We start from the raw sequence: 46,164 nt of genomic DNA on the forward strand, positions 1-46,164 counted from the left end.
CCGCACCCGCAAGGGCAACGAAGAGATAGAGCAACGGCCCCTTGTTTACCGTCAACGCCCAGATCGAAGCCGCGCCAATGGCAAAGAGGACGGCCACAACCACCTTGACGTTACCCTTGTCGGCGAAACGCCCGCCGATGAGAATGCCGATTGCGGCTCCGACATTGAGCATGATGGAAAAGCTGAGCGCCGAACTGATGTCGTAGCCCATCTTGTTCATGATGGTGGGCAGCCAGTTGACCATGCCGAAGGTCAGCAGAAGCGAGCAAAAGTGAATGCCCCATGCATTCAGCGTCGAAAGTAGCCGGCCTTCCGAGAAGAGGGCGCCCACGCCGCCCTTTTGGATCTTGGCATGCGGCGTAATGCGTTGCAGGCCGTAAGTGTCGCAAATCCCGTCTGCCTCTGCCTGCCGGCCCTTGCTTGCCAGCCATTCCGGCGATTCCGGCAGGAACCGCATGAAGATCGGCAGAAGAACAAGCGGCAGGCCGCCGATCAGCATCAATGGCCGCCAGCCATAGCTCTCCAGAAGCAAAATACCCATAAGGCCGGAAATAATGCCGCCGATAAGATAACCGAGGAACGACAGGGAGTTTGCCTGTGCCCTGCGCTTGGGCGGCGAGAATTCCAGCACGAGCGCGGTAACCGTCGGCAGGAGCGCGCCAAGGCCGAGACCGGCGAAGAAGCGCGTGATTTCGAAAGCAAGAAAGTTCGGCGTCATGGCCGAGGCGATCATCATCGCTGAAAATCCGGCAAGGCTGATGAGAACGACCTTCCGGCGGCCGATACGGTCCGCCATGGTGCCGGCAAACAGCGCGCCGAGCAGCATGCCCACCAGCGTCAAGGCGGCAGCCCGCCCGACCATGGCCGGATTGAGCGTCCATGCGCCTTCTTTCAGCAACGCCGGTGCAACCGCGCCGTAAACGACAAGATCGTAACCGTCGAACATGATCATCAGGCCGCATGTCGCGATGACGCCAGCCGGGTTCTTCGTCCGCACCGAGGCGGCGCTCATATAGTTCGTGGACATATTCCTCCCTTTCACGCATGAACGCGCCACCCGGAATGGATCGACGTCTTCCCGTTCCTGCGATTGCTCCCTGGGTGCCCGGCTTGCTCCACCCTGATGTGCGTCTCGCTCCTGTCAAGACACATATCGCCGGCATCACCCGCCTTCGATTAAATGTTGCGTTTGCAAAAATTGCAATTGAAATATTAACAATCGTCAACAGCCATTGCAGGCGTGGATTTCAGTCGCCTTCCAGCCCCGAAATCCTCGACAAAGTCGGCGTCCAGTTCAAAATACGAATGCGGTTATAGGCGCCGTGAATGACAAAAGGGTCGGCGTCGCTAAAAGCCATGACGTCCTCGATACAGCGGGCTTCAGCAATGATGAGGGCAGCGGCAGACCCTCCGCTTTCCGCCTGCATCGGGCCGGATGCGAGAATTCTGAATCCTTCCGGAACGCCATCTTCGTTGCGTAAATGAGCCTTGTGGGCACTCATTTGCGCCAACCTTTGCTCAGCGGCAGCGGGATCACTTTCCGCAAAACGCACATAGAGCCGGGGACGATCGCTACCGCGGGTCATCGGGCGAGCACGAAATCGTGGTCCACCGACCAGAACCAGCCGTTGGCGAACCCAAGCTCCTGCGCCCTCTGCGCATCCTCCACGCGCTGAAAATCGGCCAGCAGGCTTTCCTTCACACCGAAAACCGCATCCGAACGAATGTAAGGATCATCAGGGTCGAAAATATGCGTGACGAGCGTGGTGAAGCCTTCTGCCGAAACGATGTAGTGCAGATGCGCTGGTCGGTAGGGATGACGCCCCATGGCCCGCAGAAGCTGCCCCACGGGGCCATCATCCGGTATCGGGTAATATTTCGGCTTCGCGGCCCGGAACCAGTAGCGTCCGTCCTCACCGGTGACGAATACGCCACGCAGGTTGAAATCGGGCTGAATGCCCTTCTGCTGCACGTCGTAGAAACCTTCGTCATTGGCCTGCCAGACGTCAATGCGGGCGCCTGCGACCGGCATTCCGTCGGTGTCGAGAATGCGGCCGGTTACCAGCATGTCCTCGCCCTTGCCGTCGAGGCAGATATTGGCGCCCATCGGCATCTCAGGCGCATCGGCCACATGAAAAGGCCCGAGAACGGTGGATTCCGACGCGCCGCTCGGCTTGCGGTGGTTGATCGCGTCGACCAGCATGGAAACGCCGAGAATATCGGAAAAAAGGATCCACTCCTGCCGCCATTCATTGCAGATCTGGCCGACCTCGGTCAGAAAATGGATCGCCTTCATCCATTCCTCTTCAGTCGGCTCAATCTCTTTCACCGCCTCGTGAAGCTTGCGGGTGACGACCGACATGATCTCCTTGAGACGCGGATCGTCACAATCGCGCATACGGGCGATCACGGTTTCGGCCGAACGTTCCTCGACGAAATAGCCGTCGTCACCGGTCGTTTTCATGTCCATAATGTCCTCCTCCCATCATTGCTACTCCCTGCTTGCCGGATCACTCTGGCCTTGCGCCCTCGAAGGCGCGTTGCAACAGGGCGCGGATCGCGGTTTTTTCAACTGGCCGCGGGCACCAGTAAGGATTGGCGGTCGCAAGCTCGGCCATAGCGTCGAGATGTTCCTCGCCAACACCGAGTGCTGCAAGGCTTGCCGGCGCGCCGAGCCGGGCGGCAAAATCGTAAAGACCCGTCCCTGCCCTGCCACCGACAAGTGCGGCCAGCGGCGCAAGCTGATCCGGCACCGCCTGTTCCACATAAGCGATGGTATGCGGCAGAAGCACCGCATGGGTTTCCGCATGCGGCAAATCCAGACTGCCGCCCAGCGTATGACAAAGCTTGTGATGCAGCGACATGCCAACAGCGCCAAGCACCGTGCCACACAGCCACGCGCCGTAAAGTGCCGTTTCGCGCGCCTTGGTATCTTGCGGCGCCATCCTCACACCGGGAAGCGCCTCGATCATCGCACGCAACCCTTCCACCGCCATCATACTGGCGATGGGATTGCGATCCCGAGCATAAAGCGCCTCTGCCGCATGGGCCATGGCGTTTAGCCCGCTGGTCATGCTGATGCCAACAGGTAATCCAAGTGTCAGCTCGGCATCGTAAATCACCACTTCCGGCAGGATTTCCGGACCGCGCAGGGTGGTCTTCACGCCATTTTCCGTTTGGCCAAGAATGGGCGTCACCTCAGAGCCGGCATAGGTCGTTGGAATGACGATCTGGGGCGCATCGGTGCGCAAGGCAATGGCCTTGCCAAGACCGGTGGTAGAGCCGCCGCCGAGCGATACGACGCAATCGGCACCGGCAGCGCGATAGGCCTCGACCGCCCTTTTCGTCACCTCGACCGGCGTGTGCATGGCCGCATCGGAAAAAACACCGGCAGCCAATGGGCCAAGCCGGGCTGCCAAAGCCTCCGCATCGCCCTTCTGGTGGGGTGTGGAAAGCACCAACGCCCGTGACAGCCCGAGGCGACGGATTTCCTCCGCCACCCCCACGGAGCTACCCGTGCCAAAGACGATGCGGGCCGGGGCCATCGTATAGACGAACGGCTGCATGGATCAGGCTCCGTCGAGCTTGAACAGGCGGCGCGCATTGGTGCGGCCGATCTTTACCCGGTCGGCCTCGGCAATGCTCGTCGCATTGAACCAGTCGGAGGCGTGATCGATGTTCTCGAAGGGCCAGTCGGTGGAGAACAGGATGCGGTCGGCACCGATTTCCAGAATGGCATCGATCAGGGTCTGGGTGCGGAAATTGCCAGAGGTGGTGATGTGGAAATTCTCGTTGAAATAATCCATGAAACGGCGCTTGGCCGGATAGCGCGGCGGCAGTTTCACCCAGGCATTGCGGTGGTCGATGCGCCACATCATGTAGGGCAGGCCCTCGCCCATATGGCCAAGAATGATGTTGAGGCGCGGATGCTCGTCGAACAGGCCTGATGCCATGAGGCGCAGCGCGTGAACCGCCGTTTCCTGCGCAAACGCCCAGGTGGGGCCAAGCAGCCAGGGGTGGCCGTCATAGATGCGGGAATCCTGCGGTAGCGGATTGCGCGGATGCAGATAGAAAGGCACATCAAGCTTTTCCACCTCGCCCCAGAATGGACGATATTGCGGCAGGTCGTAATAAAGCGGTGTCTGGCCATCGCCCTCCTGGCTGAAGCCGTTGACGAGCGCGCCGACGAAACCGAGGTCGTTGACGCAACGCTGAAGCTCCTCGGTCGCCGCATCCGGGTCCTGCAACGGCAGGGCTGCGAAGGCGAGGAAGCGGTCCGGCCGCTTGGCGCATTCTTCAGCCAGGACGTCATTGGCGCGGCGCGCAATCTCGATCGCCTTCTTCTTGTCGGGAATAGCCTGCACCGCCGGCGCATTCAACGACAGGATCATGGTTTCGATGCCATGCGCATCCATCAGCTTCAGGCGCGTATCCTGAATGTCGAGCAGGCGATGCTGCAGTTCCTTCCAGTAATCACCGGGCACGAACCCGGCCGAATCCTGAAGTGTTTCCGGGATTGCGAAATGCTCTTCGAGAGCGACCTTGCCTTGCATGTTATTTCCTCCGAAAATCGCTGTTCAGTTGCCGCCACGTGTGCGGTCAATATTGGCCCTTGGGTTCCAGGCCGAGCATGCTCTGGCCGATCATGGTGCCCACGGCATCCCAGTTCATGCTGATATGGCGGCCCACCGCGTTCGCATCCCGCCAGGCCCGCTGGACCGGATTGGAAAGATCAAGCCCGACACCGCCGGTGGAATCGTTGAGTGCCTGCACTGCGCGCAGCGCCAGAGAGACCGAAAAGGACTGGCCGCGACGGCTCAATAGCCGGTCGTCCACCGAAAATTCCGCCCGCCCTTCAAGCCTTGCCTGTGAGAGTGCCTGAGCCCTCGCAACGTCGCGCAACAGGATTTCACAAGCGGCATCCACGCTCGCAGCGGCTTCCGCGACACGCAGCTGGATGGTTGGAAATTCCGCCATGCGGTTATTGCCGCCCGCCACCGCACCGCGGGTCACCCGGCCACCCACATGATCGACATAGGCTGCCAGGGCACCCTTGGCTGCGCCGACGCCAGTCGAGGCGAGACAGGAAGGAATGCCGGTCAGAAGCGGCATGTTGAAGAGACCTTCCTGCGCATAAAACCGCCCGCCCGGCGTGTGGCCGCTGGTCGCGTCCGGAAAGGTCAGAACCCGATGTTTGGGAACAAAGACATCATCGAGAACCAGCGTCTTGGAACCCGTGCCGGCAAGCCCGACCACATGCCACGTGTCTTCAATGGCATATTGGCTCGCAGGCACGAGAAGGAAGGCCGGAACCGGCCTGCCTTCGCCCTGCGGCGGCAGGATGGCGGCGCAGAGAGACCATTGGGCATTCTCGCAGCCCGAGGCAAAGGCCCATTTGCCGCTCAGGCGGTAACCGCCGTCAGCGGCCTCCGCCATCTTTACCGGCGCATAGGAACCACACAGAAGCGCGTCAGGGTTTTCGCCCCAGACATCCGCCTGCGCCTCCTCTGGAAACATCGCCAGCAGCCATTGATGGGCGGAAAGCAGGCCGGCAACCCAGCCTGTCGACGCGCAGGCCGCCGAAAGCTCGATATTGGCTTCGACAAGCTCGGCAAATTCACCGCCCTGCCCGCCGAAAGCCCGCGGTTTGACGACATCGAAATAGCCGATGCCGCGCAGCGCCGCGATATGACTGGCGGGAACGCGGCGCGCCTCCTCTGTTTGTCGGGCGCTGGAGCGGAAAAGATCCGCTACACCGGCAACGCGACCGACGAGGCGGACATGCGGGTTCGTTTGCGCCGGCTGCGGCGCATGGCTCATATCGTTCATGATTGTCTCCTCCGAGAATAGTCTAGCCGGGAAATATCAGGCGGACAGGCCTGCCGGGCTTGCGGCGCAATATTGGGCATTTTCGTAAAGCAGCGGTCGTGTCGTCTCGCTTACATCGGCCGACACCACCTGTCCGATAAACACCGTATGCGTTCCATATGGCATTGCCGCGACACGGCGGCAGGCGATGGCGGCATGGGCCGTGGGCAGATAAAGAACACCGTTGTCATGACGCTGCCACTCGCCGTTGCGGAAACGCTCCTCCGGCGAAACCTTGCCGCTGAAAGCATCAGACAAGGCAATCTGGTCCTGCGTCAGTACATTCACGATGAAATCGGGCCGGCAGAGCAGCAATTCGTGCAGAAACGTGCGGTTGTTCAGGCAAACCAGAAGAGAGGGCGGCTCCATCGAAACCGAGGTGACGGCGGTAACCGTCATGCCGTGATCGCGCTGATCACCCGTGGCACAGGCAGTGATGACCGTCACGGTCGCCGGAAAACGGCGCATCGTCGTGCGGAAATTCTGGCCGACGCCTTCAGGCGCAAGATTGTTCAGGCCAAACAGTGCTGATGTCATAAGATCCTCCCAAATCCTGCTTTCTTAAATATTTTCATTTGCAACATTTGTCAATGCAAATGTTTTATGGCGGGGGAAGCTGCGATATGGCCTCGCCGTCCCCGGTCTTCTGGAGCGAAACTATTGAAACTGATAGATTATGCCGGTACAGCCGATGGGTGCGCCACGTCATCCGCGCACGTGTTTCTCAAAACGGGGTTTTGCTTGTGTCTTATCAGTTCACTGACTCGGTACCCTACCTGCTCAACTGGGTAGGTGTTCGGCTTGGAGAGCGCTTCTCCCTGAGGCTGGCATCCTATGACATCACCCTGCCGATGTATCGTGTGCTGGCAACGCTGAGACAACAGGAAAGCAAAACGCTGACCGAGCTTTCAGACCTCGTGTCGGTGGAGATTTCCACGCTCTCCCGGCTTGTTGGCTTGCTCGTCAGACGCAACCTCGTCAGCCGCGAGCGACCGGTCGACAATGCGCGGATCGTGCGCATCACGCTGACGCCAAAGGGTGAAGAACTTGCCGAGGAACTGATGCCCATCGCCGCCATGTTCGAAAAGACCGCGATCGAAGGCCTTGACCCGGCCGAAGTGAAACTTTTCAAAAGCATCCTGCGCCACATCGGCCGCAATATTGCCGGTCTCTGATCCCCCAAGGATCCGCTGACCCGTCACGACCTTCGCGTGCAATGTCCTTGTAATGGCTGGTTCCTATCCCTGTGGCAACTCACCACAGCGGAGGAAAATTGCCCATGTCCGAGAGATTGTCACCCGCCTACCTGACAACGCTCGCCCTTGTCACAGCATCGATCCTGGTTTCGGCCTGCGCCTCGACAGTCATGAAAAGCTACATCGGCGCACCCATCACCAGCGTGATGCTGGACTATGGGCCGCCGGACAATATCTATAGCCTTGGCGGTGGACAGCAGGCCTACCAGTGGCGGAAGAACAAGACACAGGCTGTCGCCGGATCATCGAGTGGCGAAGTCCGGACAACACGGCGCGGAGAGCGTTACGAAGTGTCCGAGACGCCGGGTTATGTCGAGCGCATAGACTGCTTCTATACTTTCTACACACGCAATTCCGGCGGCGAATGGTATGTAACGAGCTTCCGGCAACCGGCGCTCGAATGCGAGTGATCGTTTCCGGATTTCAAACTCCGCCCTCCCAGATTTTTGACCGCCGCTTTGATGCTCGAAGCGGCGGTTTTCGTTGGAACGTTCTCCCTGGGATTTCTCATCGGATGGGCCGGTCAGAAGCGGTAGTTCAGGCCAGCCTTGATGACGTGATCATTTAGATCGGTCTTCGACCTGCCGCTCGCCAAACTTGGCCGACAGGCCGCCGCCGAAGCCGGGGAAACGTACCTGATCGCTTAAAATCCCGTCAGCTAGACAGTGTCAGCCGCAGCATCTTTAGAAGCCACCGAGCGAATTTCCAGCCGGACGCAAAAACCGGGATTGAGGTCGAGGAAGACAACGCGTCCGCAATGAATCTCTGCCGCCTTCTGGACCAGATTCAAACCGAGGCCTGCTCCTGGCGAGTTCGTATTGACGCGGTGAAACGGCTCGAATACCTGCTCGCGCTCCGAGACGGGGATGCCAGGGCCTTCATCGCAAACGTCAATGAAGCCCGCAACACCGACCCGGATCGTGATAGCACCCTTGCCGCCGCCATGATCGATTGCGTTGCGAACGAGATTGACGACCGCCATCTCGATGATCGAAGTCTGGACCGTGAACATGGCCTCTCCTTCACTTGGCTCGAAATCGAACTCGTAACCGGCATCCATCGCAATCGGCGCGAGATCGGTCGCGATGCGCTCGACAAGGATGTTCAGGTCCTGCCGCTCGGCGGGTAATTCCACCACGCCGACTGCCTGCATCTCCAGCAACTGGTGCGCAACGCGTGTGAGGCGATCGATATCGGCCAGGAGTTGTCGGCTCAGCGCGTCATCGGGCAAAAGATCGGCCCTGATCCGCGCGATTGCAATCGGCGTTCTCAACTCATGCGCGGCATCGGCAAGAAAGCGGTTACGGCGATTATATCCCTCATCCAGCTTGGAAAGCGCGACGTTGAAGGCATTTACCAGGGGAATGATTTCGCTGGGCACCTTGGAACGATTGATACGGGCAGACCGGTTCTCGAAATTGATGGATTGCGCCTGGCTGACCGTTTCCATCAGGCCGCCAAGTGAACGGCCGACCGCCCTCGGGGTCACGATCAATGTCGCGATACCAGTCAGGATCAGCATGGGCACGACGGCGATAAGAATGACGAAGCCCACACCCGGCAAGACTGTAAGCCAGCGGATCTCGCCGTTGGCATCTTTTTCCAGATCTAACTGCATACTGATCCATAGGCTGAGGCCGTCATTCGGGACACCTCTCTCCGTACCGGCAATGAATTGCAGCCGCCCGGCAGGCGTATTACGGTTTTCCATGGTGGCCCGGACTGTTTCCCCCGCTTCCAGACGCGCCCTTTCGATGCTTGACGGAAAAACTGCCGCCAAAGCCGGTACTGGGATTTCTCCATATCGCAGGACGATTTCATCGGCGTCCCGCACCAAGAACCAAAGATTCGGATAGCGCTGTTTCAGCTCGAGCAATCCGGGCGTGGGCAAAACTTGCGCCCGGCCCTGCCCATCCTTTGTCACGCTTTCCGCAACGATGCGGACAGCCTCTTCATTGGCGCCCTCCAGCCGTGGATCGATGATCCAGATCCAGCCGACGAGGAGGATGACAAACAGAACGAGCAAAAACGCCTGCAAGGCGAAAAGACGCTTCATCAGCGCCCACCGCAGGGATCGGTTGCGCTCCTGCTTCATGTATTCGCCCGGATGAGATAGCCGATGTTTCGCACGGCTCTTATCTCGACCGTGGCTTCGGCCTGCGCGAGCTTCTTCCTGATGCGGGAGATATGGGCGTCGAGAGCGTTGGATTCGATCTCATCATCCAGGTTGTAAACCGCTTCGACCAGATTGGAACGCGTCACGATGCGGTTCGGGCGTCGCATCAGAGCCTCGAGCGCCAGATATTCCCGCCGCCGAAACTCGATGATGGCACCGGCAACCGTGACTTCATTGCTCTTCGGATCAATGCTCAGATTTCCGAAGCTCACATATTGGCTGGAGAGCGAAGGGCCGCGCCTGTGCAGCGCCCGAAGGCGGGCAAGCAATTCCTCGATCGCAAAGGGCTTGGCGAGGTAATCATCCGCTCCGGCGTCAAGACCGTCAACGCGGTGATCGACACTTCCGAGCGCCGTCAGAACGAGGATCGGCACCGAATGCCTGGCTTTGCGAAGCGAAGACACAAGGTTCAACCCTTCACCATCCGGAAGGCGACGATCCAGAACCAGCACATCGTAAGACCCGTCACGCGCCAGCGCGTCGGCATCGGCAATCGTCCTTACATGATCCGCAAGCACATCACGCCGTCGCAGGGCTTCGAGCAGGGCCCGCGCCATTTCCGGTTCATCCTCGAGAAGCAGGATTCGCAATGACTTTTCCCCAAAGGTGAGCTTTTGCCGTCCTCACCACTGGTTGGTGAATGTTACAGCTACATTGCAGGCAAGGAGCCGGACTATCCTTCTCTCACCGTTCTGCCAGACGCAAATCGACCGTCACACCTTGGATGCCTTATCCAGGCCTGTACCCATGTCTTGCATAAAACCGGTCAAGCTCGCGCTGCTGCGGCACCTCACCGGTGTAGATCGCAATATAGTCCGGGATCCTTTTCATGCGCACAGCCATATCTTCCTCCGACTGCATGGAGATATAGCCGATCTGCACGAGATAGGTGGTGCGGGCACGCACATCCGCCATATTTTCGGAATGGCCAAAACGCATGAACATGCGCGAAAGCGCATCCATTCTCGTCTGATCGGCCTTACGCACCTCGGCAAGAATATCATCGGACTGAAGAGCCCAACTGCGAACCGCAAATTCGAACCTGTTGTCGAAGAGGCCAGCATCCAGCCAGCAATCGAAGACATTCAGCATCGCTTCGGCCAGGGTCTCCGCATAGGCCTCCGACTGCCTGACGATGCTGCCGGTATTCTTTTCGCGCCAGCGGGAGACGAGTGCGGCCAGCAACTCCTCCCGATCCCGGAAGAACCAGTAGAAACTCGTGCGCGACAGACCGAGTTTTTTCGCCAACGGCAGGATTTTCACGGAATCCACGCCGGATTCGAGAAGTGCCTGGTAGGCGGCCTCAAGCCAGCCCTCCTGCGATCCGCGCCAACCGGTCTCGTTCAATGTCGCTTCCATGATGATTTCCTAGCAAATCGGTCTGGTCGCGACAAGGCGAATGTCCACTCATGTCGAATGCATAAACACAAGTGTTTTATTAATTGACACTTATGTACATTCCCGCTTAGCCTTCTCCCATAAACGTTCTCGGAGCACGGTCGCCATGTCGAATGACCCCCTTCTTCAGCCCTACCAGCTAAAGCATCTCACCCTGCGAAACCGCATCATCGTTACCTCGCATGAACCCGCCTATCCGGAGGACGGCATGCCGAAAGGGCGCTACCGCGCCTATACGCTCGAGCGGGCAAAGGGCGGCGTCGCCATGACGATGACGGCAGGCTCCGCAGCCGTCTCGAAAGACAGCCCGCCCGTCTTCAACAACCTCTTGGCCTACAAGGATGAAATCGTTCCGTGGATCAGGGAAATGACCGACGCCGTGCATGAAGAGGGTGCAGCGATCATGATCCAGCTGACGCATCTCGGCCGCCGCACGCGCTGGGACAAGGGCGACTGGCTGCCGGTGCTGGCACCATCCCACCAGCGGGAGGCCGCGCATCGCGCTTTCCCGAAGAAGATCGAGGATTGGGATATCGAGCGCATCATCAAGGACTTCGCCGACGCTGCGGAACGCATGAAGGCGGGCGGCATGGACGGGGTGGAGCTTGAAGCCTATGGCCATCTCATCGACCAGTTCGTCTCGCCGCTGACCAACGAGCTGGATGGCCCCTATGGCGGCTCGCTGGACAACCGCATGCGTTTCTGTTTCGACGTCTTCAGGGCGATGCGCGAACGTGTCGGCGACGATTTCATCCTCGGGGTTCGCTATACCGCCGACGAATGTCTTGAAGGCGGCACCGGAAAGGCGGAAGGCCTCGAAATCTCGCGCCGGTTGCGGGATAGCGGCCTGATCGACTATCTCAACGTTATCAGGGGCCATATCGACACCGATCCCGGCCTGACCGACGTCATTCCCATTCAAGGCATGGCGAACGCGCCGCATCTGGACTTCGCAGGCGAAATCCGCGCGGCAACCAGTTTCCCCACCTTCCACGCCGCCAAGATCCAGGATGTCGCCACCGCCAGATACGCCATCGCTTCCGGCAAGGTCGATATGGTCGGCATGACCCGCGCTCACATGACGGACCCGCATATTGTGCGCAAGATCATGGAAAAGCGGGAGGACGATATCAGGCCTTGCGTTGGTGCCAACTACTGTCTCGACCGCATCTATCAGGGCGGCCTCGCATTCTGCATTCACAATCCGGCGACAGGCCGCGAAGAAACGATGCCGCACGAGATTACCAAGGCGACGGAAAGCCTGAAGGTCGTGATCGTCGGCGCCGGTCCGGCCGGGCTTGAGGCCGCGCGTGTCTGTGCCGAACGCGGCCATGAGGTCGTCGTCTTCGAGGCCGCAAACGATCCGGGCGGCCAGATCCGCCTGACCGCGCAAAGCGAACGCCGCCGCGAAATGATCAGCATTATCGACTGGCGCATGAGCCAGTGCGAAAGGCTCGGCGTTACCTTTCAATTCAACAGCTGGGCGGAAGCGGACACGGTTCTCTCGGAAAGCCCAGATGTCGTCATCATCGCCACCGGCGGATTGCCGCATACCGATGTGCTTTCAAACGGCAATGATCTGGTCGTTTCCTCGTGGGATATCATTTCCGGCGACGTCAAGCCGGGAACGAATGTGCTGGTTTTCGACGATGCCGGCGACCATGCGGGCTTGCAGGCAGCAGAATTTCTCGCAAAGGCGGGCGCTAAAGTGGAGATCATGACCCCGGATCGCGCCTTCGCGCCCGAAGTCATGGCGATGAACCTGGTTCCTTACATGCGCTCACTGCAAAAACTCGACGTCACCTTCACCGTCACCTATCGGCTGCAAGCGGCGGAACGAAACGGCAATCAGCTCGTCGCCCACGTCGGCAGCGATTATGGCGGCGTGACGAAATCAAGGACCGTGGACCAGATCGTCGTCAATCACGGCACGGTGCCGCTGGACGATCTCTATTTCGTCCTCAAGCCCGGCTCTAGGAACCTCGGCGAAATATCCTACGACGCCTTGCTGGTGGGCTCCGCCCAAACCGTCGAACGCAACCCTGGCGGTGCCTACCGGCTCTTCCGCATCGGCGACGCGGTCGCCGCACGCAATACACATGCGGCGATCTACGATGCGCTGCGTCTCGCAAAGGACATTTGAGAGGGCCGCCGCGATACGCTTTGAAACTCAGGCCTGGATCAAGGCAATGCCACGGTTCTTGAACCCGAGTGTGACATCGCTTTCGGGCGGCAGACTGGTCTCGACCGCATGGTCGATGATGAAGAGCGTGCCGATATCGGTCTCGACTTCATATTCGACGTGACCGCCGAGATAGGCACTGTGCAGCACCCGCCCGGCAAGTCCCTGCCCGCCCGATTGGGCGATGGAAACCGAACCCGGACGAACCGCAAGCTTTGCCGGGCCAGGTTTGGCGTTGCGTGCCGCAACACGGTGATCGATCCCCCCAACGCGGATCAACGCATCGGCGCCCTCAAGGCTGACCACCTCGCAGCCGACGACATTCGCTTCGCCCATAAAGTCGGCGATGAAGGAAGAAGCCGGCGCCTCGTAGAGTTCCCGCGGCGCGCCTGACTGGGCGATCTCGCCCTCCTTCATCACGATGATCCGGTCGGAAACGGCCAGCGCCTCGTCCTGATCATGCGTCACATAAACGGCGGTAAAACCAAGCCGCTGCTGCAATTCCCGGATTTCGGTACGAACCCGGCGGCGAAGACGCGCATCGAGGTTGGAAAGGGGTTCATCGAGCAGCAGCACCTGCGGCTCCAGCACCAGAGCGCGGGCAACCGCCACGCGCTGCTGCTGACCACCGGAAAGCTCGGCAGGCAGACGATGTCCCATGCCGGCCAGCCCCACGAGCTTCAGACCTTCCTCGGCCTTCTCCCGTGCTTCCGCCTTGCGCAGTCCGGAGGATTGCAGGCCATAAGCGACATTGTCGAGCGCCGTCATATGCGGGAAAAGCGCGTAGGACTGGAAAACCATCGAGACATCGCGCTCATTGGCCGGCAGCATGGTCACATCCTTGTCGCCGATTAGAATGCGACCGGCCGTCGGATGTTCGAGCCCCGCCAGCATGCGCAGCGTCGTCGTCTTGCCGCAACCGGAGGGACCGAGAAGTGTCACCAGCGTGCCGGGTTCGATGGTGAGCGAAAGGTCGGGGATGGCGGTGAAGGCGCCAAATGTCTTGCGGACATTCTGAAAGGTGACGGAGCCGGGCTTTACGGAAATCATGCGGTTTTCTCCTGAGCGAGAGGAACGGAGGACGCGGACGGCAGTCCCGCGACGCGGTTTTCGCGGCGCAGGCGACGCTCGCCTACAATGAGCTGGAAGCCGGTGATAACAGTGATCATCACCACGATCAGCATGGAGGAATAGGCAATGGCCACACCGTATTCACCGTTTTCGACGAGACCGACGATGTAGGAGGTCGCCATGTTGTACTGGGCGCTGACGAGGAAGATGACGGCGCTGATCGAGGTAATCGCTCGGACGAAGGAGTAGACCAGAGCCGCCGTGATCGCCGGGCGCAGCAGTGGCAGGATCACTTTCCTGATCGTGCGGAAACTGTCGGCGCGCAGCGTCAGCGAGGCCTCATCGAGGCTTTTGTCGAGTTGGCTCATTGCCGCAATGCCGCCGCGCACGCCGACCGGCATGTTGCGGAAGACGAAGCAGGCGATCAGGATCAGCGCCGATCCCGTCATTTCCACCGGCGGAAGGTTGAAGGCCATGATGTAGCTGACGCCGATAACCGTTCCGGGAATGGCAAAGCTCATCATCAGGGCAAATTCGAAGATGTTCCGACCGGCAAACTTCTGCCGCACGATGATATAGGCCGTCAGCAGACCGACGGCAGCGGTCAGCGGCGCCGACACCAGCGCGATCTCCATGGTCGTCCAGAACGAGTTCCAGGCAACACCGGTCCAGGCGATCGAGCCGTTGGAGAAGCTGACGGAGAACGCGCGGATGTAGTGGTCGAGCGTCAGCGAATTGTCCAGACCCCAGGTCTTCACGAAACCGCCGACGAGGATCATGCCGTACACGACGATGGTGAAGACCATCCACGGCACGACGACGGCATGGACACCAATGGACAGGCCGCGTGGCAGCGCGATATGCGCGCCGCTGTCGCCCTTGCCGGTAACCGTGGCGAAGTTCTTGCCGGCCAGCCAGAAACGCTGGGCGAGGAAGGCCGAAAGCGTGAAGCACAGGAGGATAATGGCGAGAACAGCGGCGCGTGAAGGGTCGTTCTGCGAACCGACAACGGCAAAGAAGATTTCCGTCGACAGCACCCCATGCGTGCCACCAAGCACCAGCGGATTGCCGAAATCCGCCATGCTTTCGATGAAGCCGATGAGAAACGCATTGGCGAGACCCGGCTTCATCAGCGGCAGCGACACCCGCCAGAAGGTGCGCCAGCGGTCGGCGCGAAGCGTTTGCGACGCCTCCTCCATCGACGGGCTGACACCTTCGACGACACCGATCAGCACCAGGAAGGATATCGGCGTGAAGGAGAGAACCTGCGCGATCCATATGCCGGTCATGCCGTAGAGCCAGCGGCCGGGTTCGATGCCGAAGAGATAGGAAAGCCATTCAGTGACGACACCGGCGCGGCCGAAGAGCAGCGTCAGGGCAAGACCGATGACGAAAGGCGGCGTTATGATCGGCAGAACCGTCAGAAGGCGCAGGCCCTTCTTGAACGGAAAACGGGTGCGGGTGGCGACCAGCGCGAAACCCAACCCAAGCACCGTGGAGCCGAAGGCGGTCATCAAGGCGAGGAAGAGCGTTCGCCAGGCAACGCCGCAGCGCTCTTCACCCGTGACACAGCCAAGGCTCCAGATGCCAGGATCCTGAATATTGCGGATGAAGCCATCGGCATTAAAGGAGCCATCGAAATCCTGAACGGATGCGATCAGCATGCTGCCGATCGGATAGAACACGAAAACGGTAACGAGAAAGGCCAGAATGGAAATCGAGCCGACGACAAAGGCATCGCCCTTCATAACGCCGCGTTCGGCAAGCCCGAAGGCAAAGAAAAGCACAAAGACCAGCGACATGACGACGGCACCGGCGCCCATGGCGGGCTGGCCATCGGAAAGCACGCCGAACAGGTTTTCACTGACGCTCCATGTCCAGCCGGTAAAGCCGATCGCCAATCCCTGCAAAATCAGAACCACGAGACCGGCAGCACCAATCCACGCAAGCAGCTTGCCCCGCAGCATCGGATCGCCAATCGCGCGGACAAGGCATCCGGCAAGGAAAAACAGGCCGGCACCGGCAAGCCAGGGTTTTCCGTAAACCAATATTTGCAGCACACCGGGCGCATTGCTGGGGGAAGAGAGAAACTCAGACAGCCAGCGGAAGCTGAAGAAGCCGCCTTCAATGCGATACCAGGGAAGAAAAACCAGGGCAAAAGCCCCGAGCGCCAGGACAATGTTCAGCCTGCGATTGCCACGTGTCATGGCCGACCTCGCTTATTTCATGCCGATGAAAGAACGGCGGACATCCCGGCTTTCAAAAGCCGGGATGCCGATCGCCGGAGTTCAGATCAGTTTGCGACTGCACCGACCTCGCGGTCCCAGCGTTCCAGCAGCGCCTTGCGCTTGGCCGGGTCGCCATAGGTCTTGAAGTCGTAGTCGATGAGCTTGATGTCCTCGAACTTCGGTGCTTCCTTCGGCACTTCCGCGGTCTTGTTGGATGGAAGCTGGAAGGACTTGGCGTCCTTCATGCGTGACTGGACCTCTGGCTTCAGCGCCCAGTCATACCAGGTCTTGGCATTTTCGAGGTTGCGGGCACCCTTGATGATCGACATGGAGCCAATTTCGTAGCCGGTACCTTCGCAGGGCGCGATGGACTTGACGGGGAAACCTTCCGCTGTCTGCGCCACGGCATCATGCATGAAGACGATGCCGAGTGCCGTCTCGCCACGCGCTGCCGCCTTCACCGGCGCGGAGCCGGACTTGGTATATTGCGAGATGTTGGCGTTGAGCTTCTTCAGATAATCGATCGCCTGGTCTTCGCCCATGATCTGCACGAGCGAGGCAAGCGCCGTATAGGCTGTGCCCGAAGAGTTGGGATTGGCGATCTGGATTTCGCCCTTCAGTTCCGGTGCCAGCAGATCGGCCCAGCACTTCGGCTCCTTGTAACCCTTGGATTTGAAGATTTCGGTGTTGTAACCCCAGCCCAGCGCGCCGGCATAAACGCCGACGGTTCTGTAACCGGTGCTTTCCGCCTGTTTGACGGCCCAGTCCTGCAGCTGATCCAGCATCGGCGACTTGTATTCGAGCGTCAGGTTTTCGGAGGCCGCCTGCATGTGCGGATCGCCGGTGCCGGCCCACCAGATATCGGTTTTCGGGTTGCGGGCTTCCGCACGCACCTTGGCATAAGTTTCGCCGGAAGACAGGCGAACCATATTGACCTTGATGTCATGCGACTTTTCGAAATCGCCCTTCATCTGTTCGCAGATGACGACATCGGCAGAGCATATCAGGTTAAGCTCGCCTGCCGCCTGCACCGATGTGGTGCCGAGTGCCGTACCGGCAAAAAGCAATGTGGAAAGTATCGTCAGTCGCATGGTTATCCTCCTGTAGCTTGCGTCTGAATGGTTCGGCAGTCCACAAACATGGCGCTGCCGGTCGCGGCATCTTGTGCTGCCACGCTGTCTGTCTTTTCGGTTTTGGATTGCTGACCCCTACTGGGTCGGGTGAATTTCGTTGTCGAAGCGGCTTAACAATCGACTTCGCTCTTCGGGTTGGCCAAAGGTGGCGAAGTCGTAATCCACCATCTTGATCATCGATATATCGGGCGCCGTCAGCGGCAATGTCGCCCGGGCGTTGGATGGCACCTGGTTCTGCCCCGCCTTTGCCCCGGTCGCCTGTCCTTCCGGGGTCAGCGCGAATTCAACGAAGGCCTGCGCCAGCGCATCGTTGTGGTTGCCCTTGACGATGCTGACCGCACCGATCTCATAGCCGGTTCCCTCGCAAGGGGCGACGATCACCAGCGGAAAGCCTTCGATCTTCTGTGTCACGGCGTCATGCATGAAGGAAATCCCGATCAGAACCTCCCCCCGCGCCGCCGCCTTTACGGGCGCCGAGCCGACCTTGGTGTAACTCACCACATTCTGGTTAAGCTTGCCCATGAAACTGAAAGCCTCCTCCTCGCCAAAGAGCTGGACAAGCGTAGCAAGCATGGTGAAGGCCGTGCCCGAATAGTTCGGGTTGCCGGTCTGGATATGGCCGCGATAAATCTCCTTCGCCAGATCCTTCCAGCATGTCGGGGCCGGCAGATTGTTCTTGGCAAGCAGTTCCGAATTATAGGCAAAACCGAGCGCACCGGCATAGATTCCGGCCGATTTCGATCCCGACATCGCATTGAAATTCTGCGCCCATGGCAGCAGATCCTGCTGATGGGCGGGCTGATACTCTTCCAGAAGGCCTTCCGAACCCGCCTGCAAATGAGTGTCGCCGGTACCGCCCCACCAGACGTCGACAGTCGGGTGGGCGCGTTCGGCACGAATCTGATCGAGGATTTCGCCGGTGCTCTTGCGAACCATCGAAATCTCGACCCCCATCCGTGCTTCGAAAGCCCGCTGCATGGTCACGCACCAAGCCTCGTCGACGCCGCACAGGACGTTCAACTTCGTCGCGGCCATGCCATGCCCTGCGCCGCACAGCCATAAGGCCATGCTCGCCGCAAGTGCGGTCAATGCTCTCAAATGAGCCTCCCTGCTTGGAACCTCCCCGTTCCAATCTCCGCCATTAGCATGTCACATCCTGACCGCACCGCAATCGAAGAATGGTTACCAATCTTTCCGAACAAGATTACAGATATTACAAATATGACAGGGCGGATAACCAGCTAGGCTTTGAAGATCGCGTCTGCCGCGCCTATGATGATGGCGGGAGGAATACGCAGTGCTTAATCAGAAGGTTCGCATTCTGATCGTCGAGGACGATCCGGATATGGCAGAGCTTATCTCGGACCTCGTCGAGGCCGAGGGCTGGCTGCCCACCTGCGCGCGCTCCGCCGAGGAAGCGGACGAGATATTGGCGAAGGACGTGATGCAGCTGGTGCTCGTGGACCACAACTTGCCCGGCACCTCCGGCCGCACCTTTGCCCAGAGACTACGCAGTAAGGTCGATATCGGCATCGTCATGGTAACGGCTGCCGGCAGCGCCGCCGACCGGGTTCTCGGCCTGGAAACAGCGGCCGACGATTATGTCGTCAAACCCTTCGAACCGATCGAACTCACGGCACGGATCAAGGCCGTTCTGCGCCGGACGATTCCCTCCTTAAAGCAGGAAAAGGACAGCGAGCGCGACCACGGCCGGGCGGCATTGCTACTCAGCGACTGGGCGATTGATCTCAATGCCCGACAGGCAGTCTGCCTGACCGATCGCAGCAGAACGCTGACAAGTGCCGAATTCGCACTTCTGGAAATTCTGGCCGAAACGCCCAACCAGCCCGTCAGCCGCTCCCAGATCCTCGACAGGCTGGGCTCGGAAAGCGACCGCTATATCGATAGAAACGTCGATGTGCTGGTGCTGCGGCTGAGGCGCAAGATCGAGCGAAACCCCGATCTGCCGCGTCACATCAAGACGCGGCGCGGCAGGGGTTATGTGCTCCACACCGACGAGGGCGAGCTTTCTCCGTGATCAGCCGCTCCTTCCTTTCCTCGATCGCCTTTCGCCTGCCCTTTGCGATCGTCTTCATCTGCATCCTCGTCTTCAGCCTATCCGCCATCGCCATCTACGGCCTGCAACGCGGCCGCGATGAAATGGCCGCCTACGGCCTGCAGGCCTTTTCCAGCCTTGCCAAGGCATCGCTGGTTTCGCGGCAGGTCTCCGACCTCGTCTCGAGCGCACCTTTCCTGATGAATGCCGCCTCGCCCTATCGCGTCTCCAGCGAAAGCCGGTCCGTGGTCCAGCAGGTCGATATCCTGCTGGAGATGACAGGGCCAGGCAACGGTGATCGGGTCGCCCGCGGCTTTGCCAACGAGCGCATCGTCGAACTCCTTGAATTGATCAGAACACAGACGCTGGATCTGGCAAAGGATGCCGATGCGGCGCAGGGCCACAAGGCGGAAGCAGCAGCCGCGCTTGGCGAAATTGCCACGGGTCGCGGCATCACCGATCCCGAACTGCGCCGGCGGATGAACGGCATCGTGCAGGCCGCATCCGCATCCGACAGCCTCTTCCAGCTTGGTGAACTGCGCCGCCGCTATGTTGCCGAAAACACCGCGCGCCAGGAAGGTTATCCCGGAGAGCGGCTCCCCGTGGCCGAGCTGCAACCCTATGAGCGGGTCTTTGAAGCGCAGAGCCGTTACCTCTTGGAAATGTTTGCGATCCGCGCCTCGGTGTCGCGGCTTCACATTGTGTCGCGCGATCTGTCCCATGTCACCGAAACCCAGAGCGATGCGGTTGCCCGCAGCCTCAACGAGGACCTGATCTCGACCTCGGACGCTCTGAGCCGGCTATTGGTCATCGTCGCAGTCGCTTCGCTTCTGGTTCTGGTCATGGCAACATTCTCGATTCGATCAGTGATGCGTGTCTCACGCGGGATCGCGACGCTTTCCAACGGCATGAACGCGCTCGCCAAGGGTGAAAAGGATGTCGGCCCGCCATCCTACACCGGATCGGAGCCGGAACTGATCCGCCTGCTCGATGCTTTCCGGGCTTTCCATGACAGCGTCGATCGTGTCTCCCGCCTGCGGCGCACGGCGGAAGCGGCGGCCCGAACCATCCGCTCGACCTTCCGCAACATGAATGAGGGAATAGCGCTGTTCGATCCGACCGGTCGGCCAATCACCATGAACCGCCGGATCATAGAACTTGTCGGTCGTTCCGGCTCGTCGCGTAAGCTGCCGCTTCGCCGTTTTGTCGAACCGATACCGGAGATCGATCCCGCACTGTTCCCTTTCGAGAGCGGCCGAGGCGAGTTGATGGACCGGGCAGTCGTGCGCCATCGCACTGGAGATCAACGAGTGATCGAAGTATCGATGTCACGCCAGCCGGATGGCGGTATCGTGCTGCTCGCCCGGGATGTAACTTCTCTCGATCGTCAGGAGGCGGAGGCCGCAAAAGCCCAGAGGCTTGATGGCATCATGCGCATGACCCATCAGGTCAGTCATGAAGTGGGCAACATGATCGGAATCATCACCGGCAGCCTCGGTCTGCTGGAGCGCGAAACTGGTTTCAACGATCGCCAGAAACGCCACATTGCCCGTATCCGCAAGGCGGCGGATCGCGGCCGTTCTCTGGCCAGCAGCATGCTGACCATCGGCAGCCAGCAGCCCATTCATCCGAGCTGCATCAACGTCGCAAACCTGCTGCGCGGCATGGCCGATATCCTTGAGATTGCAGTCGGCCCGAAATGCCGGATTGCGCTGGAGATTGACGAGGATCTTCCCTCGATTGCGCTAGACCCTGCCCTCCTCGAGCAGTCCATCCTCAACCTTTGCCTGAATGCGGCAGCGGCCATGCCCGATGGTGGCCTGATCTCGATCAGCGCCGCTTCCGAGAAGGATGCACTTGTGATCGCAGTCACCGACGAGGGGGTCGGCATGACGCCCGAGGCGGTGGACAAGGCCTTCGAGCCCTATTTCACCACCCGGCAGGAACACGGCGGGGCAGGCCTCGGCCTTGCAATGGTCTACGGCTTCGTCCGGCAGAGCGGCGGCGAGGCGCATATCAGCTCGATGCCGGGCGATGGCGCAAGGGTACAACTGACTTTTCCGGTAGGCGCCGACCACGTCCAGATTCGATAAGCCCCGAGAAGGCCTTCCAAGGGGAGAGGAATTCGTCAACCAATTGAGTTGTTAACTCCCGATCAACTCAGAATATTCACTGTCCGTTTCTTCCTGCTCTCTAGGATCACGCCATCCGAGTATGGGAAACAGTACCGTCGTGAAAAATCAACCAAAAGCTGAAGCCAGTGATCCGCAAGCGTACCTGACCGCGCGCCTTGCAACCGCACAGTCTCGTATCGAGAAGACCTTTCTCGAAGGCGGCTCCGTGCTCGTTTCAGTCATGGACATCCTGAACCAGCTCATCACCATATTGGACCGCATGACGGGTTCGATGGACGGCGATACCGCGGATGCGGCAATGGCCAACATGCAAAAGACCATTGAGGACATGGTCCGCCTGCCGGAAACCGAACAGTTGCGACAGGCCGCCTTCGTTGAAATGAGTTCCCTTTGCAAGTCTGCAAACGGCCATGTCGATGATATCCGCGAGACGATCCGTTACCTGAAAACCTTTGCGGTCACGGTAAAGATCACCGGCGCAGGCATCGCCGAATTTTCCTCCTTTGCCGAGGAAATCCGCGAACGCATCCATTTCGGCGGTACTGAAGTCGGCAAATTCGCGCAATATCTCGATCTCATGGACAAGCAGCTTGCCAGAGCGCGCGACGTCTCCTCCGTCATCGGCGCCGATTTCGAAGCAACGATCCCAGGCATCGTCGGAGGTTTGAAGACAAATTCCGGTCGCATCGGCGAACAACATCGCGCCATGACGGCCATGGCGGCCAAGGTGAAATCCGTCGCGCAGGGCGTGCAGGGCAAGATAGCGGCAACGCTGTCCTCCCTCCAGATCGGCGACATCACCCGCCAACGTGTCGAACATGTGCAGACGACACTCGCCCTGTTCAGCGATTATCTGAATTCCGAAGAGGCGCTGGCGTTAAATTCCGCCGAAATGGACGCTCTTTACGACACCGTTTTCGAGATGGTCAGCGCCCAGATCGACGAGATGGCAACCACCTTCCAGCAGGATTGCCGCAAGATCTTTGCAGGCATCTCAAGTTTCGCCGACGATGCCGCAACCATTCTTTCACTGCGCGACACCCTGGTGGAAGATGCTGCCAATGATGGCGGCAGCGCGTTGCAGCTGCTTGAGAAGGACATAGCAAAGGCGTGCGATCTGGCCGGGCGCGTTCAGGAAGGCATGGCGGATGCCAATGCGGTCGTCGCTTCCGTTACCGGTACCGCCCAGGACCTGTTGCACGGCATTGAAGTGCTGCGCTCGATCAAGACTGAAATCCATTATATGGCGCTGAACTCAAACCTGCGCTGCTCGAAACTGGGCGACGAAGGCCGGTCGGTCAATGTCGTCAGCGGCGAGCTGCGGGTCTTTGCCGACAAGCTGGAAAGCCCGGCGGATTCGATCGTTACCGATCTCCACCGGATCGAAAGCGTCATTACAAATCTGAAGACGGCTGAGAACCGGAGCGCCGGTGACCTGCGGGAACCATTGAACGAAGCACTGGAAGCCATAAGCCACGCCAAGGGTCAGATGGAAACCGGTCTTCAGAATCTCGCCACGGAAGGTCAGGCCGTTTTCAGCCGCATCAGTGCAGCCGTGATCAAGCTCGATTTCGAAAGCGAACTCGGCGATGTCCTGAAAGAATGCCATCACGTGGCAAGCGGGCTGGCCGCCGGCGGCGCCGGAGACATTTCCGGCTTTGCGGAGAAAATCCAGCCGTTTTCGACACGCATCTACAAGATCTACACGATGGCGCAGGAGCGCGACGTGCATCTTCGCTACTTGCCGGTCGATCTTGCGCCCGGGCAGAAAGCACCCGCCGCCGTCGAAGATGACGACGATCTGTTTGCCGACGCGCTTTTCTAGAGCGTACCCGATCTAAACGGGATCGATGGGGCGCTTTTACTGCGCCGGGTTCCCGGCGTCAGGCCGCCTGCATCAGTTTGCCAGGGCTTTTCTTGCTGGAGGCCTCAAGGAGACGGAGAACCTCGGCGGCAAAAGCTTCGGCATTCTGCAGAGCCTTGTCAAGATTGCTGACATGGCCAGCTTTCATCATATGCAGGCATCCATCGAATTCGAACATATCGCGAAACGCAGAACGTTCGAAAATCGGCGTATCGAGAACACGTACATTCCTTTGCGCCAGCAGTTCCCGTGCGGCCAGAAGCGCGCGGGTCGTGACCAGCGGATTAACGCGGGTCAGCACGACGGAATGGTCGATCCGGATATTCGCCTTTTCATCGAGATAACGCAGCAGCTCGAGCACCTGCGCCCCGCCCTGCGCATCCATGGTGCTGCCCTGAACGGGTACCAGCACATGGTTGGAGAGACCGATCGCAGTCGCGAGCAGGGGCGATTGCGCACCGGGCAGGTCGATGATCACATGATCGAATGCACGGCGGCTGTCGATGACATGCTGCTGTAACGTCGCCGCCGTCACATAGGTGATGACTGAAAAATCGACACGCGCATCGGCCTTTTCACGCCAGCGGGAAATCCAGCGCTGTGGATCTGTATCGATGACGCAAACCCGCGATCCGCGACGCGCCAGTTCGGACGCCAGGAGAAGAACCGCCGTGGTTTTCCCGGCACCGCCCTTGGTGTTCGCGAAGGTGATAACTGGCATGGCATGATCCGGAAAACTGGGCGGAGACTGTCATGCCTCGCGGAACGCACCTGTCGCATGGTGTTGCCGCCATCATTGGCGAGTTTGGTTAATGCCGGGTAAAAAAGGGTCGCGCCATCAGCGGCGGCGGTCTTCGGCCTGAATTTCCAGCGCGATCCTGTCGAGTGGCAGAACCTTGTCGACACCGCCATGGGCGATCGCTTCCTTCGGCATGCCGAAGACAACAGAGGATGCTTCGTCCTGTGCCACCGTGAAGGCGCCGGCCTGATGCATTTCCAGCATGCCGCGTGCGCCATCATCACCCATGCCTGTCATGATGATGCCCATGGCGTTGGCACCGGCGGCACGCGCGGAAGAACGAAACAGAACGTCCACCGAAGGCCGGTGTCGCGAAACCAGTGGCCCGGTGCGGACCGAAACGCGATAACGTGCACCCTGCCGCTCCAGCAGCATATGTCTGTCGCCCGGCGCAATCAGCACATGGCCGCGCAGCACCGGATCGCCGTCCTCGGCCTCCTTGATCTCGACATCGCAGAGACTGTTCAGGCGTTTTGCAAATGCGGCGGTAAATTTTTCCGGCATATGCTGAACGATCACGATGCCGGGTGAATTGGCCGGCAGCTTCATCAGCATTGCGCGCAACGCTTCTGTGCCGCCGGTGGATGCACCGACACAGACCACCATTTCAGTGGTGCGTGCCATGGCCTTGCCCGAAGGCGGCGGCAGCACGGCATCGGCGGTCAGCTTGGCCTGCGGACCGCTTGCGGCAGCCGAACGCAGCACCGCCCGCGCATTGCCGACGCGGGCGTGCGCCGCACTTTTGACGACCTCGCAGATGCGCGTGGCCTGTTCCGCCAGATGATCCGCAGCGCCTATCCTCGGCTTGAGGATGATGTCGACCGCCCCCGCCTCCAGCGCCTGAAGCAGGGTTTCCGATCCGGCCTCGGTCAGCGACGAGCACATGACCACAGGGATCGGTTTCTGCGACATGATCTTGCGCAGGAAGGTGATGCCGTCCATGCGCGGCATTTCCACATCAAGCGTGATGACATCGGGAATTTCTTCCTGAATGCGCTTGGCCGCAACAAACGGATCGGCAGCGGCCCCGATCACCTCAATGCCGGGATCGCTTTCGAGAACCTCCGTCAGGGTCTGCCGGACGCTGGCGGAATCGTCGACGATGAGAACGCGGATTTTTTTCGACATGGCTCTCTGCCGCTATTGCTTCTTGAAAACGGTATTGGCGACCTGCCGCAGGGGCAGGTCGATACCGGTTATCGTTTCGGAATGACCGATGAAAAGGTAACCGCCCGGTACCAGGCGCTTGCACAATTGGGTCAGGACGTGCACCTGCGTTTTTTTATCAAAGTAGATGAGAACGTTACGGCAGAAGAGAAGATGCACCGCATCGCCGATCTGGTAGGTCGGGTCCATGAGGTTGAGGCGGGCAAAACCGATCTTGGAACGCAGCCGCGGCACGATACGAACCTCCCGTCGTCCGGCATCGACCGACCGCATGACATATTTGCGCATCATGTCGGCCGGAACCGGTTCGAGCAGTTCACGGGCATAGATACCGCTATGGGCTTTCCTGAGCACATCAGTGGAAAGGTCGGTCGCAAGGATGCTGAAATTGTTGATGACCTGTTTCTCGGCCGCTTCGGCCAGCACCATCGCCATGGTATAGGGTTCCGCACCCGTCGAACAGGCGGAACTCCAGGCGCGGATACGCCCATGGCCTTCACCCGCAAGTGCAGGCAAAGCGAATTTCTCCATGTAGTCGAAATGGTTCGGCTCACGGAAAAAATCCGTCTTGTTGGTCGTCACCACGTCAATCAGGTAGATCGCTTCCTCTTCAAGCCCGTCTTCGCGGAAGAGGAAATTGCAATATTGAGCGAAGGTGGCATGCCCCGTGGCGCGAAGACGCTTGCGCAGACGCCCTTCCAGCATGGTGCGCTTGCTGTCCGGCATCTTTATGCCGCTGTAATTGTAGATGTATTCGGCGAGCAGCCGGAAATCCCGCTGACTCAGGCCATCATGCGCGGAGCTGGCAGCAATGGAGGCATCCACGGAAAAGGCTCTCCTCATGCCGCCTGAACCGGTGTGCCGCCCTGGCGGGCAATAGCGTTTTCTTCGTTCGAGAAAAGCTTTGCAAGATCGATGATGACGACGAAATCACCTTCGCGGCGAACCACACCTGCAATGTAGTCGGAGTTCCAGTGAACGCCGATATCGGGTGCGGTTTCCATCTGGTCGCGACGGAACGGCGTCACCTCGAACACCTTGTCCGCCACAAGACCTATCGCCAGCGTGCGGGATGGAAACGGAATATCCAGCACCAGCACACGGGTATGGGGTGTCCGCACGCTGCGGCTCATTCCGAGCCGCAGCCGCAGATCGATGATGGGCACACCCTGCCCGCGCACATCTCTCAGACCCAGCAGATATTCAGGACTATGCGGAATCTTGAACGTGTCCTCATAGTCGAGGATTTCACGGACGACCGCGACGGATACCGCAAAGACCTCCTCACCGAGGCTGAATGTCACGAACTGGCCTTCTGAAGATGTGCTGGTCATGGTCAGGCGCTTTCGCGGAAATCCGCGTCGTCAGCATCGGGACCGCCCATGGACATATCCAGTGCGAAACCTTTGACGCGGGCTTGCTGGGCACTGACGGTATTGCCCGTCTGCGGTTTGCGAACGGGGGCCGGCTTCATCGCCGGACGCGTCGCAGCAGGCTTTGCGGCAGGCCGATGTGCAGCCTGTGCGGGGCGCGACGAGACGCTTGAGGCATCCACCTTGAAGAAGGCGATACTGCTCTGCAACTCTTCGGCCTGTGCGGCCAGCTCTTCCGAAGTCGCCGACATTTCTTCCGAAGCGCCGGAGTTCTGCTGCGTCACCTTGTCAAGCTGTTGGATTGCCTCGTTGATCTGGGAGGCGCCGATATCCTGCTCACGGCAGGCGGCGGAGATTTCGGCGACCAGCTCGGCGGTCTTGCGAATGTCCGGCACCAGACGGTTCAGCATGTCGCCCGCTTCGGTTGCCACCTGCACGGTCTCGCCGGAAAGCGAGCTGATCTCGCTGGCAGCAGCCTGGCTGCGTTCGGCGAGCTTGCGCACTTCCGATGCCACGACAGCAAAACCCTTGCCGTGTTCTCCAGCGCGCGCCGCCTCAACGGCGGCGTTCAGCGCCAGAAGATCGGTCTGGCGGGCAATTTCCTGCACGATGGAAATCTTCTCGGCGATGGTGCGCATGGCGACCACGGCGCGGTTGACGGCTTCACCGCTGGCTTCGGCGTCCTTGGACGACTGACGCGCGATCTTTTCCGTCTGCGCGGCATTGTCGGCATTCTGCTTGATGTTGGCAGCCATCTCTTCCATCGAGGCCGAGGCCTCTTCGGCAGAGGATGCCTGCTCGGTCGCGCCCTGGCTCAGCTGTTCGGAGCTGGCCGACAGTTCCTGGCTGCCGGAGGACACATTGTCGGAAGCGGAAAGCGCATCGGCGACAATGCCACGCAGGCGCTCAACCATCCGTTCCAGCGCAAGGCCGAGAGTATCCCTGTCGGACAGGGGTTTCGGCATGACGGTGAGATCGCCATCCGCAATCCGGTCGGCAATGCCTGCGGTATTGCGCAGATTGCCCGTCATCGTGTTGATGCGCGCAACGAGATCCTTGATCTCGTCATTGGTCTTGATCTCGACATTCTGATCAAGATCGCCGATCGCAACCGCCTCCGCCACGGTCATGATCTTGCGCAATCCGCTGCTGATGCCGAGCGCGATCCAGAATGCTGTCGCGATGGCGATGAGTACGGCAACGACCGAGGCACTGACCAGCAGGGTGCGGGTCTGCTCATAGTCATCAGCCGCCAATTGCTTCGATTGTTCAAGACGGTCGCGGTTCATCTTGACGCCCTCGCCCAGTTTCCCGGTCAGGGCATTGGCAGCGTCACGGCCCTTGCCGGACGAGTACGACGCGGCGAGCGACGTATTGCCCTGCGCAACCAGTTCCCGGACGTGATCATCACTGGCCTCGAAAGCCTTGGTGATGGCCTGCAGATCCGTCCAGAACGCACGCGTCTCGGCGCTGGCGGTGGCTGCCATATCATTCAGCATGGCCGTCAACTGGTCGCGACTTTCGTTACCTGCCGCCTTGAAAAGCTGGGTTTCCTCCGGCGAAGCAGCAAGGATGATATTCTTCTGCGACCGGACAGTTGCCAGCGCCAGTGCGTTCATCTGGTGAACCTTGTCGAGGCGCACGACAGTGCCGTCGACCACATCGTCCATGGCATTCTTGGCGATACCGAGGCTGTAGATGCCGTAGCCGGCCGTTCCGGCAAGCATCAGGATCAGAAAGCCGAAGGCAACCGCCAGCTTCATCTTGATTGTAAATCGCATCTCAATGCTCCTTGGAAAGTTCGATGACGTTGCCACGCGCGCTGGACGAAACCGGTCCGGACTCGCGATGCCCCGTGAAAATTGCTGTCAGATTTGGAAGAATGACGAACTCGCTGCCGCGTTTGATGAGGCAATGGATGTAATCCGCTCGCCACCGCATGCCGACGCTCGGCGGCGGTTCGCTGGCTGCCCGGCTGAACGTGGTCACCTCGTTGACCTTATCGGTCCTGATGCCGATCAATGCCGGCTCGCCATCGAACGGCAGTTCTATGACGACGATACGGCTATCAATGGTTCGCTCGGTGGCTTCCATGCCGAAGGCAAGACGGATATCAGCCAGAGGGATGACCTTGCCCCGGAAGTTGATAACACTCGCCACAAAGGCTTTAGCACCGGGAACGGCGGTTTCGGGCAGAAGATCCAGAATTTCCCGGACCTTCACCGCCTCGATGGCGAAGGTCTCGCCCGCAATGTTGAAGGTCAGAACTTCCACGGCGTCGGACACGCCCCAAAATTCGTCCGTCTGCTTCAAGAGAGACTGGTTCATCCCGCGGCCCGCAATCGCGCCTCCTGCTGTTGCCCCGCCATCACCAGATGTGCGACATCGAGGATAAGGGCGACATTGCCGTCACCGAGGATGGTCGCGCCGGAGAATGTCGCGACGTCATGGTGCAGTTTCGACATGGCCTTGATGACCGTCTGGTGGTCACCGATGATCTGGTCAACCACAAGCCCGACCCGCTCGGAGCCGGTGGAAATGACGACGATCTTCTGGAACTGATCCGGCTTGGTTCCGGTGTTGAACAATTCGCGCAGGCGAATGAAGGGAACGAGGCTCTCGCGCAATGAAATGAAGGACCGGCCCCGCGAACGAATATCGTCGTCAGGCGACAGTTCCAGGCATTCCTCCACCGCCGGCAGCGGAATGACGTAGCAACCATTGCCGACCCGCACCAGCAGGCCGTCGATGATGGCCAGAGTCAACGGGATCGCCAGCGAAACTTCCGAACCCGCGCCCGGCGTGCTGGTAACGCTGATCGTGCCGCGAAGGGCCTCGACACTTTTTTTCACCACATCCATGCCGACACCACGGCCGGAAAGACTGGTAACTTCAGAGGCTGTCGAAAAGCCCGGCTGGAAGATCATCTGCAGCAGTTCCTGATCGCTGACCTGCGCGTTCGGAGCCAGAAGGCCGGAAGCCTCCGCTTTTGCCCGGACGCGCTGGCGATCGATGCCACGGCCATCGTCACGGATGGTGATCGTCACATCACCGCCCGACTGGCGGGCAATGAGGGTGATCCGCCCCGTCGCCGGTTTGCCGGCCGCCACACGCTCATCGCCTTTTTCGAGACCATGGTCGCAGGAGTTGCGGACAAGGTGCACGAGTGGATCAGCCAGGCGTTCGATCACCGCCTTGTCGACCTCTGTGCCTTCGCCCTCGGTCTCCAGCTCGATCTGTTTGCCCGTTTCCCGCGCCAGGTCATGGATCAGACGGCGGAACCGACCAAAAAGCTGGGCGATCGGCACCATTCGCAGGACCATCATCGTATCGCGAAGTTCTCCGGAAAGACGTTCGACATCCTCCGAAACAGAGCGCAAAAGAATATCGACGCTGCTACCCGCCAGCTGCGAAAGGCGGGACTGGGCAATGACGAGTTCACCGACCCGATCCATCAACTCGTCAAGTCTTTCAGCAGGCACCCATACGTTTTCGGCCGCCTTGCCGCCCTTCGGATCGGCGGCGACCTTTCTGGCTTCCGGCAGGATCTCGGAAACGGGGAGCTCTTCTTCGACAACCGCTTCGATTGCGCGGATATCGATCTCCATGTCATCCATCACGAAGATGAAAACGTCGTCGATTGCCGATTGCGGCTGCTCGGTCGTCAGCCGGACTGTCCAGCCTAGATGGAGATCGCTCGGATTGAGGGCGTCGAGAGACGGCACCGTCGAGGTGTCGGCAACGATTTCACAATCGCCGAGTTCGGCCAGCTCATCCAGCAGACCAAGGGGATTGGTTCCGTTTGCCATGGCATTGACGGGCAACCGGAACCGGATTTCCCAGGTGGCGGCTTTTGCCTTTGCCTGCTTCCTGGCGAGATTCTGCGCCGGAACATGTGTCAGGACACCGCCATCGCCACGAGTGCCGACTGCCGCACGAAGCTTGGCGAGCAGCTGCTCTCCAACATCACCCTGCACACCGTGCGGATTGTCGACCAGCGCCTGCATATGATCCTGCGCTTCAAGAACGGCTGCGACCAGTTCGCTGGTTGCCGGAACCTCGCCCTTGCGCACCCGGTCAAAGGCGGTTTCGCAATGGTGGGTGAAGGCGGCAAGCGCCTCGAACCCGAACATTGCCCCGGACCCCTTCAATGTATGCAGTCCGCGGAAAACGGCGTCGATCTGATCCTGATCGGTCAAATCGTGAAGCAGATCGAGAAGGCCACCCTCGATTTGCTCGAAAAGCTCCGCAGCCTCCGTTCTGAAAACCTGAATAGGGTCCAGCGTCGTCATTTTCCGAGGACCTTTCTGACGATCTTGACCAGATGTTCGGCATCGAAGGGCTTGGTCAGCCAGCCGGTGGCACCGGCGGCCTTGGCGCGCGCCTTCATGTCCGCATCGGATTCCGTCGTCAAAAAGATGATCGGAATGCCGGTATGAGCCGGAGATTGCCGAAGCGCCTCAATCATCTCGAGACCATTCATGTTCGGCATGTTGAGATCAGTGACGATGAGGTCAAAATTCGCGGCCTTCGCCTTGGCAAGACCGTCCTGCCCATCAACGGCCTCGGTAATCTGGTAGCCCGCGCCTGTGAGGGCGATCTTCGTCGTCATGCGAATGCTGGCGGAATCGTCGACCGTTAAAATATGTGCGCTCATGATATGTCCTTTCCATGCAACCAGAACTGGCGGGAGGCTTCATCCATCCGCGACAGGAAACCGCCCCGCCGCAATGTCTGCAAAACCTGACCGTCAGCCGGCTCTTTCAATGTTATCGTCTTGTTGTTCTGCGCCGCGAAATTGCGCGAGGCTTCCATCAGCTGCACGAAGCTCAAATCCGCATCCGCATCCTTGGGCACCTCGACCACCAGCCTGTCGGTGTCTTTGAGACGGTCGAGAAGAAGACCGTGTGCCGGCGCAATCGACCGTATGGAAAGCGCTTGCGGCATCTTCAGTGTGTCGTTCTTGGTTTCATCAAACATGGGGAGTCTCCCGAACGGCTGCGGCTTGCATGCCGCCATCCGCCCTGATCGGTTGTTCTTCCGGTGTTTCGAGGCTCGGCACTTCGATCTCCAGAACGTCGTGACCCGCCATGAGCCTCTCGATCAGCGTCCATTGGCGCTGGAACGCCGCGACGCAGGCGGGATCGAAATGGCTGCCGCTCTGCGCGACAACATGCGCATAGGCCTCTTCGGTCGACCACGCCTTCTTGTAAGGACGCTCGGAGCAGAGAGCCTCAAAGACGTCCGCAATGGCGACGATACGGGCTTCCAGCGGAATGCCATCGCCCGACAAGCCGTGCGGATATCCCGTTCCATCCCATTTTTCGTGATGGCCGCCTGCAATCGCCTCGGCTATGCGCAGCAGATCGGATGAACCGTTTTCGAGAATCTGCACGCCGATACCGACATGTTTTCGCATTTCGGTGATCTCATCAGGCGTCAGGCGACCCGGCTTCAGCAGCACGCTGTCGGAAATTCCGATCTTGCCGACATCGTGCAAGGGTGCCGCGAGATAGATCATGCGGCAATGCTCGTCATCGAGGCCGAGATCCTTTGCCATCAGCATGCTGATTTGCGCGACGCGGGAAATATGGTCGCCGGTGTGGCCGTCGCGGAATTCGATGGCCCGCGCCAGGCGCCAGATGATTTCTTCTTCGCGGGCCGCGAGTTGCCGGGTGGCCTTGCGCACCTCATCCACAAGGCTGCGCGCCTGTCCGGCAAGATCACGCTGCGCCTTGCGCAAGGCGAGAAGGTTGCGCACCCGCGCCTTCAGCTCCACCGGGTCAAAGGGCTTGTGGATGAATTCCGTGACACCGCTCTCTATCGCTTCGATAAGGACAGGCCGGCCTCTTTCCGATGTGATCATGATAACAGGCACATGCGCGAAATGCTCATACGTATTCAGTGCCTTGAGGAGCTGTATGCCGTTATATTTCGGCATCGTATAATCCACCACAAGCAGATCGACCGCATTGTTGCGGCAGAATTCCAACGCCTCCGTGGGATCGGTGAAGCCCACGATGGTGCCGACATCCGGAAGCCCGCGGACCGTCGCTTTCAGGGCAACAAGAATCGACTTGCTGTCATCGACCAATACGATTTGCACTTGTCCTCGCTATCATTGGATTGCGGGCGAATAGACGCGCGAACTCCTCGGCTTTCACCGAGCGAATTCAACGGATCTGGAAACATTTTTTTGGGAAAAGACGACCGCGTCATGTGGTCATAAAAATGAAGCGCCTGCGCGAAATTCGCCTGCGAAGACAACTTCTTATATGAATAAATTGACCAGATGTTGGTTAACAGCGACTTAAGTGTGACTTATGAATACTTATAGTGAAGCGCCATCATCAGGCCTTCCAACGGGAATGTGATCCTGTTGCGGGGCGCCGCAGCCTCTCGGGCTGATGCGCAGACGCGCCACTAATCCTTGTTAGTATTTCTAACCTACGGAGAAGATTTCGGCCGATTGTTGCAGCGTTGATCCTCGAATAGCCTGAGACCAGAATTGGTATCAGGCAAAAGAGGGAACGATGTCGAAACGGCAGGACAAGATCAAGCTCGGAACCTTTGTTTACACGTTCGGCTTCCATGCAGCCGCATGGCGGCACCCGGCAAGCAAGGTAACGGCAGCAACCGACTTCAGCCACATGTTGAATGTGGCCAGAATTTCTGAAGCTGCCAAATTCGATTTCATGTTCCTCGCCGATTCCGCTGCGGCTGCCGTTGGTGACCCCGACGCCCTGGCGCGCAGCCCGACCAAGCAGAACCGGTTCGAACCGCTTTCTCTCATCTCGGCACTTTCGGTGATGACGGAAAGACTGGGTTTGGTCTCGACGGTATCGACGAGCTATTATGAACCCTTCAATGTCGCCCGGATTTTCGCGTCTATCGATCAGCTGAGCCGGGGACGCGCCTGCTGGAATGTCGTCACCTCCGATCATGACGAGACCGGCTACAACTTCAATCGTCAGGGTCTCGATCCTCACGCCGTCCGTTACGAGCGCGCGCAGGAATTCATCGACGTAGTGTTCGGCCTATGGGACAGCTTTGAACGCGATGCCTTGCTGCTTGATCGCGAAAGCGGCGTTTATTATGACAAGGACAAGCACCATACCCTCAATCATGTCGGCAAGCATTTTCAGGTGCGCGGCCCCCTCAACATTGCGCCTTCCGAGCAGGGGCGGCCCGTTATCGCTCAGGCCGGCGGCTCCGAGGCCGGAATGAACCTTGCTGCACGGACGTCTGAAATCGTCTTCAGCCTGGCATCCAATATCGAGAGCAACAGGGCTTTCTACCAGAACGTCAAAGGACGTATGCCGGCATTCGGTCGCGATCCCAACGATCTCAAGGTCATGCCGGGAATTGTCGTCAATGTCGGGGAGACCGAGACCGAGGCGAAGGCAAAAGTCGATTTTCTCATCGACAGCCTGCATCCGGACGTGGGTCGGTTGATGCTTTCGGAGTTCCTCGAAGCCGACCTTCGTGGCGTTCCCCTCGATCAACCATTTCCGATGGACCGGCTGCCCGCCGAGCCGAAAGGCTCGCGCAAGATGTTTGACCAGCTCGTCGAGTTCGTCAAACAAGGACAGACAGTGGGACAATTGATCCGCCACTACGCAGAACGCCACACCGGAAACGGAATAACCGGGACACCAAAACAGATCGCAGACTACATGGAAGAGTGGTTCGAAACCCGTGCCGCCGACGGTTTTATCCTTATGTTCCCGACACTTCCCGCAAGCCTGGAAGATTTCGTCCGCCTTGTCTTGCCGGAGTTGCGGCGACGCGGACTGTTTCGTGAGGAATATGAAGGATCGACGCTGCGCGAGAACCTGGGGCTTTCGATGCCTGCCAACCGTTACACGGCCGCCAAAGGCGATAAAGAGCGCATCTGAAGGAGCCGATCATGGTGGACCAGATGAAAATGCAGGTGCCGTCTCCGGGCGCTGACCTCTTCAAATCCTCCATGCGGAATCTGGCGGGTGCCGTTTGCGTCATCACGACAGGCACGGGTGAAACACGAACCGGCTTCACCGCAACATCCGTCACAGCACTTTCTGCGGATGGCCCGACTGTGATGGTCGCACTCAATCGTGGATCCTCGTCCTGGGAAATCGTCGAGAAAGCCAGACGGTTTTGCGTCAACGTCGTCGCTGAAGGTCAGGAAAACGTCGCCCACTCATTCTCGGGTTTTAATGGAATTAAGGGTGCCAGCCGCTACGATGGCGCCGTCTGGCACACGATGGCGTCAGGCGGCCTTGCGCTGGATGGCGCTCTGGCAAGTCTGGACTGCGAACTCGAAGACGCGATCATCCATCGATCCCATGTGATCCTGATCGGCCTCGTCCGGTCGATAAGGACGCATGACGATGCCCGGCCACTTCTGTACTGGCGCGGAGAATATCAACACATCAGAAGGTGATATCCCGAGCGGTAGGCCCTCAGTCACGCACTGCGGTTCGGGGACGATGCGACAGACTGCTTTTTCGCGATCCCCATCACCCACATGTGAAATTCTCTTCCGTAGGGCTTATCGAAAACGGAACGATCCCATGCCAGATAGTAGCTCTCGGGAAGCGGAAGGCGGATGTCGAAAGGAACAACAAGTGTACCGGCCTGCAACTCGTCCTCGATCATCGAGACCTGAGCCAGCACGAAGCCGTGTCCGTTGACCGCAGCGTCGATTGCGTTGCTCGACAGCGCGAAAAACAGGCTCGAGAGTTTTTCATTCACGGTCGCGCCAACCAGCTGCGCCCACTCGCTCCATTGTGGCGGACGGCTGTAATGGGCTTCCCACTCGATATTGAGCAAAGGGAATTTGAGAAGGTCGGCGGGCGCCGATAATGTCCGTCCCCCGAGCAGACGCGGCGAACATGCGGGAACCACCCAATCCGTATAAAGCGGCACGAAATGCGCATGCACCTCCGCCCGCTTTCCATAGGTTATGCGGAAATCGCTCTGGCCGCCCGACAGGCTGGGTTCGTCATCCTTGCCGATGATACGGACATTGGCTTCCGGATAGAGAGCCTGCCACTCGAAGATCTTGCGGCCGATCCACTTGTTCACCACCGAGCTGAGCGCAGTCAGCACGATGCCGGTCTGGCTCCGTGCCCGTTCGAGAACATCGACGGAATGATTGAGCTGGCTGAAGCCTTTGGCGACTTCCTTGTGAAGAAGAACACCCCATGACGTCAGTTCCACACGGCGTCCGATACGTTCGAGGAGCGTAACGCCGAGATAGTTCTCAAGCTTGCGCACCTGTTGGCTGATGGCACTGGGTGTTACGCCCAGTTCTTTGGCGGCAGTGCTCATCGTGCCGCACCTTCCTACGGCTTCGAAAGCTTGCAGGGCATGGAGTGGGGGCATAGCCAATAGGGTATCTCCAGTTCTGCTTTTTGTTAAGTTTTTCTAAACAAAAACGCAACGAAAATCCGCTTGTCCCGCATCGCAACAAGGAAAATACTGATCCGATTAAAGCGAGAACGGGGGAAAAAAATGTTTCTCAAGAATGCTTGGTACGTCGCCACCTGGGATCACGAAATCGGACGAGACCTGACACCCGTAACGATGCTCGGCGAAAATATCGTCCTTTATCGTCTTCAGAATGGCAAGCTTGCAGCGCTCGAAGATGCCTGTCCCCATCGCAAGCTCCCCTTGTCCATGGGGCGTATCAAGGGCGACGACGTCGAATGCGGCTATCACGGACTGACCTTCGACTGTTCCGGCGCCTGCACCCGCGTGCCGGGTGCAGAGCGTATTCCACATGTGGCCTGCGTCCGCTCCTACCCGGTAGAGGAACGTTGCGGGCTCGTCTGGGTCTGGATGGGTGAGGCCGCGAAAGCCGATCCCGCAGAGATTTTCCATGTCGAACATTTCGGTGATCCGTCCTGGGGCGTCAATCGCGGCGAGTCGATGACGATCAACTGCAATTACCTCTACATGACGGACAATCTGCTGGACCCATCCCACGTCGCATGGGTACATCAGAGCTCGTTCGCCAGTTCCGCCTGCGAAGAAACGCCATTGGAAACAACGGTGAAAAGCGATGGCGTCGTCGTCTGGCGCTGGATGCTGGATTCAGATCCAGCCCCCTTCTACGCACCGTTCCTGCAATTTGAGGGGAAATGTGATCGAAAACAGCATTACGAGGTTCGCTACCCCAGCAATGCCATCATCAAGGCCATCTTTGCACCATCAGGCTCCGGTGGCGAAGGCCGCGAATTGCCGGCCAACACGTTCTTGATGGACAGCTACAATTTCATGACGCCAGTCGATGAGAACCGCACGAAGTATTACTGGTTTCAGATGCGAAATTTCGCGCCCGACGACCCGGACGTTTCAGCGCGCTTCGCAACATCCGTACGCGGCGCATTCGAGGAAGACCGTGTCGTGCTGGAGGCGGTCCACCACGGGATCGCGAACAAGAAGACTCCGAACCTCGATCTGAAGATCGATGTCGGACCGCTGCGGTTCAGACGCAAGCTTTCACAGATGATCGATAGCGAGACCATGAATGTCGTCGCTGCCGCGGAGTAAGCGCCTGCGCCGGAATGACTAACGATATGGTCTTCGCCTACTCAAATGGGTCAGGCGGAGATGGCAAAAAATAATAACCGGGAACATAGCTGGTGATCGGCAAAAGCCGACGCCCGCCACAAATCGGGAGTATCCTTGATGCGCCACATCAGGCAGCCTGAGCTCTATTCAGTGGACTATAATGTACTGCGGCAACGTTTTCTTTCCGCCGCGCGCCGGTCGAATGCTGCGTTGTTCGAATATAAGCATCCATTGCATGGCCCAGGTGGAGAGCACCTTTTCACGGATGTTGCATATCTGGGCGAACGCAACGCGTCAAAAAAACTCGTCATCTTGTCCGGCACGCACGGAGTTGAGGGGCAATTCGGATCGGCTTGCCAGGCTGAATGGCTTGCCGCAAATAACCCTTTACCGCTTCCTCCCGATACGGCTGTGGTGATGATCCATCTGATCAACCCGTGGGGAACAGCATGGAGCCGACGGGTCAACGAGGACAATGTCGATCTCAACCGAAACTTCGTTGACTGGAAGAGAGCCGTTCCACGAAACGAACGATACGCCCCACTCCATAATGCATTTGTCTGCGCCGAGTGGGATGGACCCGATCGTGACCGGGCCGATCAACTGCTGAGAGATGCCAAGGCCGCATTAAACGGTCACGCCGGTATCGCCGCGATTATCGAAGCAGGCCAATACGACTTTCCAGACGGACTGTTTTATGGCGGCAACGGCCCGACATGGTCGAACCGCACCCTCAACGATATCTTGAGCACTTTCGTCAGTGGCGCGTCGGATGTCGTCGTCTTCGATCTTCACACCGGTGCAGGCCCTTACGGATATCCCGCGCTGCTATCCGTGGCGGAAGAGGACCATGCCGGTCTGGAATGGGGCAGAAAAACCTATGGGCACGCACTCGCGGTCGTGATGACCGGCAAGGGCGCAACGACCGATACCGGCATTGCGGCAACGGCCACGGGCTACGTTTCAGCAGCGGTCTGCAAATCCTTGCTGGACAGCCGCGTATTGCCGCTGGTAATCGAATGCGGAACCCTTGAAGGCCCGGTGGTGATGGACGCCGTGCAGGCCGATAACTGGCTGCATCTTTTCGGGAATATCGAATCTCCGCTTGGGCAGAAAATCAAGAAGACGCTGAGAACTGCGTTCATTCCTGACGATCCCGAATGGCAGCAGAACTGTCTTGGGACAGCTTGCGATATTTCGACCGCGCGCTGACCGCACTTGCCTCGGTTACTCCCAAGGATTCAAAGGGCGCAACCGCTCCGGCTTTGGTGAGCGACTGGCCACCGGCCGTGCCTGTCAACACCAAACGCCATGAACGGCCAGCCGTTGAAGTTCATGATCTCCACAAAAGCTTCGGCACGCACGAAGTCTTGTCGGGCGTGGGGCTGAGTGCCGATCCCGGTGAAGTCGTTTCCATGATCGGCTCGTCAGGTTCCGGCAAGAGCACGTTTTTGCGCTGCATAAACCTGCTTGAACAGCCCAGCAGTGGAACGATCGTCGTTGATGGCGAGGAAATACAAATGAAGGGTGGAGCGAATGGCCGTTCGCAGCCAGCAGACATGCGCCAGGTCGAAAGAATTCGCGCCCGCGTGGGAATGGTATTCCAGAACTTCAACCTCTGGCCCCACATGTCCGTGCTTGAGAACATCATCGAGGCTCCCGTCCATGTTCTTGGCGAGCGTCGCCAGGATGCAATCGACCATGCCCATCAGTTGTTGAAGAAAGTGGGACTGTCGGAAAAGCATGCCCAATATCCCGGGCAGCTCTCCGGCGGCCAGCAGCAACGTGCGGCCATCGCAAGAACACTGGCCATGCGGCCAAAAGTCATCCTCTGTGACGAACCGACATCCGCTCTCGACCCCGAACTTGTGGGAGAGGTCCTGCGCGTGATCCGTCAGCTGGCAGAAGAGGGCAATACCATGATCCTCGTGACGCATGAAATGCAGTTTGCGCGCGAGGTATCTCACAAGATTCTCTTCTTACACAAAGGAAAGGTGGAGGAAGAGAGTACCCCGGCGGAATTGTTCACCAATCCGCGATCGGAACGCCTGCGTCAGTTTCTGTCGCGAACTTTATGACGTGATCCGCTGATCAGCTGTGCCGGGGCTGTGTCCGGCAAATCAAACCTAACAAATAACCAAATAGGGGAATTCGCATATGAATCTGAAAGTCCTGTCACTCGCCCTGCTTCTTGCAGGCGTCAGCACGGCGCACGCTGCCGAAGGCGAATTGTCGATCGGCACCGAAGGTGCCTATCCACCATGGAGCATGGCCGATGCTGCCGGCAATGTAACCGGCTTCGACGCCGATGTCGGCAACCTGCTCTGCACGAAGCTCGCCATGAAGTGCCGGTTCGTCGTGCAGGCCTTTGATGGCCTGATCCCTGCCCTCAAGGCGAAGCGCTTCGACGTCATCATCTCCGGGATGTCGATTACCCAGGATCGAAAAAAGGAAATCAATTTTTCGGTCGGATATGCTGAGCTGGCAAACATGTTCCTCGTTCCCAAGACGTCCGATCTCGCCGGCATCAAGGATATCGACACTTTGTTGAAAGGCTTGGACGGCAAGACGATCGGCGTTCAAACCGGCACGACGCACGCCCATTTCATCGAAAAGCGGGTGCCGAATGCCAATCTCAAAACCTACGACACGCTCGACAATATGCAGATCGATCTCGCAAGCGGCCGCGTTGAGGCCGCATTTGCAGACGCCTCTGCGCTTCAGGATTTTCTCGCCAAGCCCGAAGGCAAGGACTTTCAGTTTGTCGACGTGAAAGTTCAGAGCAAATTCGATTCCACCCTCGGCGAAGGGATCGGCGTCGGAATTGCCAAGGAGAACACCGAGCTGAAGACGAAGATCGACAAGGCACTGTGCGAGCTCGTCGCGGATGGTTCGATCGGCAAAGCGAGCCAGAAGTGGTTCAAGATGGATATCTCCAGACCCTGCAACTAAGACGCCTGCCCCGCTCTTCCCAGAAGTGCGGGGCAACCACTCAATCGCAACCTGACAGGGTGCGCACGGTCGAAGACGCTGACGATGCCTGCTGCCAAAAAGGCAAGGGAGTGCGCAGCAAAACCAAGGCAAATCCAATGGAGTCTAGTCTGATCCTAGTTTGGCAGGGTGGTTGGATAAGAGCCATTCTGCAGGGGGCCGCAATAACGATTGCCGTCGGTACGGTCAGCATGCTTGTCGGTGCGTTGATCGGAACCTTGTGCGGCGTCATCAAGTGGGCGCGGATATTCCCGCTGACACTTGTGGTAGACGCCTATACCTCTCTCGTGCGGGGGGTGCCTGAACTGCTTATCATCTATCTGCTGTTCTTTTCTTCCGTGCAATTCGTGACACAGGTTGCCACAGCTTTCGGATATGCTGCCCTTGCGGACAGCGGATATGCCTTCATCATTGCCATCATTGCCATCGGTACGATTTCAGGCGCCTACTCGACCGAGGTTATCAGGGGAGCATTGGCTTCCATCCCGACGGGACACATAGAAGCTGCGCGCGCACTGGGGATTCCCGGGCGCCGCATCTTCAGGCGCATCATCATCCCGCAAATGCTTCGCATTGCCATCCCCGGTATGAACAATGTCTGGCAGACAACCATCAAGGACACGGCACTGGTATCGGTTGTCGGACTGCAGGAACTGATGCGCGCCGCCTCGGTTGGCGCCGGTAGCACCCGCAATCCCCTGATTTTCTTTCTTATCGCAGCCGTCGTGTATTTCGCGATCACCATCATAAGCCAGGCTGGATTCGACAGGGTCGAACGCCTGGTGAGACTAAGGGCGAGGAAGTAACGCGATGGATATCGAATTCCTGAAAACATCGATGCCTTTCCTCTTGAAAGGGCTTTCCACAACGGCGACCATAACCGCGATATCTGTCGCGATCGGTTTCAACCTCGGCCTTGGTCTTTCGCTCATGCGGCTGTCCGAAAACCGTTTCCTTGCCGGGTTTGCAAAATATTACAGCATGGTCTTTCGCGGTACGCCGCTGCTTGTACAACTGTTCCTGTTTTACTACGGGCTTGGCCAAATTGGCTTTATCAAAGGCAATGCCATAACGTGGTGGGTGATTAGTGATGGTGCGCGCTGCGCGGTCATGGCGATGGCGCTCAACACGGCCGCCTATACATCGGAGATTCTGCGAGGCGGATTATTATCGGTTCCCGCGGGTCTCAAGGAAGCGGCCAAAGCCACGGGAATGTCACCATTTATGCGTTTCCGCCGGATCGAATTCCCGCTCGCCATTCGCCAGGCTCTGCCGGCTTACGGCAATGAGCTGATCCTCGTCGTCAAGGGTACGAGCCTTGCCTCGACAATCACGGTTCTCGAGATCACGGGATATGCAAAGCGCCTGATGAGCCAGACATTCGCGATTTTCGAGGTTTTCGCCCTGGCCGGTGCCATCTACCTCGCCATCAACCTCACCCTCGTCATGCTCATCCGCATGCTTGAGGCACATCTGATGCGTCACGAAGCGCGCTGAAGGCCAGTAGTCTCGAACCTTACGACTGCCTGTCACGCGCATTTATGGACTATATCGCCGCCTGGACAGCCAAAAAAATGGCGTTCTGGCGAACTGAACCGTAGCCTCCTATGTCGTGTCAGCGCCGCGCGCCCAAAGAGCGCGGCGTTGTCATGTCAGCCGGTGACTTTGCCGGGGTTAAGAGTGCATCCGCCATCGATTGCGGCCTTGATCCGCGTCATCAAGGCAAATTTTACCGGGTTCGCTGTCTTCCGCAACGCATGAATGCGTTTGGAGCCGATCCCATGTTCCGCCGAGAACGAACCACCCGATTGCGTCAGGTCGCGGTAGAGAACGGATTCGATGGCAGCAATCTTGGCGGGCGTCAGAGCTGTCCCGGCTGCATTGAGAACAATGTGAAGATTGCCATCGGCAATGTGGCCGAAGAGGTAGGGATCGAGGAGAGGATCGATTGACCGAAGCTCCGGTACACAGCGAGCCACATATTCTCCGATCTGCGACAAGGGGACGGAGACGTCAAAGGACGGCGCAGCCGGATATCTGCGATAGATAAGGTCCGTGTCCTCCCTCAGACGCCACAACTCTGCTTCCTGCGCCTTCGATGTTGCGACGACAGCGGACACGTTCGGATAGGTTTCATACAGCTCCTCGTAAATCCGGCCGAGCTCCATCTGAAGCTGTTCCTCGTCACCGCCGCCCAGAGACATGATGAGGTTGACAGGATAGTCAGGGGCATAATCTGGCGCCGACCAAAGGTGCTCGCCCGCCGTCAGGGAGAAAAACGAATTCCAGATCGCTTCCGCCGCACGCATGTGGCCATACCTCACGGTCAACCCCAGCCCGGTTGCATCAAGAGCCGCTTCAACGGAGGGAAGCCCAAAAAGTGCGGTTGCGGTTGCTGCGGGAACCGGTTCAAGCTTGATGGCAACCCTGGTCACAATACCAAGCGTACCCTCGGCCCCGATGAAGAGATGCTTCAGATCGTATCCTGCGGCGTTCTTCACCACGCGTGTCAGGTCGGAATATATCGAGCCATCAGGCAATACGACTTCCAGTCCGAGCACGCGATGTCGCATCACCCCATATCGAAAGGCAGAAATCCCGCCGGCATTGGTCGAGACCATTCCGCCAATCGTGGCAGAACCACGCGATGGCAAGTCGATGCCTGGCTCGAGACGATGCTCCGATGCGGCCGCCTGCAACGCTTGAAGCGTAACGCCCGCCTCCACAACGGCAACCCGCTCATCTGGATAGATTTCCACGATCCGGTTCAACCGGGCGGTCGACACCACGATTTGACCGGGGACGGATACACCCCCGCCAACAAGCCCGGTTCGGCCACCCTGCGGTACAACCGATATACCATGGGCAACCGCAGTTTTTATGATCGACGCAACCTCGTGCGGAGATGAAGGGAAAGCAACCGCATCCGCACCGAAATTCGCAGGCGTTACGCCATAATCGAGATTGGCAACGGCATCACCGCGTTTCAGGTTCGACAGGCCGATAATCTGGTCGATTTCATTGAGAAACGCGGCGGACAAATCCCGTGTTGAGGCGGTATTGTGTTCGATCATGACGCGACTTTTGCCTCAGGAAGCTTATCTTTGAGTGAGCGTAACGCTTCGAGAAAACGGTCGTTTTCCGCAGGAAGCCCGACGGTCACACGAATGAAGCTGGCGAACTCCGGTTCTTTCCAAGGTTTGACGATGACGCCATGGGACAGGAAATGATCGAAAGCGATCGAACTGTCGCAACCAACATCGATGAAGAGAAAATTCGTCTGAGAGTCCGGAACGAAAAGATCAAGCGAGGCGATTGCCGCAGCCATGCGCCTGCGCTCCTTGACGACGCTTTCGACGGAAACCCGCATCCAGTTTTCGTTATCGAGCGCGGCAACTGCGGCCAATTGCGCGGCTGCATTGACGTTGAACGGTGTCTTTGCAGATGACATAGCCTGTGCCAGCCGCTCATCGGAAGCCACGGCATATCCGACGCGCAACCCAGCCAGCCCATAGGCCTTCGAGAAGGTTCTGAGCACGACCCAGGAGATAGCGCTGTCAGCCAGTGTCTTAAGCCCATCTGGCGTATTCCCATCGCAGAATTCGAAATAGGCTTCGTCGAAAACAAGCAATGTCTCTTTCGGGACGGCTGCAATGAGGCCTGAGAGCTGATCCTGTCGCAACGCAGGGCCCACGGGATTGGAAGGCGAGGAGATGAAGAATATCGATGGCTTTTCGCGCAATGCGGTCGTCATCGCCTCAAGATCGAACCGAAGATCCTTCGTCATCGGTATCTTGATGATTTTCGCACCATTTGCTTTGGGTTCGATTTCGTGAAGGCCGAAACCAGGTAGCATCGCGACCACGGTAGCATCCGGACGCAGGACCGCGCGACAAACGGCAGCGATCATCTCTTCGGAGCCGTTTCCAATGACAATCCGGTTTCCGGCAACGCCGAGCTTTCGACTAAGCGCATCACGCAAGATCACACAGGCAGGATCCGCATAGCGTGAAGGGTCGAGACTGGCCAGCGCAGCGGTTACCTTCGGAGAGCAACCATATGGATTCTCATTGCTGGCAAGGGCCGCAATATCGGTCAAACCCGTCTTGCTTCGCGCAACGGCGATATTCATTCCAGCATTATAAGGCGGAAGTTCAGCAACGTGCGGGTTGAGTCTGAGTATATCGGACATGGGTTGATCTCGCTGATTTGGATAAACGCTGGAATCTGGTTTCAGAGGTCGAGTACGACTGAACTCACGGGCTTGGAACAACAGAGGAGAACCTGCCCGGATGGCACGTCATCCAGCGGCTCTTCCACATATTCAACGTCGCCGGACACAAGGTCCTGGACACAGCTGCCGCAGACACCCGCGCGACAGGAGAATGCTGGCTCAATACCCCGGCTCTCCAGAAAGCTCAGGATGGATTCCGAGGCTGGATCCCACTCGAATCTGGCATTTGACTTTCCAAGAACGATCTCGATGCCGGAGTACTCAGGCTCTGACGCCACCGGAGCAACAGGGAGGCTGAGGTTTGCTTCCTTCTTCGGCTGCGATGGCGAAAGCAGGGAGGCAGGCCCGAAAAACTCGTAGGCAATCTTGCTTTTCTCCAAGCCGAGGGAGAGGAGCAGATCATACATCGCCTGCATGAACGGCGGTGGTCCGCACATATAGACTTCGTAATCGTCCAGCGGCAGAAAGGACTGCAAGGTCTCCCGAGTGATGAAACCGGCGGAATGGAATAGCCCGGCCTTGGCATCCTCGTCGGTCGGAAAACGATAACAGTAATGAATATGGACGTTGCTGCGCTGTTCAGCGAGCACCCGTACTTCTTCACGCAGCGCATGGGTAGCAGCCCCGTCGCAGGCATGGACGAACCAAACGGGCCGATCGCTTTCCGCAACCAGGACCTTCAACATGGAAATCGTAGGTGTCAGCCCGACGCCACCGGACAAGAGAATAACCGGTCGCTGACTGGCCTTGTCGAGTTTGAACGCACCACGCGGCCTGTCAATATGGATGACCGCACCCTCTTCTACGGCGTCATGGAGCCAGCACGAAACAAGACCATCGGCCATATCGGGCGCTAAAGCGGCCTCCCGTTTCACGGTAATACGATAGACCCCGATCTCATTTGGTCCTGACGAAACCGTGTAATTCCGGACAAGCGGTTCCTTGCCTTCGGGATGCGGTATCTGGATCGTCAGAAACTGGCCCGCCTCAAAAGTACACCAATCCGCAGGATCGACAGGCGTGAGGTAAAAAGACGTGATCGTGGCACTCTCGCGCACCTTGCGCTTTACCTCGAAAGGGCGAAAACGTGGATCCAGGCGGGTCGTCATGATTTGCTTGTCCTGATAATTTCAATATCCGGAAATCTACAGATCGCCTCGAGAGCTCTCCCCGTGAGATCGCTCAAGGCTTGCGTCAACCTGCAGACGATCAAAGGGTTTCGCGGGAGGCAGAACTTCCTCAAAAACTCGCTGGCAATTTGGTCTTCACCAATTTGCAGCCCCAAGGCCCCACCTCAATTTATCCCTCTGACAAATCTCATTATTTGCGCGTCAACAAAGAGAGACAATCCCGCCACAGATGGGTTTTTGTTTAGAAAGGCTAAACTATGGGTGTTTGAATTGGCGCGAGCAACTCTGGATTTGCGCCCTCGTTTTTCACTGGGATACGCCAAAACAGAACGTGATCTTCAGAACCAATCGTTAGATAGTTGCAGAGTGCTCCGGGAGCAGGATACAGGCCTAGGTGCACGCTATCATAGCCCCACGTGGCTATACCGCCAGCAATTCATTTGCGGTATCCAAGGCCCTAAACGCAAGGCGCCCTCCGGGATGGGAGGGCTTTGTTGTTGATAGTCTTGAAGATATTGGTTGCGGGGGCAGGATTTGAACCTG

At 58.6% G+C, this 46,164-nt stretch carries 42 protein-coding genes and 1 pseudogene (1 of these 43 running past the window's edge); 15 read left to right on the forward strand and 28 right to left on the reverse strand.

Annotation, left to right across the window (positions count from 1 at the left end; translation table 11 throughout):
* The 7 genes from T18_RS22175 to graD all read right to left on the reverse strand — a co-directional run.
* Nucleotides 1–1,027, reverse strand: partial view of an MFS transporter gene (locus tag T18_RS22175; protein ID WP_038492150.1) — the 5' portion only. It extends 260 nt beyond the left edge of the window; 1,027 of the gene's 1,287 nt are visible here — the first part of the coding sequence; its start codon is at nt 1,025–1,027; its stop codon lies off the left edge, out of view.
* Between the two features lie 220 nt (nt 1,028–1,247).
* Complete coding sequence (locus T18_RS22180; protein WP_038492153.1) at nt 1,248–1,586, reverse strand: YciI family protein; 339 nt, start codon at nt 1,584–1,586, stop codon at nt 1,248–1,250.
* Nucleotides 1,583–2,470 carry a hydroxyquinol 1,2-dioxygenase gene (gene graB, locus T18_RS22185; protein WP_038492156.1) on the reverse strand — a complete coding sequence of 296 codons (888 nt, stop codon included), beginning with the start codon at nt 2,468–2,470 and terminating at the stop codon, nt 1,583–1,585. The genes T18_RS22180 and graB overlap by 4 nt, the downstream gene beginning before the upstream one ends.
* A 40-nt stretch (nt 2,471–2,510) precedes the next feature.
* Complete coding sequence (graC, locus tag T18_RS22190; protein ID WP_038492159.1) at nt 2,511–3,566, reverse strand: maleylacetate reductase; 1,056 nt, start codon at nt 3,564–3,566, stop codon at nt 2,511–2,513.
* Nucleotides 3,567–3,569: 3 nt separating this feature from the next.
* Nucleotides 3,570–4,553, reverse strand: coding sequence for a gamma-resorcylate decarboxylase (gene tsdA / locus T18_RS22195; protein WP_003514143.1), 984 nt, complete (start codon nt 4,551–4,553; stop codon nt 3,570–3,572).
* A gap of 46 nt (nt 4,554–4,599) precedes the next feature.
* Nucleotides 4,600–5,829, reverse strand: coding sequence for an FADH(2)-dependent resorcinol hydroxylase oxygenase component (gene graA, locus T18_RS22200; protein ID WP_038492162.1), 1,230 nt, complete (start codon nt 5,827–5,829; stop codon nt 4,600–4,602).
* A gap of 36 nt (nt 5,830–5,865) precedes the next feature.
* Complete coding sequence (graD, locus tag T18_RS22205; RefSeq protein WP_003514147.1) at nt 5,866–6,405, reverse strand: FADH(2)-dependent resorcinol hydroxylase reductase component; 540 nt, start codon at nt 6,403–6,405, stop codon at nt 5,866–5,868.
* 206 nt (nt 6,406–6,611) lie between these two features.
* Between graD and T18_RS22210 the strand changes: the two genes are divergently transcribed.
* Both T18_RS22210 and T18_RS22215 read left to right on the forward strand, forming a co-directional pair.
* Nucleotides 6,612–7,043 carry a MarR family winged helix-turn-helix transcriptional regulator gene (locus T18_RS22210; RefSeq protein WP_025594436.1) on the forward strand — a complete coding sequence of 144 codons (432 nt, stop codon included), beginning with the start codon at nt 6,612–6,614 and terminating at the stop codon, nt 7,041–7,043.
* A 104-nt stretch (nt 7,044–7,147) separates the two neighbouring features.
* A complete protein-coding gene (locus tag T18_RS22215) occupies nt 7,148–7,534 on the forward strand; it encodes a hypothetical protein (protein WP_038492164.1) in 387 nt (128 codons plus the stop codon).
* Nucleotides 7,535–7,782: 248 nt separating this feature from the next.
* Here the strand turns inward: T18_RS22215 and T18_RS22220 are convergent, their stop codons facing one another.
* From T18_RS22220 to T18_RS22230, 3 genes are all read right to left on the reverse strand, one after another.
* Nucleotides 7,783–9,180: a sensor histidine kinase gene (locus T18_RS22220; protein WP_233284925.1), complete on the reverse strand. Its 1,398-nt coding sequence runs from the start codon at nt 9,178–9,180 to the stop codon at nt 7,783–7,785.
* A gap of 35 nt (nt 9,181–9,215) precedes the next feature.
* Complete coding sequence (locus T18_RS22225; RefSeq protein WP_003514154.1) at nt 9,216–9,890, reverse strand: response regulator transcription factor; 675 nt, start codon at nt 9,888–9,890, stop codon at nt 9,216–9,218.
* A 139-nt stretch (nt 9,891–10,029) separates the two neighbouring features.
* Complete coding sequence (locus tag T18_RS22230; protein WP_013636802.1) at nt 10,030–10,659, reverse strand: TetR/AcrR family transcriptional regulator; 630 nt, start codon at nt 10,657–10,659, stop codon at nt 10,030–10,032.
* A gap of 145 nt (nt 10,660–10,804) precedes the next feature.
* Here T18_RS22230 and T18_RS22235 point away from each other — a divergent pair, with 145 nt between their 5' ends.
* A complete protein-coding gene (locus T18_RS22235; protein ID WP_038492173.1) occupies nt 10,805–12,841 on the forward strand; it encodes an NADH:flavin oxidoreductase in 2,037 nt (678 codons plus the stop codon).
* A 27-nt stretch (nt 12,842–12,868) separates the two neighbouring features.
* Here T18_RS22235 and T18_RS22240 read toward each other — a convergent pair whose 3' ends face one another.
* The 4 genes from T18_RS22240 to T18_RS22255 all read right to left on the reverse strand — a co-directional run bounded on the left by T18_RS22240 (nt 12,869) and on the right by T18_RS22255 (nt 18,380).
* Nucleotides 12,869–13,930, reverse strand: a complete 1,062-nt coding sequence (locus T18_RS22240; protein WP_038492176.1) for an ABC transporter ATP-binding protein — start codon at nt 13,928–13,930, stop codon at nt 12,869–12,871.
* Nucleotides 13,927–16,158, reverse strand: a complete 2,232-nt coding sequence (locus T18_RS22245) for an ABC transporter permease (protein WP_038492179.1) — start codon at nt 16,156–16,158, stop codon at nt 13,927–13,929. Before T18_RS22245 ends, T18_RS22240 begins: the two co-directional genes overlap by 4 nt.
* An 86-nt stretch (nt 16,159–16,244) precedes the next feature.
* Nucleotides 16,245–17,270, reverse strand: coding sequence for an ABC transporter substrate-binding protein (locus tag T18_RS22250; RefSeq protein ID WP_003514162.1), 1,026 nt, complete (start codon nt 17,268–17,270; stop codon nt 16,245–16,247).
* Nucleotides 17,271–17,387: 117 nt separating this feature from the next.
* Nucleotides 17,388–18,380, reverse strand: a complete 993-nt coding sequence (locus T18_RS22255) for an ABC transporter substrate-binding protein (protein ID WP_035251897.1) — start codon at nt 18,378–18,380, stop codon at nt 17,388–17,390.
* A 229-nt stretch (nt 18,381–18,609) separates the two neighbouring features.
* On the opposite strand from T18_RS22255, the gene T18_RS22260 reads away from it, so the two are divergent.
* From T18_RS22260 to T18_RS22270, 3 genes are all read left to right on the forward strand, one after another.
* Complete coding sequence (locus T18_RS22260; RefSeq protein ID WP_003514167.1) at nt 18,610–19,350, forward strand: response regulator transcription factor; 741 nt, start codon at nt 18,610–18,612, stop codon at nt 19,348–19,350.
* Nucleotides 19,347–21,461, forward strand: coding sequence for a sensor histidine kinase (locus T18_RS22265; RefSeq protein WP_038492182.1), 2,115 nt, complete (start codon nt 19,347–19,349; stop codon nt 21,459–21,461). The genes T18_RS22260 and T18_RS22265 overlap by 4 nt, the downstream gene beginning before the upstream one ends.
* A 139-nt stretch (nt 21,462–21,600) precedes the next feature.
* The gene (locus tag T18_RS22270; protein ID WP_046205571.1) at nt 21,601–23,328 is read left to right on the forward strand and encodes a hypothetical protein; all 1,728 of its coding nucleotides are present in this window, start codon (nt 21,601–21,603) and stop codon (nt 23,326–23,328) included.
* Nucleotides 23,329–23,386: 58 nt separating this feature from the next.
* Here T18_RS22270 and T18_RS22275 read toward each other — a convergent pair whose 3' ends face one another.
* From T18_RS22275 to T18_RS22320, 10 genes are all read right to left on the reverse strand, one after another.
* On the reverse strand, nt 23,387–24,088 hold the full coding sequence (locus tag T18_RS22275) for a ParA family protein (RefSeq protein ID WP_038492188.1): 702 nt from the start codon (nt 24,086–24,088) through the stop codon (nt 23,387–23,389).
* 117 nt (nt 24,089–24,205) lie between these two features.
* Nucleotides 24,206–25,294 carry a protein-glutamate methylesterase/protein-glutamine glutaminase gene (locus tag T18_RS22280; RefSeq protein ID WP_003514176.1) on the reverse strand — a complete coding sequence of 363 codons (1,089 nt, stop codon included), beginning with the start codon at nt 25,292–25,294 and terminating at the stop codon, nt 24,206–24,208.
* A 12-nt stretch (nt 25,295–25,306) separates the two neighbouring features.
* A complete protein-coding gene (locus T18_RS22285) occupies nt 25,307–26,176 on the reverse strand; it encodes a CheR family methyltransferase (protein WP_029658809.1) in 870 nt (289 codons plus the stop codon).
* On the reverse strand, nt 26,173–26,667 hold the full coding sequence (locus T18_RS22290; protein ID WP_003514179.1) for a chemotaxis protein CheW: 495 nt from the start codon (nt 26,665–26,667) through the stop codon (nt 26,173–26,175). The genes T18_RS22285 and T18_RS22290 overlap by 4 nt, the downstream gene beginning before the upstream one ends.
* A gap of 2 nt (nt 26,668–26,669) precedes the next feature.
* Complete coding sequence (locus T18_RS22295; RefSeq protein WP_038492191.1) at nt 26,670–28,487, reverse strand: methyl-accepting chemotaxis protein; 1,818 nt, start codon at nt 28,485–28,487, stop codon at nt 26,670–26,672.
* Between the two features lies 1 nt (nt 28,488).
* On the reverse strand, nt 28,489–29,034 hold the full coding sequence (locus T18_RS22300) for a chemotaxis protein CheW (RefSeq protein WP_003514184.1): 546 nt from the start codon (nt 29,032–29,034) through the stop codon (nt 28,489–28,491).
* Nucleotides 29,031–30,998 (reverse strand): chemotaxis protein CheA, encoded by a 1,968-nt coding sequence (locus tag T18_RS22305; protein ID WP_038492195.1) that lies wholly within the window; start codon nt 30,996–30,998, stop codon nt 29,031–29,033. The genes T18_RS22300 and T18_RS22305 overlap by 4 nt, the downstream gene beginning before the upstream one ends.
* Nucleotides 30,995–31,363 (reverse strand): response regulator, encoded by a 369-nt coding sequence (locus tag T18_RS22310; protein ID WP_013636814.1) that lies wholly within the window; start codon nt 31,361–31,363, stop codon nt 30,995–30,997. The genes T18_RS22305 and T18_RS22310 overlap by 4 nt, the downstream gene beginning before the upstream one ends.
* Nucleotides 31,360–31,686: a hypothetical protein gene (locus T18_RS22315; RefSeq protein WP_038492198.1), complete on the reverse strand. Its 327-nt coding sequence runs from the start codon at nt 31,684–31,686 to the stop codon at nt 31,360–31,362. Before T18_RS22315 ends, T18_RS22310 begins: the two co-directional genes overlap by 4 nt.
* Nucleotides 31,679–32,812 carry an HD domain-containing phosphohydrolase gene (locus T18_RS22320; protein ID WP_038492201.1) on the reverse strand — a complete coding sequence of 378 codons (1,134 nt, stop codon included), beginning with the start codon at nt 32,810–32,812 and terminating at the stop codon, nt 31,679–31,681. The genes T18_RS22315 and T18_RS22320 overlap by 8 nt, the downstream gene beginning before the upstream one ends.
* 427 nt (nt 32,813–33,239) lie before the next feature.
* Between T18_RS22320 and T18_RS22325 the strand changes: the two genes are divergently transcribed.
* Nucleotides 33,240–34,604, forward strand: coding sequence for an LLM class flavin-dependent oxidoreductase (locus T18_RS22325; protein WP_038492204.1), 1,365 nt, complete (start codon nt 33,240–33,242; stop codon nt 34,602–34,604).
* A gap of 11 nt (nt 34,605–34,615) precedes the next feature.
* Nucleotides 34,616–35,131: a flavin reductase family protein gene (locus T18_RS22330; RefSeq protein ID WP_038492207.1), complete on the forward strand. Its 516-nt coding sequence runs from the start codon at nt 34,616–34,618 to the stop codon at nt 35,129–35,131.
* Between the two features lie 23 nt (nt 35,132–35,154).
* Here the strand turns inward: T18_RS22330 and T18_RS22335 are convergent, their stop codons facing one another.
* Nucleotides 35,155–36,075: a LysR family transcriptional regulator gene (locus T18_RS22335; protein WP_075807820.1), complete on the reverse strand. Its 921-nt coding sequence runs from the start codon at nt 36,073–36,075 to the stop codon at nt 35,155–35,157.
* Between the two features lie 129 nt (nt 36,076–36,204).
* Between T18_RS22335 and T18_RS22340 the strand changes: the two genes are divergently transcribed.
* From T18_RS22340 to T18_RS27835, 7 genes and pseudogenes are all read left to right on the forward strand, one after another.
* Nucleotides 36,205–37,245 carry an aromatic ring-hydroxylating dioxygenase subunit alpha gene (locus tag T18_RS22340; RefSeq protein WP_038492212.1) on the forward strand — a complete coding sequence of 347 codons (1,041 nt, stop codon included), beginning with the start codon at nt 36,205–36,207 and terminating at the stop codon, nt 37,243–37,245.
* A gap of 138 nt (nt 37,246–37,383) precedes the next feature.
* Complete coding sequence (locus T18_RS27015) at nt 37,384–38,478, forward strand: DUF2817 domain-containing protein (protein WP_051489699.1); 1,095 nt, start codon at nt 37,384–37,386, stop codon at nt 38,476–38,478.
* Nucleotides 38,427–39,344, forward strand: a complete 918-nt coding sequence (locus tag T18_RS27020; RefSeq protein ID WP_244440153.1) for an ABC transporter ATP-binding protein — start codon at nt 38,427–38,429, stop codon at nt 39,342–39,344. The genes T18_RS27015 and T18_RS27020 overlap by 52 nt, the downstream gene beginning before the upstream one ends.
* A 79-nt stretch (nt 39,345–39,423) precedes the next feature.
* Entirely contained in the window at nt 39,424–40,218 is a 795-nt protein-coding gene (locus tag T18_RS22355; RefSeq protein WP_038492215.1) for a transporter substrate-binding domain-containing protein, read from the forward strand.
* A 137-nt stretch (nt 40,219–40,355) separates the two neighbouring features.
* Nucleotides 40,356–41,063 carry an ABC transporter permease gene (locus T18_RS22360; protein ID WP_035198759.1) on the forward strand — a complete coding sequence of 236 codons (708 nt, stop codon included), beginning with the start codon at nt 40,356–40,358 and terminating at the stop codon, nt 41,061–41,063.
* A 4-nt stretch (nt 41,064–41,067) separates the two neighbouring features.
* Nucleotides 41,068–41,754, forward strand: a complete 687-nt coding sequence (locus T18_RS22365; protein WP_038492218.1) for an ABC transporter permease — start codon at nt 41,068–41,070, stop codon at nt 41,752–41,754.
* Nucleotides 41,733–41,858: pseudogene (locus T18_RS27835) on the forward strand (aldehyde-activating protein); the annotation flags it as partial. The gene T18_RS22365 and the pseudogene T18_RS27835, both read left to right, overlap by 22 nt.
* 51 nt (nt 41,859–41,909) lie before the next feature.
* Here T18_RS27835 and T18_RS22375 read toward each other — a convergent pair.
* From T18_RS22375 to T18_RS22385, 3 genes are read right to left on the reverse strand one after another with little or no spacing between them, the layout of a single operon-like run.
* On the reverse strand, nt 41,910–43,331 hold the full coding sequence (locus tag T18_RS22375; RefSeq protein ID WP_038492221.1) for an FAD-binding oxidoreductase: 1,422 nt from the start codon (nt 43,329–43,331) through the stop codon (nt 41,910–41,912).
* Nucleotides 43,328–44,449: a histidinol-phosphate transaminase gene (gene hisC, locus T18_RS22380; protein WP_038492224.1), complete on the reverse strand. Its 1,122-nt coding sequence runs from the start codon at nt 44,447–44,449 to the stop codon at nt 43,328–43,330. The genes T18_RS22375 and hisC overlap by 4 nt, the downstream gene beginning before the upstream one ends.
* A 41-nt stretch (nt 44,450–44,490) precedes the next feature.
* Nucleotides 44,491–45,600, reverse strand: coding sequence for a 2Fe-2S iron-sulfur cluster-binding protein (locus T18_RS22385; protein WP_038492227.1), 1,110 nt, complete (start codon nt 45,598–45,600; stop codon nt 44,491–44,493).
* Nucleotides 45,601–46,164: the final 564 nt, after the last annotated feature.

The sequence above is a fragment of the Rhizobium sp. TBD182 genome (assembly GCF_001950375.1).
In the GTDB taxonomy this organism is placed as follows: Bacteria; Pseudomonadota; Alphaproteobacteria; order Rhizobiales; family Rhizobiaceae; genus Agrobacterium; species Agrobacterium tumefaciens.

Bases quoted from the DNA above. Each gene is read 5' to 3' on its own strand.
- T18_RS27015 (WP_051489699.1), top strand. From the start codon at position 37,384: ATGCGCCACATCAGGCAGCCTGAGCTCTATTCAGTGGACTATAATGTA.
- T18_RS22250 (WP_003514162.1), bottom strand. From the start codon at position 17,270: ATGCGACTGACGATACTTTCCACATTGCTTTTTGCCGGTACGGCACTC.
- graA (WP_038492162.1), bottom strand. From the start codon at position 5,829: ATGAACGATATGAGCCATGCGCCGCAGCCGGCGCAAACGAACCCGCAT.
- T18_RS22255 (WP_035251897.1), bottom strand. From the start codon at position 18,380: ATGGCCTTATGGCTGTGCGGCGCAGGGCATGGCATGGCCGCGACGAAG.
- graB (WP_038492156.1), bottom strand. From the start codon at position 2,470: ATGGACATGAAAACGACCGGTGACGACGGCTATTTCGTCGAGGAACGT.
- graC (WP_038492159.1), bottom strand. From the start codon at position 3,566: ATGCAGCCGTTCGTCTATACGATGGCCCCGGCCCGCATCGTCTTTGGC.
- tsdA (WP_003514143.1), bottom strand. From the start codon at position 4,553: ATGCAAGGCAAGGTCGCTCTCGAAGAGCATTTCGCAATCCCGGAAACA.
- T18_RS22310 (WP_013636814.1), bottom strand. From the start codon at position 31,363: ATGAGCGCACATATTTTAACGGTCGACGATTCCGCCAGCATTCGCATG.
- T18_RS22220 (WP_233284925.1), bottom strand. From the start codon at position 9,180: ATGAAGCGTCTTTTCGCCTTGCAGGCGTTTTTGCTCGTTCTGTTTGTC.
- T18_RS22335 (WP_075807820.1), bottom strand. From the start codon at position 36,075: ATGCCCCCACTCCATGCCCTGCAAGCTTTCGAAGCCGTAGGAAGGTGC.
- graD (WP_003514147.1), bottom strand. From the start codon at position 6,405: ATGACATCAGCACTGTTTGGCCTGAACAATCTTGCGCCTGAAGGCGTC.
- T18_RS22235 (WP_038492173.1), top strand. From the start codon at position 10,805: ATGTCGAATGACCCCCTTCTTCAGCCCTACCAGCTAAAGCATCTCACC.
- T18_RS22245 (WP_038492179.1), bottom strand. From the start codon at position 16,158: ATGACACGTGGCAATCGCAGGCTGAACATTGTCCTGGCGCTCGGGGCT.
- hisC (WP_038492224.1), bottom strand. From the start codon at position 44,449: ATGTCCGATATACTCAGACTCAACCCGCACGTTGCTGAACTTCCGCCT.
- T18_RS22375 (WP_038492221.1), bottom strand. From the start codon at position 43,331: ATGATCGAACACAATACCGCCTCAACACGGGATTTGTCCGCCGCGTTT.
- T18_RS22300 (WP_003514184.1), bottom strand. From the start codon at position 29,034: ATGAACCAGTCTCTCTTGAAGCAGACGGACGAATTTTGGGGCGTGTCC.
- T18_RS22290 (WP_003514179.1), bottom strand. From the start codon at position 26,667: ATGACCAGCACATCTTCAGAAGGCCAGTTCGTGACATTCAGCCTCGGT.
- T18_RS22215 (WP_038492164.1), top strand. From the start codon at position 7,148: ATGTCCGAGAGATTGTCACCCGCCTACCTGACAACGCTCGCCCTTGTC.
- T18_RS27020 (WP_244440153.1), top strand. From the start codon at position 38,427: ATGGCAGCAGAACTGTCTTGGGACAGCTTGCGATATTTCGACCGCGCG.
- T18_RS22340 (WP_038492212.1), top strand. From the start codon at position 36,205: ATGTTTCTCAAGAATGCTTGGTACGTCGCCACCTGGGATCACGAAATC.
- T18_RS22385 (WP_038492227.1), bottom strand. From the start codon at position 45,600: ATGACGACCCGCCTGGATCCACGTTTTCGCCCTTTCGAGGTAAAGCGC.
- T18_RS22330 (WP_038492207.1), top strand. From the start codon at position 34,616: ATGGTGGACCAGATGAAAATGCAGGTGCCGTCTCCGGGCGCTGACCTC.
- T18_RS22325 (WP_038492204.1), top strand. From the start codon at position 33,240: ATGTCGAAACGGCAGGACAAGATCAAGCTCGGAACCTTTGTTTACACG.
- T18_RS22305 (WP_038492195.1), bottom strand. From the start codon at position 30,998: ATGACGACGCTGGACCCTATTCAGGTTTTCAGAACGGAGGCTGCGGAG.
- T18_RS22365 (WP_038492218.1), top strand. From the start codon at position 41,068: ATGGATATCGAATTCCTGAAAACATCGATGCCTTTCCTCTTGAAAGGG.
- T18_RS22315 (WP_038492198.1), bottom strand. From the start codon at position 31,686: ATGTTTGATGAAACCAAGAACGACACACTGAAGATGCCGCAAGCGCTT.
- T18_RS22240 (WP_038492176.1), bottom strand. From the start codon at position 13,930: ATGATTTCCGTAAAGCCCGGCTCCGTCACCTTTCAGAATGTCCGCAAG.
- T18_RS22275 (WP_038492188.1), bottom strand. From the start codon at position 24,088: ATGCCAGTTATCACCTTCGCGAACACCAAGGGCGGTGCCGGGAAAACC.
- T18_RS22355 (WP_038492215.1), top strand. From the start codon at position 39,424: ATGAATCTGAAAGTCCTGTCACTCGCCCTGCTTCTTGCAGGCGTCAGC.
- T18_RS22360 (WP_035198759.1), top strand. From the start codon at position 40,356: ATGGAGTCTAGTCTGATCCTAGTTTGGCAGGGTGGTTGGATAAGAGCC.
- T18_RS22180 (WP_038492153.1), bottom strand. From the start codon at position 1,586: ATGACCCGCGGTAGCGATCGTCCCCGGCTCTATGTGCGTTTTGCGGAA.
- T18_RS22280 (WP_003514176.1), bottom strand. From the start codon at position 25,294: ATGTCGAAAAAAATCCGCGTTCTCATCGTCGACGATTCCGCCAGCGTC.
- T18_RS22295 (WP_038492191.1), bottom strand. From the start codon at position 28,487: ATGCGATTTACAATCAAGATGAAGCTGGCGGTTGCCTTCGGCTTTCTG.
- T18_RS22285 (WP_029658809.1), bottom strand. From the start codon at position 26,176: ATGAGGAGAGCCTTTTCCGTGGATGCCTCCATTGCTGCCAGCTCCGCG.
- T18_RS22230 (WP_013636802.1), bottom strand. From the start codon at position 10,659: ATGGAAGCGACATTGAACGAGACCGGTTGGCGCGGATCGCAGGAGGGC.